This window comes from Planococcus sp. TJ-201 (genome assembly GCF_058268495.1).
The window spans coordinates 57672-115342 of the sequence record NZ_JBZDOG010000003.1; the positions used below are offsets into that span (position 1 = coordinate 57672).

Below are 57671 nucleotides of genomic sequence, written 5' to 3' on the forward strand. Positions count from 1 at the left end.
TGGACACCGCGAAAAAGAGTTGCCCCAATTCCGTCCTTATCACTGTTCAGTTCGTCTCTAGTTTAGTATAATTCTAATGTAAGAATGATTACATGCCGTCATCAATTAGTCGGTATCAATAAGTTAAGAACAATGTTCACTATTTTCATTATTTTTAGGAGGGTTTTAAAAATGGATAACAATGAACAAAAGCGTCACACAGCTGCATCCGATGCACAATGTCCGGTAACGGGCGGAGGCGGACAGCCAAGCAGCCAAACAGGCGGGCATAAAGACAGTGCCATTACAACTTCGAACAAACCAGGCAAAACCCAAAATAAAGACTGGTGGCCGAACATGCTGAATGTTAACATTCTGCATCAGCATGACAAAAAATCGAATCCTCTAGGGGAAGAGTTTGATTACAAAGCAGAATTCGAGAAATTGGATTATGATGCATTAAAGCAGGATCTTAACGATTTGATGACCAACAGCCAAGAATGGTGGCCGGCTGACTATGGCCATTACGGCGGTTTGTTTATCCGTATGTCATGGCATGCTGCAGGTACTTATCGTGCAACAGATGGCCGCGGAGGCGGTTCTACCGGAAACCAGCGTTTTGCACCACTTAACAGCTGGCCGGATAACGTAAACTTGGACAAGGCCCGTCGTTTGTTGTGGCCGATCAAAAAGAAATACGGAAACAAAATTTCATGGGCTGATTTGCTTGTTTTGACAGGTAACGTGGCACTTGAATCAATGGGCTTCAAAACATTCGGATTCGGCGGAGGCCGTGAAGACATTTGGTCACCGGAAGAAGACGTTTATTGGGGCAATGAAAAAGAGTGGCTGTCAGATAACCGTTATTCAGGAGATCGCGAATTAGAAAAACCGCTTGCTGCAGTTGAGATGGGCTTGATCTATGTAAATCCTGAAGGACCAAATGGCAAGCCGGATCCTCTTGGAAGTGCTTTCGACATCCGTGAGACGTTTGCACGCATGGGAATGAACGACGAAGAGACCGTTGCGTTGATCGCAGGTGGGCATACATTTGGTAAAGCTCACGGCGCTGGAGATGCTTCCAAAGTAGGCGACGATCCAGAAGCAGCCGTAATGGAAAATATGGGAATGGGCTGGAAGAGCACGCACGGTTCAGGAAAAGGCCGCGACACGATTTCAAGTGGTATCGAAGGCGCTTGGACTGCCAACCCGACACAATGGGACAATGGCTACTATGAGCAGTTGTTTGGCTATGAGTGGGAATTGACGAAATCTCCTGCAGGCGCTTATCAATGGACGGCAAAAGATTTGTCAGAAGAACAGATGGCACCTGATGCAGAAGACTCGTCCATCAAAGTGAAAACAATGATGACGACGGCAGATATGGCACTTCGCATGGATCCAGCATACGAAAAAATTTCACGTCGTTACTATGAAAATATGGAAGAGTTCCAAGATGCTTTCGCCCGCGCATGGTTCAAACTTCTTCACCGCGACATGGGACCAAAAGAGCGTTATTTGGGGCCAGAAGTTCCAGCAGAAGATTTGATCTGGCAAGATCCAGTACCAGCAGCACCAGGTACATTGAAAGACAAAGAACTGGATGAGCTGAAAGTGAAGATTCTTGAAAGCGGAATAAACCCGCAGCTATTGGTTAAAACCGCTTGGGCTTCTGCCAGCACATATCGTGATTCAGACAAGCGCGGCGGTTCAAACGGAGCACGCATCCGTTTTGCTCCTCAACGCGATTGGGAAGTAAACGAGCCAGAAGAATTGGCTAAAGTTCTTTACTTCTATGAGCACTTAAAAGCAAGCACTGACAACAAAATCAGCATCGCTGACTTGATTGTGCTTGGCGGGAACGCTGCAATCGAACAAGCTGTAAAAGCAGCTGGATTTGATGTTGCGGTACCATTTACGCAAGGCCGTGGAGATGCACTTGAAGAACAGACTGATGCAGAAAGCTTCGAGCCATTGGAGCCAATTTCAGACGGTTTCAGAAACTACCAGAAGAAAGAATACGCTACAAGCCCAGAAGAAATGCTGCTTGATAAAGCGAACTTGCTTGGCTTAACAGCTCCAGAAATGACTGTTTTAGTCGGCGGTATGCGTGCATTCGGTGCAAACTACCAAGGAGCAACAGAAGGAATCTTCACCGACAAAGTCGGCGTGTTAACAAATGATTTCTTCGTTAACTTATTGGATATGAACATCGAGTGGACGCCAGTAGAATTCAATAAATACGAAGGCAAAAACCGCACGACAGGCGAAGTTGTTCGCACAGCAACGCGTTTTGACCTCGTATTCGGTTCAAATGCGATTCTTCGCGCAGTTGCCGAAGTTTACGCACAAGACGACAACCAAGAAAAATTCGTTCGCGATTTCATCAAAGCTTGGAACAAAGTGATGAACGCTGATCGTTTCAACCTAGAAAACTAATAAGGAAAATCCCGGTCAGCACATTGCGCTGACCGGGATTTTTTTGTGTGGAATAAGGAGGTGGATTTTCGTCACTTCCACCTTTTTCAGAAACTTGTTATCGCGAGCCTTCCTGTGCTTCAGGCTGCAAACCAAATCTGTTGAGGGCGAAGATGGAAATATCCAGCTCACTTTCGCCTGTCATAGCCAGTTGGCTCAACACTTCTCCCATGACACTGCCAAATTTGAAACCGTGTCCGGAAAACCCGCAGGCAAAAATAATACGGCTGTCTTCCGGATGAACATCAACGATAAAATCATTATCGCTTGAAAGTGTGTATAGACACGTTTTGCCTTGCTCCAGTTTGCCATTTGCCTGAGGCAAGTAACGTTCCAGCCCTTCCCGCAAGTCGTTTTCATCTGTTTCGTATAATCCAAAGTTTTGCGTTTGACGATCTGGATCGATCGGCTGCCCACCATCGGATCTCCCAATTTTGACCCCGCCACCATTCAACTTAGGAAAACCATAAAATTTCTTATTCTGATCTTCTACAAAAAAAGCAGGGAAATTAACAGCATCGTACAAGTCGGAAGGTGCTTCAAACCAAGCAACAGCTTTGCGAGTGGGTTGAAGCGGCAGCGTTAAATCCGGCAACAGCTTTGCCGCCCAGGCTCCCGCCGTGACAATGACTTTCTTGGCATAAAATGTCGCACGTTCAGTGGAAATCTTGACACCTTGTTCATCATTCAGGTCTATGTGCTGAACCCTTGTATTTGGAACGAAGCTCGCACCATGTGCAAGAGCGGTTTCTTTATAGGCCAGAATGGCATTTTCACTGTACAGAATGCCCGACTGTGTTTCAAAGCAGCCAATAAAATGATCCGGTACAGAAAATCCAGGCCATCTCGCATTAACTTCCAAGCCCGTCATCAGCTCTAACAAAAGGTTATGCTTCTCCGCAGAAGCCATCATCTCCACTAAAAAAGGCGAATCTTCCGGACCCAGGCCGATTACGCCGGTATTTTCAAAAATTTTATATCCTGTTTGCTGTTCCAGTTCTTGCCACAATTGCTGGGCCCGTTTTACTAACGTTACGTACTGCCTGCCTTCCCCATACGCATGACGGATCAAGCGGGTATCGCCGTGATGGCTGCCATGGCTATGCGGCGGATCGAAGGCATCTATCAAGACAGTCTTTACTTTTTGCTGCGCCAAAAAAGCACCAGCCGCCATTCCCATCGTTCCTGCACCAATTATCGCCACTTCAAAAACAGCTTGTTTAGTCATTTTCTCGCTCCATTCTTTGTGGAAAAAAGTCAGTTTCAAAATAACAGCTTTATGAAAAATCGCATGTGAATTATTAATAGATCGTATGGAAGATTTGATGGATTGTCAATCGTTCATTGTGCGCCTTGCCCCTTCCATCCTTTAGACAAGTCCATATTTGAAGCAAAATGTGTTTGACAAGAGAGGCAATGTCCCATACTATCGTTAATATGCAAAAACTAAATAACTTATCAAGAGAGACCGAGGGACAGGCCCTATGACGTCCAGCAACCATCATTTGTATGAGAGGTGCTAATTCCTGCAGAGTGTTTTATTCTGAGAGATAAGAATTCGGCCAAAACCTCTTTCCTATTGGAAGAGGTTTTTTTATTTAACAAGAAAATTGCGTAGACACGCTACTCGGGACAGCAGCCGCGTGACTTGCGCCCAATTCCAAAGTGTACTTATTTGATAGACCGACAGCTTCTTTAGATCCAGAGTTGTTGCAATAAGCTTGAATGTGGAAAGGATGTTGTGGAATGAACCCGATCGAACAAATTTTAAATCACTTCCCTATTGTTATTGTTGATGGTGCAATGGCGACAGAGCTTGAGGAGTATGGCTGCAATTTACATGATCGTCTATGGTCGGCAAAAGTGCTCATGGAAAATCCCGAGCTAATCAAAAAAGTTCACTTGGACTATTTCCACGCCGGTGCAGACTGCGCCATCACCGCCAGCTACCAGGCAACGACTGAAGGATACAAAGAAAAAGGATTGAGCGAGGACGAAGCAAACAGCCTGATCGGAAAATCGGTGAAACTTGCAGCAGAGGCCCGGGATGAATTTTGGAGCAGGGTGGAAAACCGGTCGAACAGGCCAAAGCCAATTGTGGCTGCCTCTGTCGGCCCATATGGTGCTTTTCTTTCAGATGGCTCTGAATACCGCGGCGATTATGCGGTAAGCGAACAGGAACTAATAAATTTCCATAAGGAACGGATCCGTATATTGATCGATGCAGGTGCAGATATTTTAGCGTGTGAAACCATTCCTTGCTTGGCAGAAGCCAAAGCAATTGTGGCAGTATTAAAGGAATTTCCAGAGGTCTATGCGTGGTTCAGTTTTAGCGCAAAAGATGAACGTCATATAAGTGATGGAGACAAAATCTCAAAGTGTGCAGAGTGGCTGGACAAACAACCGCAAGCAGCCGCAATTGGCATCAATTGTTCAGCACCCCACCTAATCGAATCGCTGATTAAAGAAGTGAAAAGCCAAACGGCGAAACCCATCATTGTGTATCCGAATTCAGGCGAAGAATATGACCCGTCGAGCAAGACCTGGGGTGAAGGAACTTCAGTAAATCAATTTGCCTTGAATACACGCCAATGGTATGAAGCAGGTGCCCACATGATTGGAGGGTGCTGCAGAACAACACCAGGAGACATTGCAGGCATTGCGGCCTGGGCGCGTGAATAAAGATTATGATCAGACGAGCTTGATCTTAAGATTTCAATTTCTTTTGATAACCGATAAACTTAATAGATACAAGCTCACAAAGGGGAATACATATGAATGAAATTATCCAGCAGAAGTTAATCGGCATAGAGGAAAAATTTAATGTGAAGGTGTTATACGCTGTTGAATCTGGAAGTCGGGCATGGGGATTTCCTTCAAAAGACAGTGATTACGATGTTCGGTTTATTTATATTCATTTGCCGGCATGGTACCTCTCGATTGATCCACAAGGAAGTGCTGTAAAGAGAGACGTGATTGAAGAACCGATTAGTGAGTTATTGGACATAAGTGGCTGGGAGTTGACTAAAGCACTTCGCCTGTTTCGAAAAAGCAATCCACCGCTTTTGGAATGGCTGCGAAGCGACATCATCTATTATCAAAAAGACTCGTTTATTGATCACATGCGCTCTTTGGAGTCAGATGTATTTTATCCGAATTCTATGCTATACCATTATTTAAACATGGCAAAAAACAATTACCAGGAATATCTTCAGGGGCCAGAAGTCAAAATCAAAAAATATTTTTATGTGCTGCGCCCAATTTTGGCATGCAACTGGATTGAAAAGTACAATACGACACCACCAATTGGCTTCAATGAATTAATGGAAGATATTGTTCCTACAGGTGAATTGAAAAAACAAATTGAACAATTGTTGAAACGTAAACTGGCAGGCGACGAAATGGATTTAGAGGATCGCATTGAGGTGATTAACGATTTTTTGGAAAGCGAAATGGAACGGCTCGAGGAGTATACAAGAAACCTTGTGGTTGAGGTAGAGGATCCGACGGAAATGCTGGACGAATTGTTTAGAGATACTTTGCAGGAGACCTGGAAATAATCAATTTATCGGATGAATATCTATCCCTAATAAATCAAAAAGAGATTTTTTGGGGAAACTGAGCCTCATTGAAATGGAAAGTTTATCAAGACAAACCCCGCAGCTGGAATAGGTATCCAAAAGATGACTTCGGTAGTTCACCGAAGTCATCTTTTTTTATAGTGTACATCACTTGAAGGGTCAGTTCAGCTGGTGACTTTCTTTCTTTTTAAAAGTTTATGGATATGGCGGAAGAGAGGGGCTTCAATGTTGTTAATGAAATAAAGAGATATTGTGACAAAAGCCGAAAAGTGATTGTAAAAGATTCGAAAAGAGAATAGTTGAACAATATTTATATGATATATTATTAAAGTAAATAAAAATGTACAATTAATAGTTTTGTTGTAATATTATTCCAATAAATATAGGTGGAGGAAATCTTTTGTTTGATCTTATTGATAACTTGTTCATAAATTTATGTGTTCTCATTGCCTTGATTTTTATTTATTTGCAACTTAGAAAGAAACTTGGATTAGATGAATCTTACAGAAAAGCCGTACTGGCTGACGGAATAGCAGGGGGAGCATTAGGATTTTTGCTGATGTATTTCTCTATACAAGTAACAACTGAAACTATCGTCGATTTGCGATTTATACCGGTTATGCTGCTTGTCCTTTTTTTAGGGATACCCCAAGCTACTATCAGTGCAGTAGTTATTATATTTGGAAGGTTCATTTTTGGCCTGACGATGTCAGCTTTTGCAGCCGCCATCTTAATGATCGCTTTAATCATCGGCTTCATCATTATTCATAAGCTATTTAAAAAATTTAGTGCTAATGCAAGTTCTTACAAAAAGGGCTTTGTGATGATCCTATTTTCAAACATTGTCTTCAGCGTAGTCATTAGTATTCTTATTAGTGATTTTCTTGTTTTGAAAAGTTTGATCCCTGTTTATTGGGTCATTTCTATCATCGGTGGGCTCATTTCGATTTTCTTTGTTGAATACATTCGAAAAACGCAGTATCTTCTGATGAAATACGAGCAGGAGTCCGTGACAGATTTTCTTACAGGCTTAAATAACGTCCGGCAATTTGATGCGGTATGGAATACATTAGTTGGAAGTGCAGCAGAAAAGAATGAAAGGCTCTCGTTGTTAATCATTGACATTGATCATTTTAAAAACGTCAATGACACATATGGCCACCCAGTTGGTGACAAAATCCTAAAAGAGCTTGGAAAAGTTTTAAAGAATACAAGCCGATCTTTTGATATTGTTTCGAGAAACGGTGGAGAGGAATTTTCTGTAATCTTGCCCGATTGCCAAAACGACCTGGCGGTAGAAATTGCTGAACGAATAAGAAAAGCGGTAGAAATTTATCATTTTAGAGTTTCCTCACAGCATTCTATCAACATTACGGTTTCGATCGGTGCAGCAACTTATCCAGAAACAGTAGCGGATACAAATCGCATAGTTGACACTGCTGATGAATGCTTATATAAAGCCAAACGTACTGGAAGAAATAGGGTTTGTGCCAGCTATTAATAAATAGAAAGAGATTGGGAATATTTCCAATCTCTTTTTTTCTTTCATCTGTTGAATTTTTAAATAAGCAAGCAGAGGTTGCAGCAGGGTGCGCCTAGAACTATCTTTACTTTATAAGTTTATTTCTTAATACTGAAAGTAGAAGGAAAGGCGATGAGTACGATGATTTTCAGTGAACGTTTGAAAAGCGAAAGAGAAAAAAAGGGGTGGTCGCAGGCGGAGCTTGCAGACAAAATTCATGTAAGCCGACAGTCCGTTTCAAAATGGGAAACCGGAAAAAATTACCCAAGCATTGAAGTGATTATCAATTTGAGTGACTTATTTGGCGTTACGATAGACGAACTGCTAAGGAGTGATGAAGAGTTGAAGGACAAAGTGATTCAAGACAGCAAGCAGCTGGCTCACCCAAAGTGGAAAGTTTTTTGCGATAGTGTGTTTATGTTAGGTGCCTTTTTGTTGGTGTCAAAAATCATCATTTTCGCGTCAAATTACTTTTTCGGAACATCCATTGTGATACCGGAAGGAGTGCCAAGATTCCTTTCCAACTTCCTGTCCTTATTTTTGATGGTGGCTGGCGGTATTGGATCGGATTATTTTAAGGACAAGTATATTTGAATAGAACCACCTAAAACCTTGCTGTTCGAGTGTTTTGGGTGGTTTTTTAATTGGTGAATTTTCTAGGCGCTCTCAAATCTTTAGTCCCAGTGAAGGCATTTTCATATATTGTGTGGAATAAACTAAACAGAATCTATTTTGCATACCACAATGTCAACTTACCAAAAGGAGGCGATAAAATGAAACAACTCTACATCAAACAAAAAGCACTCAGCTTAAGTGGCAAATTCACGGTGAAAGATCAGCAGGAGAACGATGTTTATTATGTGGAAGGCAGCTTTATGCAAATTCCGAAGACCTTTTCCATTATGAATGCGGCAAGAGAAGAAGTGGCGCTCATTACGAAAAAGACGTTTAGTTTTCGGCCAAAGTTTTTTGTTGAAGTGAATGGCAAGGAACAATTGACGATTAAGAAAGAGTTTTCTGTGTTCAAAGCTCGCTATACCATAGAGGGCACAGGAATTGAGATTCGAGGAAACTGGTGGGACATGGATTTTCAAGTGGTGCAGCATGGAGAAGTAATTGGTCAGGTCAACAAGGAATGGTTCAAGTGGGGGGATAGTTACAAAGTCGAAATTCTGGATGAACAGATGCAGGAAGTTGTCATCGCAATAGTTGTCGCTATTGACTGCGTGAAAGCTGATGAAGCGGCATCAGCTTCGGCGGGTTCCATCTAGCCTCTAAGGCAGCCATTGGGATGGCTGTCTTTTATTATTGGAAAAATATCCACTTTTATTAGTAAATATGCTAAATTAAAGAAAAAAACTAGAGGAGAAAAATGTGGGATCCCAATTAACCGTTTATATCACATTGATTTGTACTTCAGGTGTACTCAGCTTGTATTTATGTGCTTCCGTATTTGCCGGAAGGCATAAATACACAAAAATCGCTTCCTTTTTTGTTTTTTACACTGCTTCTATCGCTATTTATTGTTTTGCGGCAGCCTTCGGCTTAGTGGCTACGAGCTTGGAAGAAATGAAATTCTGGACAGTCATCCAATACTTGGGCATGCCAATTTCTGCACCTCTTGGCTTGCTGTTTGTCCTGTATTATTTAGGCATTAAACTAAGTTGGCAAAGATGCGCTGCCTTGCTTACGATCCCTGTTGTCAGCTTTTTGATGGTGGCGACCAATGATTTTCATCATTTGCATTACCGCATCTTTGAAGTAGATCCGATTCTGGGGATTCCTTACATTCATCAGGAAATCGGCGTATGGTATCTGGTTCACGGTGGGTTTACTTTTGCTTGCATGCTAATTCCTACTTTATTTATCCTCTTCCGATGGCGGGAAACGACGTCGACATATCGTCCGCAGCTGGTCGCTTTGTTTTTCGGTCAATTTGTTCCGATGGCGACGGCGTTTATTTATTTAATTGGCTGGACGCCTCCTGGCATTGATCCCGTACCCATGGTGTTGTGGATGACTTCGCTCTTGTATTTATGGTCCATCAATTCATCGCGGCTGTTCAAAGTCATGCCGATTGCAAAAGATACGGTTTTCAACAGTATCAATGATGGCGTACTAGTATTAGACGAGGATCATCGGCTGATTGAGTTTAATCGGGCTGCGAAAAAAATGTTTCCGGAACTGGACAGGTCATTGCATGGCGCCGAGTTTGAAAAACTCTGGCTGGAGTTAACACTGGAAGTTCCTCCATTTAAAGTAGAAACAACAGAATCAATGCAAGAACTTCAGCTAACGAGGCAAAAATCGAAATACACCTACCAAGTCCGAATTTCTTCAATGGCTTATGTGGGCAACACCACTGGCTTTTTGTTGATTTTCACCGACATCACAGAGTTGAAAAAGCTGCAGGTACAGCTAGAGCGGCAGGCTTATTATGACGAGCTGACAGGTATCTTTAATCGTCGTGCCTTTTACACGCAATGTTCTCAGCAAGTTGAAGATGCACAAGCAAATAAACAGCCATTTGCTGTCGCTTTGATTGATATTGATCATTTTAAATTGGTAAATGATACGTATGGCCATCATGTTGGTGATCAAATGCTCCAGCATGTTGTTGGGGTCTGCAAATTGCAATTGGGCGGAGAGGTTTTGTTTGCCAGATATGGTGGAGAAGAATTTGTATTGGCAATAGGAAACCATACAGTAACAGAAGGCTTCGAGTTGGTTGAAAGGGTCCGTCAAAGTGTAGAGCAAACGCCTTTGACCGTAGGCGATCTAAGAATTACTGTGACTATCAGTATAGGTGTCGCGTCACTTGAAAGCGGCGAGACAGCATCTCTGCAAGTTCTTCTGAACAACGCAGACATTGCACTGTATTCAGCTAAAGAAAAAGGGCGTAACCGAGTCCAAATGCATGTAATGGCGGAAGAAACAGTTGGAAACTAAGCCATTTTCTAACTCATTTTAAGCTGTCGAGCCATCGACAGCTTTTTTACGTTGTGGCTGAAAATACACTTTTGTCACGACAAGCCCGACAAAGTTGACTTTCCTTACAGTTGAATACGCTTCCATATAAGGTCTATGATGGAGGAACATTACAACTATAGTTTGGAGGAGAAGAACACATGAACGATTCAAAAATGAAGATTCGCGTGCAAAAGTTCGGTAATTTCCTGAGCTCGATGGTGTTGCCGAACATTGGTGCGTTTATTGCATGGGGATTGATTACAGCACTTTTTATCCCTACCGGATTTATTCCTAATGAAAACTTGGCTTCACTAGTAGGGCCAATGGTTACTTACATGTTGCCGCTTCTGATCGGTTATACAGGAGGGCGTTTGATTTATGATCAGCGTGGTGGAGTAGTCGGAACCATTGCGACCATGGGTGTTATTGTCGGAGCTCCCGATACACCAATGTTCTTGGGTGCCATGATCATGGGACCGCTTGGTGCTTATGTCATCATGAAATTTGACCAATTGATTGAAGGAAAAATTCGTACTGGTTTTGAAATGCTGGTTAACAACTTTTCTGCAGGTATTTTGGGTGGCGCACTTGCCATTCTTGCATTCCTTGGCGTCGGACCGGCTGTAAGTTCGTTTACAAGCGTTCTGGTTTCAGGTGTGGACTGGTTACTTGCTGCAGGCTTATTGCCGCTGACAAGTATTTTGATTGAACCGGCGAAAATTCTATTCTTGAATAACGCCATCAACCACGGTGTGTTAACACCAATCGGCTTGGAGCAAGTTCAGCAGACAGGGAAATCAATCCTGTTCCTACTGGAAGCCAACCCTGGACCTGGACTCGGAGTACTTCTTGGGTTTATGCTGTTTGGCAAAGGCATCGCGAAGCAATCAGCTCCTGGTGCAGCGATTATCCATTTCTTTGGAGGCATTCACGAAATTTATTTCCCTTACGTATTGATGAAGCCAATGTTGTTACTGGCTGTTATTTTCGGAGGCATGAGCGGAGTCTTTACACTTGTATTAATGGGTGGCGGATTGGTTGCTCCTGCATCACCAGGAAGCATCCTGGCTATTGCGGCAGTTACGCCGCCTGAAGGCATGGCTTACTTGGCCAACTTCACTGCAGTCTTTGTAGCAACGGCCGTTTCGTTTGCTATCTCGGCAGTCGTTTTAAAAACTAGCAAGCAAACAGATGAAGATATGGACGAAGCAACAAAGAAAATGGAACAAATGAAAGGCAAAAAAAGTTCTATTTCCCGGGAAATAACGTCACCTGTAGGTGCTGGGACTGGCGTATTCCCATCAAATGTACAAAAAATTGTGTTTGCTTGTGATGCGGGAATGGGATCGAGTGCAATGGGTGCTTCTCTTCTGCGCAAAAAAGTAAAAGAAGCAGGGCTGGGCGTATCGGTTTCGAATACAGCCATCAGCACGATTCCAACCGATTCTCAAATTGTGATCACACAGGAAAAACTGACGCCGCGTGCCGAAAACAAGGTGCCGGGTGCGTACCATATTTCAGTTGATAACTTCTTATCAAGTCCGGAATACGATAAACTGATCGACCGTCTGCAAAATGATGGCACAAGTGATCAGCATGGATTGGTAGAAGAACAAGCAGCACCGCATAATGTAGAAGATGATCAGCTCCTATTGGAGGAAAACGTCTTTATTGGACAAAAATTCCGTACCAAAGAAGACGCAATCCGATTTGCTGGCCAGGCTTTGGTCGATGCTGGATACGTTGAACCGTCTTATGTGGACGAAATGCTGAAGCGTGAGGAAATCACGACAACTTACATGGGCAACAATGTTGCAATTCCCCATGGAACAGAAGAAGCAAAAAAATCTGTCATAAAATCAGGCTTTACTGTCGTTCAGGTTCCAAATGGAGTAGACTTTAATGGAGAAAGTGCAAAAATGATTTTTGGCATCGCTGGCAAGGACGGTACACATCTGGAAATCCTTTCAGGAATCGCTGTCATTTGTGCAGAGCAGGACAATGTAGATCAGCTGGTAAATGCAAAAACGGCAAAAGAATTAGTAGCCATCATTAACAGCAATTAAATAGCAGCAACAGAAAGGCGGGGATTCCTGCCTTTTTGTTCTATCTGCCTTTTCCGGTCTTGAAGAAAGCATCCAAAAGCGAGAGGAGTGAGCCGCATGTTTATCACGTTTAGGGAAAAGTCCATTATCGAACTGATTGTCAGAACCTCTGGAAAACATACGGTGCATTCGCTGTCTTCGTATTTGGATGTCAGTGCCCGGACCATTCAGCGTGACTTAAAGTCGGTGGGGAAAATGCTGCAGCAATTTGAACTAACAGTGGAACGAACCGGGGATGAAGGCCTTTTCGTGGCAGGGAAAAATGAGCAGGTTTACCGTCTGATTCAAAATTTGGCAACAGCCAGTCCTGCAGACGAAACTCCTGAAGAAAGAAAGTTGAAATTGCTAGTGATTTTATTGCACGAAGGCCCATTTTTTAAACGGCAGATGCTGGCTGGCCGATTGGGCATCAGCACCGCTACCTTAGCGGCTTATTTAGATGACGTAACGGATTGGCTGCGAAAGTTTTCAGTAGGGGTGTCACGGACAAGAGGCGTTGGTGTGGAAGTGGATGGTGAAGAAGCCAACAAGCGGCATGCACTTGGCAGCTATGTTCTGGCTTATTTCTATGAAGAGATGATTGAGAGTTTGTATTTTTTGCAGCAAGGGAAAAACCAGGGAGAGAAAGTTCTTGGGTATTTTTCTCCGGAATACTTGGCAGCCGTGGATCAATTGGTGGATCAAAAAATCAATAAAGAACAAACCCGGCTGGCAGACAGCGATTATATGGGCTTAGTCGTATACAGCTGCCTGTCTCTTCAACGGACAGAAGCCGGCTTTGTACTGGATCCGGCAGACCAAACAGCGAGTGATTCAGGCAACGAATACCGGCTAATGGAGAATATGGGAAAAGAGTTGCAAGAGCGGCTTTCAGTTGCCTTGACTGGAGCCGATGTGCATTTTTTAACGATGATTTTAAAAGGCTCGAAAGTGCAGGCAGCGGATTTGACGTATTATGACAGTGTAGTGCTCGGCAGAATGATCAAAAACCTGATACGCGATGTTTCAGAACAGCTGCATGTTGACTTGATTGATGACTTTTCGCTGTATCAGGGATTGCTTGCGCATATGGGTCCTTCCATTTTCCGTTTAAACCAAAAGCTCGAATCTTACAATCCACTGACGGATGAGATCAAACGGAAATACCCGGTGCTGTTTATGGCCGTTAAGCAGGGTCTGGAAAACGAGTTTAAGAATCTGGAGTTTTCACCTGATGAGACGGCCTTTATCGTGCTTCATTTTGGATCAGCTTTGCTAATGAAGGAAGAGAAGGTTCGAATTGATGCGGTGGTTATTTGCCCAACTGGCATTGGGACGTCGAAGATGCTGGCAAGCCGCATCCAAAAAGAACTGCCGGAAATCAATTCAGTGGAAATCCTGTCCATCAATGATTTTCAAACAGCCCATTTTCAGGACTACGATTTGGTGATTTCGACCATCCGGCTGCCGGTGACAGAAGTGGATTACATTATGGTGAGCCCACTGCTGAGCGATCGGGATATTGGCTACATCGAAAGCTATTTGCAAAATAATGTGGAAAAAATCACGCGCAAAAAGCAATACTTGAATCCAGGAAATCCAAGCGGCCACTTAATACCGAAAGGACGGCCCAATATACAAAATGTCTTGCGGGAGATAAAAGAAGTGCAGGGCAGCATAGATGCAATTTTGGCCAGTTTTAAAGTGATGCACAAACATCTTGCAACGGATTATTGGGAAGTCTTGCAAGAAGTGGTTGAACTGGCGGAAGCGGATGGATTGGTTACAAATGCCGCCTCTACGATGAACGAATTGAAAGAGCGTGAAAAAAAAGGCGGATTGGGGATTCCAAATACCAATATGGCTCTTTTTCACGGCCGCGATGATTCCATTCAACAACCTGTTTTTCAAATCGTCCATTTGGACAATTCGCTTATAGTCAAAGGAATGGACGGCGAAAGCATGCAGATGAAAAACTTGCTGCTGATGCTTGCGCCTGAAATGTTGACGGGCAGAGAGCAGGAGATCTTAAGCTTAATCAGTACCAGCTTGATCGAAAGTGATGTATCGATGATGATTTTTTCGTCTTCCAACGAGAAAGTGATCCGCCAAAAACTAGAAGATATTTTCTTGGAGTATCTACAAAATAATTTGATAAAGGGATGATGATTAATGAAACAAGCCATTCATTTTGGAGCAGGAAACATTGGCAGAGGATTTATCGGCGCTTTATTTTCCGAATCAGGCTACCACGTGACATTTGTGGATGTGGCCGAGCAAGTAATCAATAAGTTGAATGAAGAAGGAAGCTACAAGGTAAATATGGCTCAGTTGCAGGAAGAATCGATCACCATTGAAAACGTATCGGGCATTAACAACATGACGCACGAACATGATGTTATTGACGCGATTCAACAAGCGACGTACTTAACGACAGCGATCGGGCCCAACATTTTGCCAAGAATCGCACCGCTGATTGCCCGTGGCCTGGCCAAACGCGTAGCAGCAACAGATGAAAAAATTTATGTCATTGCCTGTGAAAACCAAATCGGCGCAACGGACATCCTTAAGCAGCACATCATGGACAATCTTGACGAAGAAGCAAAGAGACAGCTGGATGGGAAAGTGTACTTCTTTAATTCAGCGGTTGACCGCATTGTGCCAATTCAGGACCAAAGTTCACTAGACGTTTTGGTGGAACCTTATTTTGAGTGGGTTGTGGAAACGACTGAAGACATTCCTCATGTAGCTGGCATGAAAATGGTCGAAGACCTTGCTCCGTTCATCGAGCGCAAATTGTTTACCGTAAACACAGGCCATGCCGTAATCGCGTATCTCGGTTACCTTGCTGGAAAATCCACCATCGATGAAACTTTAGCTGATGAAAAAATTGTGGACCAAGTTAGAGAAACCCTCAAAGAAACAGGGGCTTATCTGGTGAAGGAATACGGCATTGATGAAGAAGAGCATTTGGCTTATATCAACAAGAATATTGAGCGTTTTAAAAACGCCTATTTGAATGACGGCGTGACACGTGTTGGCCGTGCGCCCATCCGTAAATTGGGTCCTGAAGACCGGTTGATTCGTCCGGCTACACAAGCGCAAAAAGCAGGATTGCCATATAGCTACTTGGCCAATGCCATTGCAGCAGCACTATTGTTTGATTACCCGGAAGACGAAGAAGCGATGCAAATTCAGGAAGAAATCCGGAAGTCTGGACCAGCTGCTGCGCTAAAAACGTTCAGCGGCTTGTCGGAAGACAACGAGATCACTAAAGAAGTGGTTCGCCAGTACGAATTATTGCAAGCCCAAAAGCATTAAAATAACTGAAATCAAAATGACAGACATGCATCCGCATGTCTGTCATTTTGTGTTTTAGAAAGCTCTGGAGCTTAGCAGTGCATCTTACTTTTGTACTGGCACCGATTGGGTTATACTTGACAGGCAAAACCAGAAGAGTACAATCAAAAAATGTGATATAATTATACAATTGAAGCAGAAAAGGTGCGTTTCGATTGAGCCTGGCTTTTTGTATTATTTGATCAGGAGCAATAGCACCTATATGCAAATATACGGGATAAGGAAGGTTATAATGGACAACCAACAGAAAAAAAGAAATATCATATTAATCGGCGCGGGAGTCATGAGCGCGACTTTAGGGTCAATGCTTAAAGAACTTGCACCGGATTGGAATATTAAAGTATTTGAGAAATTAGAAAAAGCAGGATCAGAAAGCTCGAACGAATGGAACAACGCGGGAACAGGACACGCTGCACTGTGCGAACTTAACTATACACCCGAGCAGGCTGACGGTTCTGTCGATATCAAAAAAGCTATCAATATTAACGAGCAGTTCCAGTTATCAAGACAGTTTTGGTCATTTCTTGTAAACAACAAACGCATTGCCAATCCACAGGACTTTATCATGTCGATTCCGCACATGAGCATGGTGCAGGGAGAAGACAACGTCCGTTTCCTGAACACGCGTTTTAATGCATTGTCTAAGAGCCCCCTATTCAAAGGGATGGAATATACAGCTGATCCGGCAAAATTGAAAGAATGGATTCCGCTTATTATGGAAGGCCGTTCTACCAATGATGCAATCGCAGCAACCAAAATCGATTCTGGAACTGACGTCAACTTCGGCGCGTTAACAGAAATGCTGTTTGATCACTTGAAAGAAGAGCAGGTCGAGATTAATTACAACCACGCAGTCAAAGACATTAAACGCAGCGGCGACGGCATGTGGGAAGTAAAAGTGGAAGATCTTGCAAACGATAAAATCGAATACCACAGTGCCGACTTTGTCTTTATTGGCGGCGGCGGTGGAAGCTTGCCATTGCTCCAAAAAACAGGCATTCCAGAATCCAAGCATATCGGCGGATTCCCGGTAAGCGGGATGTTCCTGGTCTGCAACGATCCGGAAATCGTCGAACAGCATCACGCAAAAGTATACGGAAAAGCGAAAGTCGGAGCTCCTCCGATGTCCGTGCCGCATTTGGACACACGCTTTATCGACAACAAGAAATCATTGTTGTTCGGACCGTTCGCAGGGTTTTCACCGAAATTCCTGAAAACAGGTTCGAACATGGACTTGATCGGATCTGTTAAACCGAACAACGTCTTTACAATGCTGGCTGCAGGCGCAAAAGAGATGTCTTTAACAAAATATCTGATCCAGCAAGTCTTGTTGTCGAATGAAAAGCGCGTAGAAGAATTGCGCGAATTTATTCCGACTGCCAAACTTGAAGATTGGGATGTTGTGGTAGCCGGACAACGTGTACAAGTTATCAAGGATACGGACAAAGGCAAAGGAACCTTGCAGTTTGGTACAGAAATTGTCACAGCTGCCGATGGTTCAGTTGCAGCGTTGCTTGGAGCTTCTCCAGGTGCCTCTACGGCTGTTCACGCGATGCTTGAAATCTTCAAAAAATGCTTCCCGGACGAAGTAGGCGGCTGGGAACCGAAAATTAAAGAAATGATTCCATCATATGGCGTATCCTTGTCTGAAAACCCTGAGCTTCTTCAGGAAATTCATTCATTAACAGCGAAAGCACTTCAGCTGGACGAAAAAAGCCCAGTAGGAATATAAAATAATTGGTGCATGCCCCATTCATCCGAATCGATGAATGGGGCATTTTTTCTTGAAAAATGATAATGGAAAAAGTAGAGCCTGTCTCAAAAGTAAAAAAAAGCGTACCTAAGTTTTAGGCACGCTTTTTTCCTTATAAATGTATCGTTTGTTCAAAGGTTGCTTATTTAAAGAAAGGTGTTTTCTTCAAGGCGATGGCCACTGGAATCGCAATAATCAGGCCAACTGTATTTTGGACAAGGTTGCCGGGAATGGAAGCTGCCGGGATGATCCAGCTGCTGAAAATGATGGCTTCACCGACATAGTAAATTGCGACCATTAATGGAATCGACACGATGGCAGCTAAAATATTAAAGCGTGTACTGCCACCGTTTCTACCGCCTGACCAGGCAATTTTTCCGACCACATAGCCTTGTAGGCCACGTGCCACTATGGTAATCGGTGCCCACAAAGTCCAGCCAGAAACGAGGTCAAACAAACCCATTCCGACCGCGCCAGCAATTAGTCCTTTTTTAGGACCGAAGAGGATCGCAATGATGAAAAGCATGGCAGTACCGAGGTGCACAAGTCCGCCGTTTGCCGCAATCGGCAGGCGGATGTTCAATAATAATGTAGCAACAAAGACAAGTGCAATGGCCATGGAAGTTAAAACTAAATCAAGAGTGCGGGAATTATTTGCAGGTGAGTAGCTAGTTGTTTTTTGCATCGTTGGTAACCTTCCTATCTTTTCTTTTTCAGATAAGATTAGCAGAGATGTGATCTAGTTAAAAGTATCAATTCTGAATAAAACTTAGGGGTCAGTTTTATTTTCCATTTATAAACCTGCTGAAGAAGAGCCATTTGCAGCAGGTTTCAGGACCCCGATAATTTGGGCATAACTACTTTCGCTTCTACACCAAAGTGATCCGAAATAACGGATTTGTTGCGGTTATTGAAAATGACTTGTGAAGATAGCACTTCGATGGGGCTGTTCGCTAAAATCAGATCGATGCGCAAATCCTCTTTGTTGTCATTCCACCCTGTGATTTTCCCTTGGACTGTTGTTCCCTTGTCTTTATGAGCTGCCAACTCATACGTATCGTAAAGTTTTTCATTGGTTAAGTAGTCATAGCCTTCGCGAGGCAGGGAAGCACTATTATTAAAGTCTCCCATCAGAAAGGATAGACCATCCTGTTTAATTTGCTCCAAAAGCCGGTCTGCCTGCTGTTTGAAAGGTTCTTCTTCGTCCACCCACCAGCCCATATGGCAGGAGTAAAAAGAGATCGGCGTATCTTGGTAATCGATTTGCACACCAATAATTTTTCGGGTTTTCCAGTAAGTGATATCCGTGCTTTGGCTGACGAAAAAAGAATTCTCAGCTGAAATCGGATGCTTGGTTAAAATGGCGACGCCTTCTTCATAAGTTCCGTAAACCAAATGGGAAAAGCTCCAGACAAGCGAGTAGTCTGCAACGCCGATCCTTTCAAGTTCCTTGAGCAGGACAATTCCGAAATTGTCTTCTTTGATGTCGTCATATAACAGCTCAGCGTTAATTGATTGGTTGACTTCCTGAAGGGCGATCACGTCATAATGCTTTTCTTTGATGGTTTCTGCCAAATGTCGGATTTTTTTGTATTGATTTTCTTCATGCCACGAATGGCAGTTCAAGGTTAACAAATTCATGTATTCAGCCTCCTGATTTATTGTTCTTATAGGAAAACCCAGCAAGCAGACGGAGAAATTCCGAATGCTGCTGGGTTTTAGGGCGTGCTCTACATCAAACGACAGGTTCGCCATGAATAATTTCCATGATGTCCTGATCCTTTGCTGCGATAGCGCCGGATTTTGTAAGTTTGATTGATTGGCCTTCTTCAAGATTCGTGAAGACAACTGGTGTAATGATTGATGCTGCATTTTTAGCGATGTAATCCAAGTCCATCTCCATTAGAAGCTGTCCTTGTTCAACAAGGTCGCCTTGTTCAATATGTGAAGTAAACCCTTCACCTTTCAAGTGAACCGTATCAATACCAATGTGGATCAGAATTTCCGTTCCGTTGTCTGCCGCGATGCCGATAGCATGCTTGGTAGGGAAGACGGTAACGACTTTACCGTTTACCGGAGAAAAAACTTTTCCTTCAGTTGGCTTGATGGCAAATCCGTCTCCGACCATTTTGCCTGAGAATACTTGATCCGGAACTTCTGAAATTGGTAGAAGTTCACCGGTAATCGGGCTGTTGAATTCCAACGGCGTTCCTGATGCTGATGCATTTTCATTTGGTGCCGCAACTTTGGCAGCTGGTCGAGGTGATTTGCCATTGATGATGTCTTGCATTTGTCCGCGCAGGCTGTCTGAAACCGGTCCAAAGATGGCCTGGATGTTGTTGCCAACTTCCATAACGCCTGAAGCGCCAAGTTTTTTGAGTTTCTTTTTATCTACATTGCCTTTATCTTCTACACTGACGCGCAAGCGTGTGATACAAGCATCAAGGTGTGTAATGTTTTCCTGTCCGCCCATAGCCGCAAGAATTTCATATGGAAGGTCGCCGATTTCTCCTGCTTCTTCTTCGCCTTCTTCATCGTCTTCACGTCCAGGCGTCATCAAGTTGAACTTTTTGATCGCAAAACGGAAACCGAAGTAGTAGATGACCGAGAAGACTAGACCCACAACAATAACCCAGAACCATTCTGTTCTGCCAGGAAGTACCCCGAACAGCAGGAAGTCAATCAGTCCGCCGGAGAATGTCATCCCGATCTTAACGTCGAGCAAGTGCATGGTCATGAACGACAGTCCTGCAAAAACGGCATGGATACCGAACAGGACAGGTGCTACGAACAAGAATGAAAACTCAAGAGGTTCCGTAATCCCTGTAAGGAACGAAGTCAAAGCACCTGAAAGCATGATTCCGCCGACAAGTTTCTTTTTCTCAGGGCGTGCACAATGGTAGATAGCAAGTGCAGCAGCCGGAAGACCGAACATCATGAATGGGAATTTACCAGTCATGAATGTACCTGCAGTAAAGTCAACGCCATCCTGCAGTTGAGCAAAGAAGATGCGCTGGTCGCCACGGATGATTTCTCCGGCAGTGTTTGTGTATTGGCCAAATTCAAACCAAAACGGTGAATAGAAAATATGGTGCAAACCAAATGGAATCAATGAGCGTTCAATGGTACCGAAAACGAATGCCGCAAGCGTCCGGTTTGTTTCCAGCATAAAGTGGGAAAGTGTGTTCAAACCTGTTTGGGCAAATGGCCAAACCAGGTACATCACGATTCCAAGGAAGACAGCTGAGAAAGCAGTGATGATTGGGACAAAGCGCTTTCCTGCAAAAAATCCTAAAAACTGTGGCAATTGAATATTAAAGAATTTATTGTACATGAAGGCAGCCAGCACACCGACGATAATCCCGCCGAAAACACCGGTTTGAAGTGTAGGAATTCCCAATACATTGGCGTATGCCGGGTCAGTGGTCATTTCCATGGTAATTCCGCCAAATGCTTTCATCGTAACGTTCATGATCAAGTAACCGATGATCGCAGCAAGTCCTGCTACGCCATCACCACCGGCTAGGCCGATCGCAACTCCGACAGCAAACAGCAAGGGCAAGTTATCAAAAATGACCCCGCCGGCTTCTGCCATAATGAATAGGAGCGATTGAATCCAATCGGCTCCCATAAACGGAACCGCTTCCAAAAATGAGTCTTGTGCAAAGCTGGTACCAAAAGCCAATAGGATCCCGGCAGCTGGCAACAATGCGACAGGCAGCATGAGGGCTTTACCTACTTTTTGCAATGTGCCGAACAAATTGAATGACATGTGATTTCCTCCTCGTTGGTTCGAATATGAGACATGAAACAGGCCAATTGAATACAAAAAAAGACATGAGCAGAAAAGGCAAAGTTGATAAGAGGGCAGAATCGTCCTAAGCGTCAACTTTAGCATCTTTTCATACTCATGCCTGATCGAATCAGTAACACGTATGGTCAGAATTTATGTGTCAAGCGTTGCAGATGAATTGTCAAATACATGACTTCAGCTTCATCTACAGGCTTATTCAATTGGTTTTGCATAACTTTAATGAGCTTCCATGCAAGATTATAGCACACAGGATATTCACTTTTCAACATCGCTGCCAATTTATTTTCTTCACCCAGTGGATCTCCTTTGTCTGCGCGGTCGATGGCGCGGTGAAGGTGCTGAATGAGACGATGGTAATCAATATTGTCTTTTTTCAACTGGATTTCCAAGCTGTTTTCGATGATGCCGACCATTTTTGCAATCAAGGTATGGTAGCGGTTGATGTCGCGCAAGGACTTGTCGGTAACAGCACTGTGGACATGAAGCGCGATAAAACCAATTTCCCCTTCCGGAAAGGAAACCCCCGTCTGCGCTTCCACTTTTTGCACTACTTCTTTGGCCACCATGTATTCTTTCGGATACAGTGATTCGATCTCGAACAAAAATGGATTGGAGAATTGAATGTCTTTTTTTGCCCGACTGATGGCAAACGCGATGTGGTCTGTCAGTGCGACGTGAATATGTTCGTTCAGTTCTTTGCCCATTTTTTCCTCGATAAACAAGAGCAGCTCATGAATAAAAGCAATGAGTTTTTCTTCAATGTAAGGAAGCAAGTTGACGTATTGCTCCATTTCTTTTTCGTCCTGCAGCAAAAAGGTTTTATCTGCTTCCTCAAAAGGAACAGAATCCCCCTTTTTCCGGTTAAAGCCAAGGCCATTGCCGATCAATACAGCTTCTTTGTATGTATCATTGCTGGCAATAACCACGTTATTATTTAAAACTTTTTGTATGATTAAAATTTGTTTCATTTTAGCCTCCACCTGCCTCCGGTGTTTATTTCCGGTCTAACTGGCATCACGAACGATTTTTCTGCAATCTATATAGGCCGATCCCAATCAGCATTTTAAACGGGGTCAGAGGGCACATCTGGAAAACACTCTTCAACTGGACGGCATTGTGCCCCTGCTAAATAAAAATCTGAAAATTACTCTATCCCATATTCTAGCATTTCTTTTCTTTTTGCAATAGCCATTGAACTGGCTTCCTAAATAACAGTTGTTGCACATTCATTGAGTTTAAAAAAAGCAAGGCGTATACTGAGGCTAAATCGATTGTATTACTAGCAGGAGGTAATGGAGTGACAATTAACCCTAAAGCCGTCTTTTTGGATATGGACGGAACAATTTTAAACCATACAAACGAAGTGAGCATGGATACGAAAGAAATCATAGATGAACTTCGAAGTGCTGGCGTATTCGTTTTTATCGCAACAGGAAGATCGGCTGATGAATTGGTAGAAATGTTGCCAGAAGGATTTGCGGTAGATGGTTTTATAACAGCAAATGGCATGGCCGGCTACATTGGCGAAGAAGTTGTATTCGAACATGCACTGCCGATGGATTTGGTGGAAACGGTTCTGGAGAAGGCGCGTGAACGTGAAATGTATTACGAGCTTTTCCCGCACAGAGAGGCACGGTTGGTGCTGAACCAAGACAAAGAGTTTGTGGAAGCGGCAGTTCGGGACCCAAAACCCGATTCCGTACAGACCAACGAATGGATTTCCCGCCAAAAAGCGATCCAAGAAGAAATTGAGTGGACCGATGAAATTACAGGCTCTCATTTTTCCAAGTTTTACTTTTTCTCAAGAACCCGCGATGACATCAACGACTGGAAAATCGAATTGGAAATGCTGCAGGAACATATGGAATTTACAATGACTCCTTCTTCTCCGCATAACGCGGAAGTAATGGTCGCAGGCGTCAACAAAGCATCCGGCATTGCCCAAATGTTGGAGCGCTTCGGGTTAACGGGTTGTGAAACACTGGCCATCGGAGACAGCGATAACGATGTGAAGATGTTTGAATACGTCAGCCACGCTGTAGCGATGAAAAATGCAGCAGGCCACATACAGGAATTAGTGGATGAAGTAACGGAGTTCAGCTGCGACGAAAACGGCGTCTACCATTACTTGAAAACCAAGGTATTGGCTCCTTTGGAAGCAAAAGCACCAAAAGCATAAAGTGAATAGCTCCAAAAAATCCCCCAAAACGGCCACCCTAAAGGTGAGCGTTCTGGGGGATTTGATTTGGATCGGTGTTTCATTGTCAGCAAACGGAATCGTTGGATTTTGGTACTGACAATCCGAACAGTGGACGCAAGTACAAGGCAACAAACGTACCGGCCAATGCCAAGATGCCCCAAATATAGCCGTGCAAGCTGAACGAAGCAATGCCGCCAAAGTAAGCACCGATATTGCAGCCAAACGCCAGGCGGGCACCATAGCCCATCAACAGGCCGCCAATAACCGAAGCGAAGAAATTGCCAACTCGTACTTTCGTGAATTTGAACAAACCGCCTGCAGCTGAAGCAACAAACGCCCCGATGATAACCCCAAAGTTCAAAATTGTGGTGGAATCGGCAAAGATTGAAGACTCAAGCATAGCCGCATTGGCACCTTGCCAATATCCCCAGCTTGCTACGTCAGCGCCAAAAAATTCAGCGATTTTCGATCCCCAAAGAGCAAAGGCCGACGTGATGCCCCAAGGTGTTCCGCGGACCATCAATGTTAATGCATTTAAACCAGCCAACACAATTGCAGCTGCGAACAACGGCCACGAACCGCGGAAAATCCGTCTCCATCCAGATGCCGAAGGAACAGGCGCCATTTTTGGTGCGCGTCTTTTTTTCTCAATCACAATGCTGATCAACGCGATCAAACCAAAAATGATAATCGACACAAGCCAGGCACCGCCATAGCCAAGTCCAGTAGACGTTGCCAATGAAATGGGTTCGAATGCTGGAAGGTCTTCTGTCCAAAATGGCAAATGGTAAGCGCCGATTGTTGTTCCGATAATGAAGAATATCAACGTAACAAACATTACGGTACGTCCGCCGCCAATTGCGTACAATGTACCGGAAGCACAGCCGCCGCCTAACTGCATGCCGATACCGAAAATAAAGGCACCGACAATCAGGCTGACGCCGACCGGCGAAACATAGCCGGCAACTTCAGTTCCGAAGAACGAGTAACCGTATGCCAAAATTGGCGCAAACAAGGTTACAGCAACTGCCAGCATCAGCATATGCGACCGCATTGCCTGACCATTTCCGACAGATGCCAAGCGCCGAAATGCTGAAGTAAAGCCGAAGCGTGCGTGAAATAATGTGTAACCGAGTGATAGCCCGATAATGAGCAGAATTGGCTGGGAAATGTGCTGAGTAGCCAACAAATAAACCATCAATAGGGCTGCAACGACCAATCCGCCGACAATTAATGGAACTTGCGGACTGTTTAAAGCTGTATCTTTTCGTGCAACGGGCTCTTGTGCATCGTTGACCGGTTGAACTTTGGTAATAGAAGTCATGAAATCATCCTTTTCTTAGTGAGTTAGTCGGGAATACTCCGTTATCATAATGCTTGAGCTGCCCGGTGTCAAAAGAAATTGCTTCGGAATCCTGGTTTGCAGGTGTTTTGGAGGAAAGCTAAATACTATATTAAGTTGGATTAAAGAAAACAGCTTTTATCCCTTTCTTTGGCCGCTTTGTGCAGGGCTTCTAGCTTTGTCTAGCCACTGTACGCAACTGCGCGAAGAGAAGGAGTGGACTGAAAGCGAGCCTAGTTTTTTACTATGCTCCTAAAAGGGATGGAGCAAATCAGCAGTACAAGATATATAAAGTAACTTTGGCTAATAAAATGGAAAAGTGAGAGTAAGCTCTTCTTATAGATAAGCACTTAAAAACGAAAAGCTCTTGGGATGGGTGTATACTTAAAAAATAGTTAAAACAAGTGCGTGTTTGGAGGAAATTGGATGTTCAATGATATCACAGTAAAAGAATTGATTCCTTTAAGTGAAGAAAAGAAAATGGTGCTGATCGATGTCAGATCGCCCTCTGAATTTCAAAATTTTTCAATTCCGAATAGCGTCAACATCCCGTTTTTCGATGATGCAGAACGTGCAGAGATCGGCACGCTCTACAAACAAGTAAGTGTCGAGGCGGCTAAAGCACGCGGCCTTGAAATCATTTCCGCCAAACTGCCGGCATTTGTTCAGCAGTTTAAAGAAATTGAAGGCAATAAAACGGTGTTTTGCTGGCGGGGCGGAATGCGCAGCCGCACTACTGCTACGTTGCTGTCCTTAATGGATGTTCATGTCAGCCGGCTGGAAGGCGGGATCCGTGAATACCGAAGATGGGTGATTAATCAACTGGAGCAGCCGGAAGCGCCGTTTAAAGCGTATGTATTGAACGGTTTAACTGGAACAGGAAAAACAAGAATTTTAAAAGCACTGGAAAAACAAGGCTACCCTGTTATCGATTTGGAAGGTTTGGCCAATCACAAAGGCTCTATTTTTGGTCACATTGGCGTCGAGCCGAACAACCAAAAAAAATTCGATTCGCTGTTTGTCCAGCAATTTCGGGAACTTGAAAAGTCGCCGTTCGTGCTGTTCGAGGCGGAAAGTTCGCGAATCGGCAAAGTGGTAATCCCAAATTGGGTGACCGAACTGAAAGCCAATAGCGTTCAGTTCATTATCGAAATGCCGATGGAAGAACGAATCAAAGAAATCATCGCGGACTATCGCCCTGTGGAATACCAGGCGGAATGCGTCGCTGCTTTTCAACGAATTAAAACACGGATGCCGCAAGATATTTCAAAACAAATCGAATCGGATCTGGAATCCGGCGAATTCGATTCTGCTGTCCGCTTGCTGTTGGAGTATTATTATGATTCCCGCTACAAGCACACCAACCTTCAATACCCGGATACACAGAAAAAGGTGCTGCGAGTCCAAAACCTGGAAGAAGCCATTGAAGCGATCAAGAGCCATATTCCGGACATTGAGAAGTCTCCTGCGGGCAATACGGGTTGAACCAGAAGTATCTATTTTTCAACTCTTCAAAAGGTGTATGTAGGCGCTTTTCGCTCTTTTCTTGCTATATGTATCATTACAGCTTGATAAGGAAGCGAAGTATTTGTTTTCAAAGCATACTCCTTACTTATTTTGTAGTCAGAATCAGCAAGCGTGCAATAAAGGTAGTTAATTTGTTGCACAATCAACTTTTACTCCAAAAGAAAATCTCCTCGACCTCGTGTTGAAGGGATTTTCTTTTGTCTCGAGCAAAGTTGATTCGCGCTACGCAGTCAGAGATAATGAAAGAACGGAAAGAATTGTCGGACTGTCTTCAGAAATCAGGCATCTCAGGAGGGAACTGGCCTTATGAATTTCTCACTTAATGAAGCAAAAATAAAAAAACTATGCGGACAGGCTGCTTATAAAAAAGGTCGTGCTTTTATTCAGGCAGGCAAAATTCAACTGATTCCAGATTCCCATGATGATCGCTTTATGAAAGGCATTGTCACAGGCCGCAATGAATTTCATGTCAGTGTCAAGCAGGAATCCGATGGAGAAACTTTGGCTTCTTGCAGCTGTCCGCCGGTCGGTTTCGTGAAAACTTATTGCCATCATATTGCCGGTGTTTTGCTGGCGATTGATGACATGCAGCAGCGTGAAAATCCCACGGCAAAAATGCTGGATTTGTTTGCCCGGCAAACTGCAGGAACAAAAGGCAGACGGCAATATTTTGACAAGCGGCAAGTGCTTCAAGTGGAATTTAGTCTTTTGCCGGTCTTGCTGGTGGAAGCGGGTTATGTGTTCGGCTTAAGGCTAGCTGCGGGGATACAGAAACTTGAACCCATAGAGAATGTTGGGGATTTTCTGGCGGCGGTAAAGACGGAGGAAGCGTATACTGAATCTCCAGGATTCCACTATTCGCCGCAAGATCATCGCCTGCAAGAAGAAAGTGAACAGGTCCTTTCTTACTTGGCGAAAACTCGAACTGCCGGAACTGGTGAGAGGCAACAAGCCAGCCTGTTGGTCTTGGCGGCTTCGGACTGGGAGCGGCTGCTGCCTTTATTGCAGGTTGCGCCTATGGTCAAACTTGTCGGCGCAGGACGGATTACAGAAGGTATCCGCATTGAAAAAGAACTGCCGCTGTCTTTTCATTTTGATCAAAGCCGTTCCGGTGGGTTTCGGCTGGATGTGGAAGGATTAGAAGAAGTTCTAATTTTAAAAGCATATGACATGGCTATTGCAGGTTGCGCCTTGGTCTATTTGGCTGAAGAAGATGCCCGGCGTTTGGCAGAACTGAAAGAATTACTGCCCGGTTCGATTGACCAGCTGCTCATTCCGGCAGAAGACATGGATCATTTCATGGCCACGGTTGTGCCTGGATTGGAACGGGTAGGAAAAGTGCACATTGCCGATGCAGTAGCAGAACGGCTGGTGGAGACGCCTCTTCGCGCTAAGCTGTATCTTGACCGTATTAAACATCGGCTGCTGGCCGGGGTGGAGTTCCATTATGGGCATTTGGTCATCAACCCTTGTGAAGAACCAGAAGATGAATTCCGCCATTATCCCGGAATTCGCCGCCAGCGCCAGCAGGAACAGGAAATTCTCCAGCTCATGAAAGACAGCGTGTTTACACAAACCGATGGTGGATTTTATATGCAAGATGAAGAAGCGGAATACCATTTTCTGTACCATGTGATTCCGGTGCTGGAAGAGCTAATGCAGATTTACGCGACGACAGCCGTTAAGCTGCGTGTTCAAAAAAACTATGGCGGTCCTAAAGTAAAAGTTGAAATTAGCGAGCGCACCGATTGGCTGGAGTTCCGCTTTGATCTTGGAGACGTGCCGGAAGCAGAAATCAAAAAGATTTTGAAAGCCTTGGAAGAAAAGCGTCCCTATTATCGAATCCCTAACGGTACGTTAATGTCTTTGGAAACTGCTGAATTCATGGAGCTAAACGATTTTTTGCGTGAATTGGATGTCACCGCAGCTAATTTTGGGCGAGAGGAAATTCGCGTACCGCTGATCCATGGGTTGCATTTAGCCGCTTCATTGGATGACGGGCAGCTGCTCGATCCAGGTGCCAGTTTTGCTCACTTGCTGCAAAACTTGAGTCAACCAAACGAACGGGCTGCGGATATACCGGAAAGTTTGAATGGGGTATTGCGCGATTACCAGGAAGCCGGATTCCGATGGCTCAAACTGCTGGCCCGGTACAAATTCGGTGGCATTTTGGCTGACGACATGGGGCTCGGCAAAACCTTGCAAAGCATTGCCTTTATCGTTTCAGTGCTGCCGGAAATTCGCAAACAGCAGCAGCCAGTGCTGGTGGTCGCCCCTTCATCGCTCGTCTACAACTGGCTGAATGAATTGACGAAATTTGCGCCAAGCATCAAAGCCGGAGTTATTGATGGCAGTAAAACGCAGCGAGCCTCATCCATCCAAAAAACAAAAGGTTTGGATGTGGTTATCACTTCCTATCCGTCGCTTCGCATGGATCAGGTACTGTACCGAAACCAAAGCTTCCACAGTTTGTTTCTGGACGAGGCGCAGGCTTTTAAAAACCCGGTGACGCAAACAGCTAAAGCAGTCAGGGATATTCAGGCAGATCACCGATTCGCACTAACTGGCACGCCAATTGAAAACTCGCTGGATGAATTATGGTCCATTTTCAATGTGGTGTTTCCAGAGCTGTTGCCGAATCGCCGGCTGTTCAGTGAAATGAGACGCGACAGCATCAAGAAGCGCGTACGACCGTTTATCCTGCGCCGTATCAAGGCAGACGTGTTGACCGAGCTGCCGAATAAAGTTGAGACGATGCATTTTTCAGAGCTGCAGAAAGAGCAAAAAAAATTATATGCGGCGTATTTGGCCGAACTAAAACAGGATGCGCTGAAGCATTTGAATAAAGACAGCTTCCAGAAAAACCGTATCCGGATTTTGGCGGGTTTGACCAGGCTGCGCCAATTGTGCTGCCATCCCGCATTGTTTGTCGAAGGCTACGATGGCGGATCTGCCAAGTTTGATCAGTTAATGGAGCTTGTGGAGGAATGCCGTCTGTCCGGCCGTCGCGTGCTGGTGTTTTCACAATTTACACAAATGCTTGGAATTATTGGCCATCAATTGGCAAGAGAAGGTGTGCCTTATTTTTACCTGGATGGCCAAACACCGCCGATAGAGCGGGTAGACATGTGCCGCCGTTTCAATGAAGGGCAAGGAAATTTGTTTTTGATTTCCTTGAAAGCTGGCGGTACCGGCCTGAATTTAACGGGAGCTGATACTGTGATTTTGTATGATCTTTGGTGGAATCCAGCGGTCGAACAGCAGGCTGCTGACCGTGCCCATCGCATGGGGCAGAAAAAAGAAGTCCAAGTGATTCGTCTCGTTGCCAAAGGCACCATTGAAGAAAAAATCAATGAACTCCAGATGAAAAAGAAAAATTTGATTGACGATGTGATCCAGTCGGGTGAAGAGCCGCTGAAAGCAATGACCGCTGATGATATACGGGAAATTTTGACGATGTAGCAGGTGGGCTCAGCCGCACGACGATAGCTGCCTCTTTCGAAAAGGAATTATTGCGCTGGGTTTGGTAAAATGAGTGAAAGAGATGAGGTGTTGAGATGGATCCGAAAAGCATGCTGGAAAAAGTAAAAAACCGAATTCCTGATGTATTGGGAAACAAAGATTTTTCAAAATATGCAATCCTATTGCCTCTTATTGAAAAAGACGGAGAAGTTCATGTCCTTTTTGAAATTCGCTCTTACGACTTAAGAAACCAGCCCGGTGAAATCTGTTTTCCTGGTGGAAGGATTGACTACGAGGACCAGACAGAAGAAGACACCGCAGTCCGGGAAACAATTGAAGAATTGGGGATAAGCAAAGCCGAAATTTCGGATATTTTTCCATTGGACTATATTGTTTCGCCTTTTGGCATGATCGTCTATACCTTTGCGGGCGTTATTGACCGGGAGGCTGAGTTTGTTCCAAATCCACCAGAAGTCGACAGCATCTTTACCGTGCCATTATCTTTTTTCTTAGAAAATGAGCCAAAAGTCTACCGCATCAATTTTGATATCCAGCCGGAGGAAAGCTTTCCTTATGATTTGATTGCTGGAGGAGAAAATTACAATTGGCGAACGCGTCAAGTGGATGAACATTTTTATATATACGAGGATAAAGTTATTTGGGGTCTGACTGCCAAAATCCTCGCACATTTTATTGAGATCATTCGCTGAATGGTCTTTTTGTTTTGGTAAAGAACGGGTCTTTTATCGCAATTTCGGAATTAGAGCGAGAGAAGCTTTAAAAGGACTGCAAGAACGTGTATAATTATTCATATTACTGATAATTAAAATTATTTTTACAAAAAGGAGTCCTGACAATGACGACGTATCAGCTTGAAGTTATTGAAAACAACAGCAAAAAAGAAAAGCCGGCGAAAGACCAAGTGCCATTCGGGACGACATTTACAGATCATATGTACATCCTGGAATACCATACCGAAAAAGGCTGGTACGATCCGAAAATTGTTCCATACGGCCCCATTACCTTAGATCCTGCAGCGATGATTTTTCACTACGGCCAAACGGTTTTTGAGGGAATGAAAGCCTATCATACAGAGGATGGACGCATCTTATTATTCCGTCCGGAAAAGAACTTTGAGCGTTTGAACCTGTCAAGCGAGCGCCTTAGCATTCCACCAATCGATAAAGAGCAGGCTTTAGAGCATTTGACGCAACTAATCAAGCTGGAGAAAGAATGGGTGCCGAAAACACCGGGAACTTCCCTATATATCCGTCCTTATATCATTTCAACAGATGCCAACCTTGCAGTTGGACCGTCTCAAACCTATAAATACATGGTCATCTTGTCACCGGTAGGCTCTTATTTCCCGGGCGGCCTTCAGCCGGTAGTCATTCATGTAGAAGATAAATTTACCCGTGCTGTAAAAGGCGGAACCGGTATGGCAAAAACCGCAGGCAACTACTCATCAGGCTACCAGGCGCAAGCCAATGCCAAGAAAGAAGGCAATGCGGATGTGTTGTGGCTGGATGGCGTTGAGAAGAAATACATTGAAGAAGTCGGCAGCATGAACATTTTCTTCAAAATCAATGGAGAAGTGGTAACGCCTGAGCTAAACGGCAGCATCTTAAAAGGCATTACCCGTATGTCCATTATCGAGTTGCTTGGCACGTGGGGAGTCACCGTAACCGAAAAGCGTGTTTCTATTGATGAACTGTACGAAGCATACGAAGCGGGCCAAGTAGAGGAAGTGTTTGGCACCGGTACAGCCGCTGTCATTTCACCAGTCGGAGAGCTCAACTGGCAAGGCAAAAAAATGATCATCAACAACCACGAAATTGGTGAATTGTCGCAAAAGCTATACGATACAATCACGGGCATCCAAACAGGAAAACTCGAGGATACACTCGGCTGGACCGTAGAGGTAAAATAAATCCACAGCGACCAATTAATTTTTTAGCCCATGGCTATCGGCTTATCTTTCCAGATAAGCTGATAGCCATGGGTTTTTAGCTATGCTATTAAATTTGAAGTTTAAAAATGAGGGTAAGGGAGAACATACGGAAAGAAAGAGAGGTGTTATTAAATTATGGGAGGAAACAGAAATTTTACGGAGAGAAAAAATTACTTCTGGAATGAGCTATATGGGTTGCATTAATTATGGTTAATGGGTATTGTTATCCGGTGGATATTTCGCTAACCGAATTAGATTGACTGTCTACATAGATTTTTTTAACTTATATAGTTTTTATAAAAGAAAGAGGGTGTAAAGCATTGAAAAGCTCGACCGGTTTAAAACGCGTCCAATTTATTTTGCTTATGGGTGCACTGACTTCTTTAATCCCATTTACGATCGATATGTATTTGCCTGCTTTTCCAATTCTAGTGGATGTCTATGAAACAAATGCAACATCTGTCCAATTGAGTTTAACTGCTTGTTTGCTTGGACTCGCATTTGGCCAGCTGATCACTGGCGCACTTAGCGATGTGCAAGGAAGAAGAAAGCCGCTCTTAATTTCCCTCGTGGCTTACATCTTGGCATCAGTCGCCTGTATCTTTGCCCCGAATATTTACATATTTGTTCTTCTGCGTTTTGTTCAAGGGTTTGCGGCATCCGGCGGCCTGGTTATTTCCCGGGCAATCGTACGGGATGTCAGCAACGGAGCCGAATTAACCAGGTTGTTCGCTTTGTTGATGGTTGTCCATAACCTCGTGCCGTTGCTGGCGCCTTCTGTTGGCAGCGGGGTGTTGTTGTTTGCAGATTGGAGAGGGATTTTCCTTGTGCTGACGGTTCTTGGAATTATCCTGCTGCTGGTTTCAGCTTTGCGTCTAAAAGAAACGTTGCCGCTTGAAAAACGCGTACCAAGCAATTTGAAAGCAACATTCACCAATTTTGCAGGAATCTTAAAAAATCGACAGTTTACAGGTTATGCATTAGCGCAAGGGTTTCTGATCGGTGGGGTATTCGCTTATGTATCGGGTACACCTTTCATTTATCAAAATGTATACGGCGTATCGCCGCAGACTTTCAGCCTTTTGTTCGGCATGAACGGCATTGGACTGATTATCGGCAGTTACGCTGTTGGCCGTTTTTCCCACGTCTGGTCTGAAAAACGATTTTTGGAAACGGCTCTTTATACTGCCACAACAGCCGGAGCCGTATTATTGGCGGTGGTCTTGCTGGATGGGCCCCTATTGGCAGTCGTCATTCCGATTTTCTTTTTCATCACTTCAATTGGCGTGGTTGGAACAGCTGCCTTTACTCTTGCAATGGAAAGCCAGGGCCATGTAGCCGGAAGCGCCTCTGCCTTGCTTGGCTTGCTGCCGTTTGTTCTTGGGGCAGCGACAGCGCCATTAGTCGGGATTGCAGGAGAAAATACGGCAGTTCCAATGGGCTTGGTCATTTTCATCATGTGTTCCATTGCTTTGCTGGCGTATATATTCCTTGTGAAAAATACAACTGCATCAACTGCGGAATAACCAAAAAGTCCAGAATTTATTCTGGGCTTTTTGTATTGCGTAAAAATACCTGTTTTTACCAGTTTACAAAAGCTAAACAAACCCCGTGTCATTGCTTAACAATCAGATTCTATACTGAGCTTGTTCATCAATTGACTGGAGGGAAAAAAATGATACGCAAAAAAATGAGATTAAAGGTACTTCCGATTGCTGTAGCTTCTGCATTGGCACTGACGGGCATCACTTCTATTGCTCTTTCCGCTGATGCACAAGCGACCGGCAAGAACCAGGGGAAAGCGCCTGAACACAGCCAAGGCAAAGGCAAAAACAAAGGCGGCAAAAAAGACGAAGTGCAAAACATTATTTTCTTAATTGGTGATGGAGTGGGGACGTCTTATACATCCGCACATCGTTACTTGAAAGACGATGCTTCCACGAAAATGGTTGAAGACATGTCTTTTGATTCGTATTTGGTCGGACAGCAGTCGACGTATCCAGAAGATCCAGCACAAAACATCACAGATTCAGCTTCAGCAGCCACAGCAATGTCTGCTGGCATTAAAACGTATAACAATGCAATTGCTGTAGATAACGACGAAAGTGAAGTAAAAACAGTTCTTGAAGCTGCGAAAGAAAAAGGCAAAGCAACCGGACTGGTCGCAACTTCTGAAATCACGCATGCCACACCGGCATCATTCGGTGCGCATGACATTGCGCGGAAAAACATGAATGCCATTGCAGACGATTATTACGACGAATTGGTTAATGGTGAGCACAAAGTTGATGTTCTTTTGGGCGGTGGAGTCGATTTGTTCGACCGGAAGGACCGTAACCTTACGGAGGAGTTCCAAGAAGACGGGTACAGCTACATTACAGACCGGGATGAGTTGTTAAGCAATAACGACGAGCAAGTACTCGGATTGTTTGCACCAGCCGGTCTTCCAAAAATGATTGACCGTGATGACAGCACACCGTCATTAGCCGAAATGACAGAATCGGCCATCGATCGGTTGTCTGAAGACGAAGAAGGCTTCTTCCTGATGGTAGAAGGCAGCCAAGTCGACTGGGCAGGGCATGACAACGACATCGTAGCTGCAATGAGCGAAATGGAAGACTACGACAAAGCATTCCAGGCAGCGATTAAGTTTGCTGAAGAAGACGGAAACACGCTTGTTGTGGCAACGGCTGATCACTCGACAGGTGGCTTCTCCATTGGAGTAGACGGCATCTACAACTGGTTCGGCGAGCCGATTAAAGCGGCTAAACGCACACCAGATTTCATGGCTCAACAAATCGTTGAAGGCGCTGGCGTGGAAGAAATCTTGAGCGAGTATATTGACCTTGACCTGACCACGGAAGAAGTGGATGCTGTGAAAACAGCGGCAGCGGACGGTGAATATATTGAAATCGATAATGCCATCGAAAAGATTTTCGATAAGCGTTCGCATACCGGCTGGACAACTGGCGGCCATACGGGAGAAGATGTACCTGTTTATGCTTATGGTCCAGCAAGCAATCAGTTCGCAGGGCAACTTGATAATACAGATCACGCAAAAATCATCTTTGATTTACTGAAAGCAAAAGTAGAAATAGACGACAAGTAAAACAGCAGCGAAATGAGGAACTGACATGAAAAAAGCTCTTTGTTTATTGGCATTCTCCACACTCTTGCTTGGAGGTTGTTCAGAACAGGACAATTCGACTGTGACAGCTTCAGCTGCTGGTATGCAAAATGAGATTCCAGCGTATTACGAAGACTATGTTACGAGTCCGCAAGTGACAGATGATCGCGTACTGCAGGAAACAGGGCAGCACAAGCGGGATGCTAAAGGAGAAGCGACAGCAAAAGCGGTGAACATGGACAAAGAAACCTATGAAATAGGTGGAGTGGAGCTGACTATAGCAGAATCGAAAGTTCTTCAGTTCAAGCCAGACTATAGCTTGATTGATTTTTTCCACTCCTATACACATGACCAGGAATTTGAAATCGTGAAAATGTTCGTGGAAATCACCAATACATCCGATCAACCGCTGCATTTTGCGCCAGTAGCCTTATTGGAGACAGATGCAGAGGAACTGAAGATTTGGGAAGATGATATTTACTTGGAGGAATTGAATGGCGAACTGGCCGCGGGTGAAACAAAGCGAGGCAATATCGGTTTTATTCTTGAAGACGGCAGCTTCGATTCGATGACAATCACCACCAGCGATGTCTATGACAGCCAGGACGAAAAATTAACAGAGGCATTGGAATTCAATAGAAGCTTCGAATAATCACAAGCTGAAATCCAGCAGGCTCATTTTATGAGCCTGTTTTTGCATGGTAAAAAGTCGCTATAAAAGACAGAAAAATCAGAAAAAAATTAGCTTATTCTATTCTTAAAATGAAAATTCCGTTGTATGATAAACGCAACAAGAGAGAAGAAGTTTGAAAAAAAATATAGTCATATTCAGGTGCGGAACAGCTTTATACAGAAGTGGAAGGGGATGTTTATCTTGAAGCTGATTGAACTGTACATCAAGGAAGTAATGAGGAGACTTCCTGAAAAAAAGCGTAACCAAGTTGAAGCAGAGTTGCGGTCAACGATTGGAGAGATGCTTCCGGAGGGGTATTCAGAACAAGATGCTAAAAAAATTCTTTCAGACTTGGGCCATCCTGCTGTTACGGCGAGTCGGTATGCGGAGAGACCAATGCATTTAATAGGACCGCGGTATTATGATCTTTATCTCGAACTGCTGAAGCTCGTCCTCCCCATTGCTATCACAGTGACCACTATTGTCGTCCTAGTGGTCACAATTGCATCTGGAGCTGGAGAAGAGCCGATATTCTCCATCATCGGAAATTTGGTTGGAAGAGTCATTTCAGGGATCATCACCACCGTGATTCAAGCGGTATTTTGGCTGACACTCGTACTGGCGGTCGTTGAGCGGGCTGAACATTCAAAATCAACACGGCCGCTGGCACTGAATTTTGAGGAATGGACACCAGATGACTTAAGGGAATTGCCGGAGCGGCCGCATATCTCGAAAGAGAAAAAAATTCCAAAAAGCCAAATATTCGGCAGCCTGATTTGGACCGCAATTTGGACAACCGTTTATTTTAATGCGGATAAGCTTCTCGGAATTTACCAGGAAGGGCAAAGAGGAGGATTGGAATTTACAACACCCGTCTTTAATCAGGCGGTACTGGTTTCCTATTGGCCCTTGATTATTCTGGTCGTAGTGCTCGAAATCACGTTAGCAGCCTATCAGTGGCGGGCTGTGCAATGGACCAACAAACTGGCGCTGTTCAACACCTTTGTTCAACTCACATCCGTGCTGGTGTTTGTGCTCATCTTTACTAATTCCAATTTAATCAATCAAGCATTTCGCCAAAGCATTGAAGGTTTCTTTGGCAGTCTCTCTGCTTTTAATTGGCTGATTGGGAGCATCGTAGCAATTGTCATTATTTCTGCGATAGTGGACACCATACAAGGCATTTGGAAAGCGAGAATTTAAAAAAGGCTGAACGCGCATGGGAGAAATATTGCCTGTGCGCGTTTTGAGGTTTAAAAATTAATATGTATATAATGTTTTTGTTTGATTTTTTTAAAAAATATTATTGAAACATATGAAAAAATTCCTATATAGGTAGAAAAAATCAGTAAAAATGAAATGAGAGTTATGAATATAGTTATTTTACAGTATATTTGGTTTTTTCTAAATATTATGTTTGTATATTGAAAAAACATGTTATCATAATTTATGCTCACAACACGACATCAGGAGGAACCGCCATATGATCACTTTTTTCGCCGCCTTGGCATTGCTAGTTTTAGGTTATGTATTTTATTCGAAATTCATTGAACGGGTATTCGGCGTAGATGACAGCAACCCGACCCCGGCTTATTCTAAAACAGACACATTGGACTTTGTGCCAATGAGCTGGTGGAAAGGCAACCTGATCCAATTATTGAACATCGCCGGCCTTGGCCCGATATACGGTGCGGTGGCTGGAGCTTTATACGGTCCGGTTGCATTTGTCTGGATCGTTGTAGGCTGTATTTTTGCGGGCGGGGTGCACGATTACTTTTCCGGGGTCATGTCCATGCGCCACGGTGGTGCCCAATTCCCAACCTTGGTCGGAAAATACCTGGGCAAGAATGCGAAAGTATTTATCAACGGATTATCACTGGTTTTGATGCTGCTTGTAACCGCAGCTTTTACCGCAGGTCCTGCACAATTGATTGCGCAAATTACGCCGCTTAACTTTATGACAGCTTTAGTTATTATTTTCTTCTATTTTATTCTGGCGACGATTTTGCCGATCAACAAAGTGATTGGCCGCATTTATCCCCTGTTGGGCGCGATTTTATTGTTTATGGCGGTGGCAGTGGCTGTAGCGTTGGTGTTCTCCGGAAAACCAATGCCGAACTTGACGTTTGCGAATCTGCATCCCGGTGACTTGCCGATCTGGCCATTGTTGATGGTAACCATTTCGTGCGGCGCGATTTCAGGGTTTCACTGTACGCAAAGTCCGATCATTGCACGGACGATGAAAAAAGAAACAGACGGCCGGAAGATTTTTTATGGAGCTATGATCATTGAAGGCATCATAGCGTTGATCTGGGCCGCAGCGGGTATGACGTTTTTTAATGGCACGGACGGACTGGGAGCGGCACTTGCTGCTGGAGGCCCATCAGGTGTTGTCAATGAAATCTCAATTTCCTTGCTGGGTACGATGGGCGGATTGCTGGCCATCTTCGGGGTCATTATCCTGCCAATTACAACCGGCGACACGGCACTTCGTTCTTCCCGAATGATCTTGACGGATATCCTTGCAAAATTTGTTAATATGGATGGCAAAGTGAAAATCCTGCTGGTGACCATTCCGCTGGCGGTTCCAACATTTTACATGGCGACGATCGACTATACGTTCCTGTGGAGATATGTTGGCTGGACCAATCAGCTGGTGGCAACATTTATGCTGTGGACGGCCGCGGTTTATCTATTGAAAAACTTTAGATTCCATTGGGTGGCTGGAGTTCCTGCCATTTTCATGACCGCCGTCGTATCTATGTATATCTTCTATGCACCAGAAGGCTTGAACATGGATTATCAGCTTTCTGCGATTATCGGAGCTTGCATCACCTTGGTTGTATTGCTGTGGTATATAGCCCAAATTTTGAAATACAGAAGCTTGAAGCAGCTGGAAGAAGATTATCGCCCACTTTAATAAAACTCACAATCCCGCTTGGTCAAACCAAGTGGGATTGTTTTTGAAAAAAGCAATAGAATGAGTGGAAATAGGATAATTTTACAGTATAGTTAAAATAAATAATTTTTTAAGGAGGAAAACAGATGGTTGTATTGGTTAAAGGACAAAAAGTGGATTTAACAAAAACACATCCAGGATTGCAGCAATTGAAGATTGGCTTAGGGTGGGATACCAGCCAGACAGATTCATCAATTGACTTAGATGCAGTGGCGTTGCTGGTAGATGCAGAAGGAAACGTTTCCGGGAAAGAAAACCTTGTCTTTTACAACAATTTGACTGGCGGCGGAACAGCGGTAAGGCTGACAAAAGACAATCGTACAGGTGCGGGTGCAGGAGATGACGAACAGCTGACGATCGATTTGGAGAAAATTCCGACCGGCATTAAAAAAGTTGCCGTTGCGATTACAATATATGATGGCGCTGCTAAAAAGCAGAGCTTCGGACAAGTTTCAAACGCTTACGTAAGAATTGAAGACGGCCAAACCAAAAAAGAACTTTGCCGATTTGATTTAGGCAAAGAATTTAATGCTGATTTAACGCTGTTGGCAGGAGAAGTTTACCTGCACAATGGAGAATGGAAGTTTTCAGCCATTGGCCAAAGTGTTTCGGGAGACCTCAAAGAGTTGTGCAAACAATTTAATCTCGAGCTGCCGGCGGATGTCTTCACCAAAACGCCTCCACCTGAAAAGAAAGCAGCAGCCAGTCCAAAGCCGGCGGCGGTCAATTTGAAGAAAGTGGAACTGAAAAAAGCAGGGGATAAAATCAACCTCAGCAAAACCGATTCGCCATTAGGGGAGATCGTTGTCAATTTGAACTGGACACAAAAAACCGGCGGCGGCTTTTTGTCATCCATTTTAAATGCCAGCAATTCGGTAGACTTGGATTTGGGCTGCCTATTTGAGCTGGAGGATGGTTCCAAAGGCGTTGTCCAGGCGCTTGGCAATGCCTTCGGAAGTTTAAAGCAACTACCGTATGTAGCGCTGGACCACGATGACCGGACGGGTACATCTAAAGGCGGGGAAAATCTTCGAATCAACGGAGACCAGCTCATGAAGTTCAAGCGGATTCTGGTTTACGCCTTTATTTATGAAGGCGCCGCAAATTGGGCAGAAGTGGACGGAGTTGTGACGCTGCAGCAAAAAAATGGACCGGATGTTGAGGTTCGGCTGGATGATCACCGCAAAGGCAAGCGGATGTGTGCCATTGCCTTAATTGAAAATGAAAAAAATCAAACCTTGAGTGTTAAAAAAGTAGTCGAGTATTTTTCCGGGCACCGGGAAATGGACAAAGCGTTTAACTGGGGAATGACCTGGAGCGCGGGTTCTAAATAAGCACAGAATGAAAGCATGGATTTTCGAATCCATGCTTTTTTATTGGGCTGAATCTGTAGAGATTTTTTACCTAAAGTTCTTGTTGCTTAACGCCAAACTCAAACTTTCTTCTAGTATCAAATCATTTCAATCGTTATTCTCCAGGCTTCCCTCGAAAACGCTCAGTAAACAGAAAGAGACATTTAAAAGTTTCACTACTCCGTATAATTATTCACTTATATCGTATATAGAATAGAATAAAATACTTTTATAGAGGAAAAAACACTTTATTAAATTGACTTAAAATACAAAACAGTGCATAATAACTCTATTAAACGGATTCGGTTAAAACTAGGGAAATAATTTCATGGAGGCAAGGTTCTTCCGTTTTTGGATAAAATGGAAGAAGTTTTTTATTTATCAAAATCGGGTGGTGACTGCATGTGGAGAAGAAAAGAATTGTTGTGAAAATAGGCAGCAGCTCGTTGACGGATGAGCAAGGCAAGTTGTCGATTGAAAAACTGCGTGAGCATGTGGATGCACTGGCTCGCTTAAAAGAACATGGCCACGAAGTGATCTTGATTTCATCTGGAGCAGTTGCGGCAGGGTGTACAGGAATGGGTTATTTATCGCGTCCGGATACAGTGGTTGATAAGCAGTCAGCCGCCGCCGTAGGCCAGAGTTTATTGCTGCAAGCATACGCAGACGAATGCAAAAAACACAGCATCATTGCTGCACAATTGCTGCTGACAAAAGATCTTTACAAAAATGCCAATGCGACCATCTCCAAGCTATTGGAACGAAACGTCCTCCCAATTATCAATGAAAACGATTCGGTGTCAGTAGAAGAGCTGACGTTTGGCGATAATGATATGCTGTCGGCACTGGTCAGTGGCCTTGTCCTCGCCGATTTTCTAATCATCCTCACAGACATCAATGGCATCTATCAAGATAACCCAAGAACCAATCCACAGGCGCAGAAATACCTTCATCTTCAAGAGATCCCCGATGAACTAGTGGATGCTACATCTTCAGACGGCTCGACTGTAGGAACAGGCGGCATGAAGTCAAAAGTTGAAGCAGCACGGACAGCTTTGTCCCTGGGAGTCCAAGTATTTATCGGTTCTGGTACAGGCAGCGAAAAACTGGTGGATATTTTTCAAGGCAAAGGCGATGGAACCTATATCGGCGTGAAAGCGAAAATGGGTGTTTGAACAATGGAAATCGAAAGGGGTATCAGGAATGACGGAACTTCTTCAAGAACAGCAAACCGAAAAAAGTGAACTTCTTCAAAAGGCGATCCAAGCGAAACAGGCTTCGGCGGTATTGGCTAAGTCGACAACCAAGCAAAAAAATAATGCTTTGCGTGCTATTTCTACACATTTACTGGAAGAACAAGCTTATATTTTAGAAGAAAACAGCAAGGATGTTGAAGCGGGACGCCAAAACGGCATGAGTGAATCTTTAGTGGACCGCCTTCAACTGGACCAATCCCGTTTAAAAGATATGGCGGACGCCTTGATTCAATTGACAAAGCTGGCCGATCCGGTCGGTGAAGTGTTGGAGAAATGGGAGCGTCCAAATGGGCTGACAATGTCCAAAATCCGTGTTCCTTTAGGAGTTGTCGGCATGATTTATGAAGCACGCCCTAATGTCACGGTTGATGCATCCAGCCTATGCTTAAAAACCGGCAATGCCGTAGTTCTGCGCGGCAGCTCAACGGCAATCCATTCCAATAAAGCTATTGTGGCTGTTATTCGCGATGCGCTTGCAAAAACCGAATTACCGGTTGAATCGGTGCAATTACTGGAAGATACCAGCAGAGAAGCAGCCTCGCATATGTTCAAGCTGAATCAATACTTGGATGTGCTGATTCCTCGCGGCGGAGCGAAACTTATTCAGACAGTTGTCCAAAACTCTACCGTGCCGGTATTGGAAACGGGAGCAGGAAACTGCCATATTTACATCGACGAAACAGCAGATATGAAAATGGCAATTGCCATTTCGCTGAATGCCAAAACGCAGCGTCCTTCCGTCTGTAATTCCTGTGAGAGTATTTTGGTCCACAAAGCTTGGGCTGAAAAGCATCTACCCCAGTTGCTGGCAGCTTTACAGGAGCAGCAAGTGAAAATTCATGGCGACAAAGAAGTTCAGAAACTCTCCCCTAATGTAATACCTGCAGTGGAAGAAGATTGGGGAACTGAATATTTGGGGTTGGAAGTGGCGTTGAAAACCGTGGAAGGTGTGGATGAAGCCATTCACCATATCAACACATACGGAACCAAGCATTCGGAAGCCATCATTTCATCCACTTCTGAAAACGTCGATCAGTTCTTTATGGAAATCGATGCAGCAGCAGTTTATCATAACGCCTCTACTCGGTTTACAGACGGATTCGAATTCGGCTTTGGCGCCGAAATCGGCATCAGCACACAAAAGCTCCACGCCCGCGGACCCATGGGCTTGCCTGCCTTGACGTCAACCAAGTATATTGTACGCGGCAACGGCCAAATAAAATAACGATTTTTCCATAAAAAAAGACCGGAAGCAGTCGCTTCCGGTCTTTTTTCATGCCTGTGCTTTTGTTCGGTTGTGTTTCCACATCATGTAGCGATAGCGGATGGTGCAGCCAATGCAATAACCCATAAGCGCAACTCCTGCTGCGATAATGACCATGATACTGAAAGCATAAGCAAGAACCGGCATGCCGAGTGCAAAGAACACGAGTGACAAGCCTAAACAAATGGTCGCAATCCATTGGTTGAACAATTGTTGCTCCCTATCTTCCTGCTGATATTCTGCCATGGGTTTTTTCAAAAAGCGGCGGCTGAATAGGATTACAGGGTTTTTCTTTGTCATCAATGTATAGGCTCCAACAGCAAACGGCAATAACAAGATCGCTGGGTGGAGCAAGAGCGCCGCTAATACGGTAACGACGATAAACGCTTGATTGGTTTGGACAAGGGGTTTTGGGATTGTCATGAACTCGCCTCCTAGGATTTCCACCTATTATACCGAGTAACTTACTGGGAATAAAGATAATTGCTTAAAACATGAATTACATCAACTGAGAAATAAACAGAGTGGCCATGCCAAAGTATATTAACAGCGATAAAATATCATTGATGGTGGTAATTAACGGACCGGATGCGACAGCCGGATCAATATTTAACCGGTAAAGAATGAGTGGGATAATGGTGCCTGCTAAAGTTCCGATAATCAACGTCATCAACAACGAACCACCAACTACAATGCCCAGCACAAAATTTCCTTGCCATATGTATGCAATCAGTAAGATGAGAACAGAACAGATGGCGCCGATAATGATGCCGACCCATAACTCCCTAATGATGAGGTTGATGGTTTGTTTGGCGTCCAATTTCTGTGAAGCCAGTCCCCGGACCACGACAGACAATGATTGGGTGCCTGTGTTTCCGGTCATGCCGGCAATCATTGGCATAAAGAAGGTCAAAGCGACCACTGTCTGCAAGGTGTTTTCAAAACGGCTGATGATCCCGCCCGAAAACAGCCCGATGAACAGCAAAAGAATCAGCCAAGGCAAGCGGCGATAAGCTGCTGTTAAAGCAGGCGTGTTAAAATCGATTGATTTACCCGAAGCGGACAGTTTTTCAATGTCTTCGTTTGCTTCCTGCATCACTACGTCAATTACGTCATCGACCGTTATGACACCGACCAGGGTATTGTCTTTTTCGACAATCGGCAGCGTAACAAAGTCATAGCGGCTGATCAATTGGGCTGCATCTTCTTGATCGGTCAACACGTCGGCTTTTACAACGCGATTGTACATAACTTCCTCGATTTTGTCATCGAGATTTCCAAGAATCAAATCCTTATAGGAAACAACGCCCACCAATTTTTTATCCTCATCCACCACGTAAAGGTAGTTGAGGTATTCGGCCAATTCGGCAAAATGCTTAATCTTATCGACGGCTTCCCGGATGGTGTAATGGCGCGGAATCCACACATACCGGTTATTCATCAAGCGGCCGGCTGTTTCAGGAGGATACGTCATGGTGTTCTGGACAAAACGGGAATCGTCCTGGTTGATCTGCGACAGCAGCTCTTCGATTCGCTCGGGCTCCAAATCTGCCAACAACAAAGCCAGGTCGTCATTGTCCATGCGATCAAGGACCTGTGAAGATTTTTCCAGCCCTAATTTTTGAAGAATATCGATCTGCTCATTTTTGGGAAGTTCCTGCATCAGGTCGGTCAATTGGCGGATCGTCAGAAACAGCAGGAATTTATTGCGGTGCTTGTCCGGCAGGTGCCGGTACTGTATGGCCATGTCATATGGCTGGAGTTCATCCAGGATGTCCTGAAATTCATTTACTTTGCCTTCTTTTAAGGACTTGATCAACGCCAGTGTAATTTCGTCTTCACGTAATGCTATGGACATTTGGTTCACTCCTTCTGTACAGGAAATACAGGAATCCTATTGTTGATTATTGCGTTAAATCTACTATTTGAAAAGGATTAAAAAAAAGATGGTAAAATTGAATTATTTAACATATAATATAAAAAATCTGAAAAAGGCAAACTTCACCGAAAGGGAAGGACGCAAAGCCATGAGCCTAACCGCCTGAAAAGCGCAAGGTTGTCAGGTTGCCTGGGTCTCGTTCTGTGAGCCACGGCTAACAGAACGGGAGGATAAGGAAAATGAGAAAAATAATGATAGCAGGTGTGTGGTTGTTGTTTATGCTGACACAAAATGGTTTTGATGCCCAGGCTGCTGGTGTAAACACCAAAGCAACTTGGCTATGGAACCCTTGGATGATCTATAGTGACGAAGCGGGAACGCTCGATTTTTTGGAAAGCAAAGGGGTCAACAAGGTTTACGTGCAAATTGATGCTGATATTCCATCGGGTGTTTATGAAAGTTTTATCGTAAAAGCAAGAGCCGGCGGCATGAGCGTTTATGCGCTGGATGGAGCGGCTGACTGGGTAGCGCCAAAAGGATTCACTAAACAGGATCGGTTGATGTCCTGGCTATCAACATATCAGAAAGAGGCTGCGCCGGCTCAAAGATTTGCCGGAGTCCACTTGGATGTTGAACCTTATCTATACAGTGGTTGGAATACCAACCGGGCAGCAACCGTTAAATCTTATCAGGCCTTGCTGACAAAAGCTAAGTCCAGTACGGCGGCATTAAACCTGCCGCTGGAAGCCGACCTGCCTTTCTGGTTTGATGAGATTTCCTACAAAAATACCTATGGCAAAGGAGTACTCGCTGAATGGGTAATTGCCAATACGCACAGTGTCACCTTGATGGCTTACCGGGATTCAGCAACAATGATTACAGAGCTGGTAAAAAACGAAATTGCATACGGTGAAAAGCATGGAAAACCGGTGGTGGTAGGAGTTGAAACCGGCCAGACTGATGAAGGAGACGCCATTTCTTTCTATGAAGAAGGAGAGGCCTTCATGAATGGCGAGTTAGCTGCTGTATCCAATTATTATACAGGAGCAAAAGGATTTGGCGGCATTGCGATTCATCATGTTGACAGTTGGAAGACGATGGCTCCTTAAGGAAGTTCTATAGAAAATATGTGAAACAGCAAGGTAGGCCAACTTGGTCAAACCTTGCTGTTTTTCTGTCAATAAACAGAGAGTGGATATGTTATAATATCCATAAATTATCAGATCTTATAATTTTTTTGAAATATTTGTATGTGTACAAAACGATGAGGAAGCTCTGAAAAAGGAGAGTTGTTTGATGATCGAAATGTTTATCTGGATTATCTTTAGTTTATTGGCGATTCAACTGCTGATATTGGCTTTGTTAATTGGTTGGAAAATGAACAATCTAGCCGAAGAAAAGGAAATAAGAGGAATGATGGAAACCTTGAAGCCACAGTTTCAGCAGTATATTGAAGGAACAGAGCTCATCGAGCCCATTTTGCCTGCAACAAAGAAGAATCAGTTTAAGTTGATGGAAATCATGCTTGACGAATTTTTAGCTGAAGATTTAAGAGAAGAGCAACAAGCAAGAGTTCAACTGCTGGCCGATAAATACTTGGTAGCACATTACCGCCGTACATTAAAAAAAGGGCAATGGGCGGAGCGTGTCAATGCGCTGTATTTTATTGAGGACTTCAAGCTCTTTTCTTTAAAAGAAGATGTCTATCAGCATTTCTCAAAAATTACAAAGCGGGATGAAGAGTTTCGCCAATGTTTACGTGCCTGCGCGACACTGCAGGAAGTGCGTTTGATGGATGCGGCCATTGAGAGCAGAAATTTGTCGTTCGGAATGATTAAAGAACTGTTGTACCGTTTGGATGAAAACCTATTGAAAATGACGCTGGAGCGAATGCAATTAAAAGAGGACATTTCGGAGAATATGCTTTATGCCTTTATCAGCTTCAGCGGAGAACACGGGCTTGACGTGAGTTTTCCTTTTGTCGAAAAGAAAATACGGGATGAACGCAAGGAAGTCCGCTTGAGGGCCATGAGCAGTTTATGCAATTATAAAAAAATGACCGACCCGTCTATTCTCTCCGAATTCTTTGATTCAGAACATTGGCAAGAGCGAATGTATGCCGCCAAGCTGACAGGCGCATGCCATTTTGAGCAGTATAAACCCAATTTAATCTATTTGCTGTCAGACAATATTTGGTGGGTCCGTTTTGCAGGGGCTGAAAATCTTAAGGTCTTCAAAGGCGGAAATACAGTCCTCGAGCAGGTAACGACTGATCATGCAGATGCGTATGCCAGGGATATCGCCAAGCACATGCTGACAAGGGAAGGCGGGAACCTCGTATGAGCGGAACTGGAATTACATTATTCATCGAAATTATTTCCTGGGCAATAATTGGCTACATGCTAGCAGCCGGTGCGATTTACTTGGTCCTGTTTCTAGTCGCCAGCCCCAAAATAAGCAAAGAGAAAAAGTTGAACCGCCAAGAACAAATTGAGGAAATGTCCATTAATAAAGACACGTATCCAATTTCTATCCTGGTTCCTGCCTACAACGAAGAGGCGGGAGTGGTCAGTACGGTGCGTTCCTTATTGAACTTAAATTATCCTCAATACGAAATCATTGTAGTCAATGATGGATCTACGGATAAGACCAGTGAAAAAGTATTGGCTCAATTTAACATGGAACCAATTGACTTGGCGATCCGAACTCATTTCAAAACCGGAGAAATTAAGCGGGCTTATCGCTCAAGTCTCCACCCTAATCTGTTCTTGATTGAAAAAGAAAATGGCGGTAAAGCAGATGCCTTGAATGCTGGTGTCAATTTCTCACGGTATCCATATTTTGCGGCGATTGATGGCGATTCAATTCTCGAACAGGATGCTTTGCTTAAAACTATGAAACCCATTGTAGATTCCAGCGGAATGGTGACAGCAACGGGTGGGACAGTAAGAATCGCAAATGGCTGCAAAATCAATCGTGGCGTTATCGAGCAGGTAGCCTTGCCGAAAAAACCGCTGGAAGTTATGCAGATTATTGAATACTTTCGAGCATTTCTAATCGGCCGTCTCGGCTTCAGCCGGGTCAATATCTTGCTAATCATTTCCGGGGCGTTTGGTGTGTTCGAGAAAAGCCGCGTCATCAAAGTTGGCGGCTATAAAACCGATACCGTTGGGGAAGACATGGAACTGATTGTCCGCTTGCACCGATCCATCAAAGACGAAAAATCAAAACAGCGCATTGAATACATTCAGGATCCGGTTTGCTGGACCGAAGCTCCGAGCACGGTTGCTTCCTTGCGTGCGCAGCGCATACGCTGGCAAAGAGGATTAGCGGAAACATTGTGGACGCACCGAGGAATGCTGTTCAACCCAAAATATAGAGGAATTGGATTGTTTTCGATGCCTTATTACGTCTTTATTGAACTGTTGAGCGCCATTTTTGAAGTGGCGGGCTATTTCATCATTATTGGCGGTTTCGCCTTTTCCTTTATTGAAACGGATATCGCCATAATTATGCTGCTGGTGATGGTGTTGTACGGCTCGCTGTTGTCCGCACTTGCCGTATTGCTGGAAGAATGGACATACCACAAATACCCGACCGTCAGAAGCATCCTTGTGCTCTACGCCTATGCGTTGACCGAAACATTTTGGTACCGAATCCTGATGAATTTCTGGCGCGTTAAGGGACTTTTCTATGCATTTAAGAAAAAATCAGTATGGGGAGACATGGAACGAAAAGGTGTTTTCTCCGATGACGAACAAAAAGAAGGAAGCCTGTAAGTATCTAACGAAGTAGAAGAATGACATTAAATGAGGAAATAGGGTCGTACCATTAAAATAAGGAGGGATTGTGTGGAGGTTTTCGGAATTATGGGATTCATTTTTGGAATGTCAGGATTCACTTTTGGTATTATTGCTTTTACAACAGCGTTGAGTAGTAATAATAATGTAAAAGAACTTGAAAAAAGATTTAATGATTTAGAGGGAAAGTTGTGAACGATGTCTCAAGTTAACGAGACTGATTCGTTTAACGAGCATCAGAAAAAATACGATTCATTTTGACTCAGTTCTAATAGAACTGGGTCTTTTTTCGCAAAAAAAGCACCGCAAAATGCGGCGCGATTTCGTATGGATTGTTAGGTTAGTGTTGGATACGTAAGCCATTGTTATTATTGGCTTCCTTCTTTTTATTGTTTAATCACCGTTACTGTGTCTCGCCAAAGGTCTTTTGAAGAATGTCGTACGATTGCTTTAGCCGTTCTTCTGATTGTGGCATGCCCCATGTGTCCCATGAGTACTGGGCCTCTTGAGTAGTACCGAAAGTTTCAACCGCTTGGCCGTCCTGGCCGGTTAAAGCAGCCGTGACATCCAAGCCGTCAATTATTTGGGCAGCTTCGATGCCGTCTTCTTGAAGGTCGCCGACAAATTCACGTTTTGCGGGATCTCTGGCATTCAGCAGCATCCACGGAATCCGGATTTCCATAATCCCAGTTTCTTTGTCGTAATAATAATCATTCAGGGAATCATAGTCTTCATGCTCCGGATTAGCGATGCCAAATCGGAAGATTCCGGTTTCGTATGAATCGAAGGGATACAATTCGCCAGTATCGGGGCGAACGAATGCTTTGTTCAAAGCCAGACGAATTGGATGGAAGGTTGATTCGATGTTTTGTTCTGCTGGGATCATCTCCAAACGCTCGTGATAATCGTAGTAGAAAGTATCGTAATCACCAGCGACCAGTAATTGTGCCTGCTCCAATTCTTCGATTTTCAACTGGAAGTCTGCCAAAAATTCGCTATTGTCCAGAGCATCAACGGCAATGCCCTGGTTTTCGCGAACACTGAAGTACAAATTGAAATCCTGTTCGTTCCACCAGGTTTTATTGGACGAATCAAACTGAGCTTTAATATAGACATAGCGCTCATCCGAATCCATTGTTAGCGATTTGAGTGCTCCGCTATCTTTTTCGTAAAGGGTTTGGCCATCTGTCCAATCATCACTTTCGCCATCCACTTTCACTTTATGGCGGTCAAAGCTCAATAGGCCGAATTGCTGCTCGTTGGTTTGGGCATTTGACCAGAAAGGCCGTTCGTTTGGATTGTCATAATCCATCGTATTCCATGTCCGCTTGAACCACTCGTCCTGCCAGGTGAAAACCATTCCGCCCAGCATGCCTTCTTCGAGAATATCTTCGTAGAGATGGCTGACGATTTCACCTTGCTGCCGTTCGGAAATAAATCCTTGGTTCCAGCCAAACGGATTTTCGTGGGTCATGCCGCGTGAAGCCGGAACGCCAAACTCAGCGATGACGATCGGCATCTCATGAGAGTCATTTAAATCTTTCAAGTAACCGGCGTAGTTATTAAATTCCCCGCGGTGGTCGACAAATTCCGTATAGCGTTCATCCAAATTCAGAAAATCAGGATAGTATGGGTAGACATGGTAAGACGCAAACATACCGACCGTTTCTGTCACACCTTTTGTTTTGATGTGATTCGGGTCGACAGTTGCCATGTCCTCCTGTTCACTCGGTTCTGCGGGCTGATCGATATTGTCTGTGGTGACCCAGTTAGTGAAGCTGAGTGGCCGCATGCTTTGGTATTCGTCCATCTCGTATTCCGCGAGACGGTCCAATTGCTCTGCAAGCCAATACTCCATAGGATTGGCATCTTCTGTGTAGATATGGGTGCCCTCGTAGTCGCCTAAATCAGGATAATCAAGTTCCATTTGATGGACGGTCAAGGGGAACCATTCGATGCCGATCATCCAACCAATGACATAGGAAGAGATATCGGTCTTATAAGTCCCGTAGGCGTGGCCAGGTTCTTGCTCTACGACGGCATCCCCATGGATGACGTCTACAATTTTTTCGACTTCAGCTTCAAAGCGCTCAGTGATCTCAGGAGTGAAGGCATCCAAAGTTTCCACTAAAGGTTCTTCATCAATCCAAACGCCGTGGTACAAGTAGAGTGGCTCTTTGGCGCTGGCATTGTAAGCGGCAAATGCTTCATAGAACGCTGGAGGGTGGAGCGTATAAACGCGGACCGCATTGGCATTCATTTCACCAATTGCCTGGAACCAACGGTCATATTCTTCCCGCGTAATCGCTGCTTCTCCAGGAAATGTTCCGGGTTTCGCCATTCCCATATTGACGCCTTTAATGGTGAACGGCTCCCACTCCCCATCTTGATAAACCTCAAATGCCTGTCCGTTTACACGGGAAGGGTAAGCAATGCCATCCTTCTCTGCTGCAGTTGTTTTGACCGTCTCAACCTCTGTTTCCTTATCTTCTGTATTTGCCAAAATGGTCTCCATCATCGGTACGTAAGTCTGCCAATAAAAACTTTTTTCAGCATCCAGTGACTCCATGGAAATGAACGAGCGCAATTTCGAGAATCCTGAGTAGCGGTAGAATCCCGGAGTGTCGTCAATATCCACAAAATCGCCAGCAAAATAATAAAGGTCTGCGCCGTGTTTGGACTGGTGGAATACAGCCGGAAAGTTCTCGGGAATGCCGGCTGCTTTCAACTTCTCGCTGCCCGCGCTTTCAAGATCCCATTGGTAGTCTGCCAAAACTTCGGTACCTGCAGCCGCTTGGTTAATATCAAACCAATAACCAAAAGAGGGACTGCTTTCTAATTCAAATTGATCATTGCCTTGATCGGTAAAAGCAAGGTGAATGCCATTAATGCCGATTTCTCCTGCTTCTTCTGACAGGACCACAATCTCGCCTTCGGCATCATTCACCAAGACAAATCCTGGACCTTCAAAATTCCATTTCACATCATTTTGCTCATAGTTGTCTACTATCCACTGAGGAACTTCGCCTTCAGGTGCCTGAAGGTCCACAAAATGGCGTCCGCTCCAGCCGCTCCACTCGAGTCCCAGAAATTCGTTCATGTCTTGCGCGACTTCTTTTGGAGTGGGGGAAGCAAAAGTATTAAACTCAACGACCAAGTCCGTTCCTTGAGACTCTACCTGCTTTTTGATGGTCTGCCATTCATCCATTTGAAGTCCACCGGAAATCATAGACGAAGTGCCCGGGTCTTTTTCTGCCGATTGCCACGGAAGATCTTCTTCATAAACCCCATAAGAATCTGCCAAGTAAATGAGGTCCGTCCCAGACAAGTCTTCAGGCAATTCACGAATCGTGTAGCTTTCTGCTTCTTCATCCGGAACAAACCCGTAATAATCCGTATCTGCATTATACGTGCCTTGGGAGTCGGATATGTAGCGGTGGTGATTCAGCAGCCATGTCAGCCCTTTATGCTCCCGATAGCTTTCTGTCGGAACCGTCTTGTCAATAATCGCTACATTCATTATTTTTTCTTCCTGAAAAAACCAAATCATAATAGGGAGTCCAAATAAAATAACAACTGCCAAAAGGGAGAGAAACACTTTTTTCATTCATATCACTCTTTTCTATTTGCAAAATATATCTTGGAAATTATTATAGCTTAAAATTGGTTAAAATATAAAAAAATTACCTATTTTTTCAAATAAAAAAAGATCCGACTATGTCGGATCTTTGAACCACCTTATTAGTTTTGAATGCTGTTTTCTTCCTGATAAACTGGTACCCAGCCTTCGGTTGTGACAAAGATGCGAACCGCTACAACTTTCCGGTCATCTGCAAGTGTGAAGTAGTGTGTGATATTTTCAGGTACCGAAATCAAGTCGCCTGGAGTCAGGTGGACTTCAAAAAAGCGTTCGTCTTTTCCTTGGATGATGAATACGCCATGTCCGCTAACAATATAGCGCACCTCATCATCTGTATGGATGTGTTTGCGCTGGAAGTTCTTCAATAACTCGTCCAGTTTTGGGTTGGAGTCTGACAGCGAAATAATGTCCGCTGCCTGATAGCCGCGACGTTCTGAAATGTCATCGATTTCGGTTTTGAATGCTTGAAGAATCTCATCTTTGTTTTCATCGCTCAAATCAAATTTTTCGCGAAGGTGTTCGGGTAATTTAGTGTTGTCCCAGTGTTCATAAACAACTTCCTGCTGCTCCAAAAAAGCTGCAACCTCTGTTTGTGCTTCGATTGTTTCATTTGTTCCTTGAATTTTAATAATCGCCATTTTAATCTTCCTCTCTTATTTTAGGTGTAGTTGCAATGCCAATTGATATTGAAATAAAAACTCACAGGCTTCAAGCAGTTTTTTCGCTTCAAAGCCATCTTTTCCCCAGACGGTAATGCCATGGTTGCGAATCAGCACCGCTCCTTTATCAGCAGTAACGAATGCGTCAAATTCTTTGGCGAGCATTGGAATATCTGCATGGTTGGGGATGACGGGAATGCTCAGTACCGCGTCCTCTTCCCACAATCCAAAAGCTTTGATCAATTCCTGGCCCTGAAAATCAATTTTTCCGGCGTCGCCGTACAATTCAGAAATGACATTATTGGCGACCGTATGGACATGGAGGCTGCACCCGGCGCTGGTCTTTCCATAAATTATACAATGCAATAAGGTTTCAGCAGATGGTTTCAACGTTGATTCAACAGCGGGCTGACCATTGGCATCGACAAGCAGAAAATCTTCATCTGTACGTTTTTTCTTGTCTTTGCCGCTCGCGGTTACCAGAAATTCGAGCGGTTCGTCCGCCACTTTGATGGCAAGATTGCCGCTGGTCCCCATAAACCAATCGCGCACGGCCAGTTCGTCTTTGACATCCGCCAATTCCCGCCACTTTTCATGCAAAAGGGTCATGACTTCACCCCTATATATTCATCAACAATCGCAATAACTTCGTGGAACGTTTCGAACGGTTCGTAATTGATGCCCGCTTCTTGGCATTTTTCAGCCAGCAAATCCCGAGCAATGACGAAATCCGCTTCTTTTGCAGCTTCCCAGTCACTGATGGAGTCTCCAATGACGATGCTTTTCGTGTCTTTGTCCAAAAGATCCCGGATGACAGATGGTTTGCAGCATCCGCAGCCCTGGCTTGTGCAGGCATCGTCGCAGCCATGCGGAAATTCCAGTTTGATAAGATCACCTGAAAAGTCAGCGCTGTTGCAGTAGATGTCATCAAAAGGTCCGAAAGGTTCAAGTAGCGGATGGACAAAGAAATCAATGCCACCGCTAACAATATACAAAGGCAAATTCTGCTTTTTCGAATAGGCGACAAAGTCGCTGAATCCTTCGCGTATTTCCGCCTGCTCCAAAACATAGGAAATAATTTCGTCTTTTTCCGAAACCGGAAGCAAGGAAAACATTTTTGCGACACCCTCACGTATTGAGATGGATTGGTCGAGAATTTGGTCTTTGACCGGTATCCATCCCGGTGGATCAAATTTTTCCATGATGGCAATAATATTGTCATTAGCTGTAATCGTACCGTCAAAATCACAAAAAATAATCGGTTTGTTCACTGTTTTCACCCCCATAGTTCAAGTGCTGTCTGCAATTCTTTATGCTGTTTGCCGGCATTCTGCAAGGTTTCTCCCTGCAGCACGGCGTCAATGGCTTGTCTGAATGCCTGTCCGCCGCCAGCTGCTCCAGCGGGATGTCCGTGAACGCCGCCTCCGGCATTGATGACGCTGTCGATTCCGTAATCCGCCATCAGCAAAGGCACAAGCCTCGGATGAATTCCGGCGGATGGCACTGGAAAGCTGCGTTTTAGCGGGCTGTCCCGTGTCAGTTCTTTGCCGAGTGCCAGGGCTGCCGTTTTTTCCAGTGCAACACTGCCGTAAGGTGAAGGAAACAGCGAAAAATCAGCGCCGACATATCGGATCAGTTTTCCAAGGGCCAGCGGTGTCGCAAGGCCATAGAAGGCAGAAGAAGTGAAGGCACCGCTAAAAGCGGGATGCGCCATAAGCGGCAAGGCGATATCATCATCTTCAGCAAGCTCCTGCAAGACATCCAACCCATACGCATGAACGTTGAACAACAAGGCATCTGCTCCAAGTTCGCGTGCTCTCCGTGCTTTTCCTCGCAGTTCTGAAGTTCTCCCTGACAGGTTCACCGCATAAAGCGTTCGGTGTCCCGTTTCTTCATAGACATCATCAAGCACTCGTTTACCCGTGGTAATGCGGCTTTCAAAAGGAGTTAGTGGGTTATCAAATAGTATTTCATCATCTTTGACCAGATCCACGCGGCCTAATGCCTGCTGACGCAATTGAGCGGACAGGAAATCCAGGTCACGGCCGATGACGCCTTTAAAAATACTCATGAGAAGCGGCCGTCCTCCAACGCCAAGAGTGTCGCGAATTTCTTCGATGCCAAAGCGCGGTCCAGGAAAGTGGCTAAGCAGGTCGTGGCTAAACTCCAGATCCAATAGCTTTACTTCGCCATCCAACGACAATTTGCCGAAAACAGTAGTCAAAATGGCAGGCAGGTCAGCCGAAAAATTCACGCTTGGGTAGGCAATTTCAAGCTCTGCTTTTATTAAATCCGGTTTTAGCGGGTGGCGTTCTTGTTCAAATTCTTCGATGGAGACGACATTTCCTTTATGGTGTTTCAGTTGTTCCTGTTCAAGCAGCGGCAAGTCAGTCCAAGAACCGATGGTCAGTCCCAAAGCGATGCCGTCCGCTTTTTTTTCGAACGAACCCGGTTTTCCGTAGACTTGATATGTAGCAGTCAAAACGCTCATGTATTCCACACTCCCATGCAAATTTTAAAAAATAAAAACCTCTTCAAATAAGAAGAGGTTAAGGGCGTTAACAACTTCTTATTTCTCAGCCACCGGTTCTGGCTGCAAGAATTAGCACCGTGTCCATCAATGGACCGGTTGCCGGGTATCATAGGGCTTGTCCCTCCACCTGCTCTAAATAAGAAAGATATGAAATTGGGTAAATATGATTTATTAAGTCAGACTATCGGTTTTTATCAATTGATATTCCACAAATCCGCTTCGTCCGCGGAAAGCGTCCGCCTGAAGCGATTTCTTCCACTACAAGATTAGTAAAGTAATTCTGATTATTTCATGTGCGCAGAAATCTGTCAACTCCGTTATCATAAAATTGTTTTTATTGGAAAAATGGATTGACAGTTAATTCTGAATCGTGATAGGATTCTTTTCATAACTTAAATTAAATAACACGTAGTACTCTTATCAAGAGCTGGCAGAGGGATATTGGCCCGATGACGCCCAGCAACCGACCGTAATACCTTCGTGAGAAGGGGCGCTTTATGCGCCAGGATGAAAATCCTGCAAGGCACGGTGCTAATTCCATCAGAAATTTATTTCTGAAAGATAAGAGGCATGGAATCTCTTATTCTGGCCTCTTTCTTTTATGAAAGAGGCTTTTTATATTGCATATGAAAGGAAGATTTACAATGACACTTACGGTTCCCGCTACTTATAAAGCCTTAACGGAAGAAACAGCGATTGCGCTGGCAAAAACGGTTCATACATTTGACCCTGCTGCCCAATTGACTTGCCGGGAAATCGGCGACGGCAACTTGAATTATGTTTTCCAAATCGAAGATCCAAATACAGGAAAGCGGCTGATCATCAAACAGGCATTGCCATACGCTAAGATTATCGGCGAAAGCTGGCCGTTGACGTTAAAGCGCGCGACGATTGAAGCGAATGTCCTCAGAAAGCACGGAGAATTTGTCCCGTCACTCGTGCCAACAGTCTTTGCAACAGATGAAGAGTTGGCCATTACGGTGATGGAAGATTTGTCTCATCTGGAGATTGCGCGGGAAGGGTTGATCCACGGACGGAATTTCCCGAGATTGTCGCAGGACATCGGTGAATACTTGGCACTGACTTTATTCCACACATCGGATTACGGCTTGCATCCTTTTGAAAAAAAGCGTTTGGCTGCGGAGTTTTCCAATCCCGAATTATGCAAGATTACGGAAGATCTCATTTTTACAGATCCATTTTTTGATCTCGATACCAACGATTACGAACCGCAGCTTCAATCAGCGGCAGAAGCGATCTGGAGCAACCGGAAGCTTCAGCTCGAAGTAGCAAAATTAAAGAAAAGCTTTTTGACTGAATCGGAAGCTCTGCTGCATGGCGACCTACACACCGGCAGTATTTTTGCCAGCCAGACGGAAACGAAGGTGATCGACCCCGAATTCGGTTTTTACGGTCCGATTGGATTTGATGTTGGTTTGTTCCTGGCGAACTTAGTTTTCCAGTCGATCACACGCGAAGATGAGAATCGCCAAGTGATGGTAGAAGATATCAGAAAGACCTGGGATGTCTTCGCTTCTTCATTCACCGAGCTATGGAAAAAATATAGTGTGGAATCGTTCAAGGAGACAGAGGGCTACCTGGAGCATGTGCTTGAGAAAGTGCTGACAGATGCAGCCGGTTTTGCAGGATGCGAATTAATTCGCCGAACCATCGGCTTGGCACATGTGAAAGATCTGGACAGCATCGAAGACGCAGGTAAGCGAATCGCCTTCAAGAAGCAAGCATTGCAGACTGGCCAGGTTTTGATTTTACAGCGCAAGGAAATCACATCGATCAACGATGTACTGCAAATTCTTGAGGAGGCCCGTACATGAGCATCCCCTTATCCATCAAATGGGACGGCCAGCAGCTGACCATTTTAGATCAGCAAAAACTGCCGCATGCCATTGAATATGTGACGCTTGAAACCGTCGAAGACGTTTACGATGCGATTCTTGCATTAAAGGTTCGCGGAGCACCCGCCATCGGCATCACTGCAGCTTATGGACTGGCTAACGGCGCCAAGCGGCACGATACGGATTCGTTGGAAGCTTTTCAGCAATACGTTGAAAAAGATGCCGCATACTTGAATTCTTCCAGACCGACCGCAGTCAATCTTGGCTGGGCGCTTAGCCGACTGAAAGATAAGCTTCGAGAAGCAGAGAACGTACCACAAGCCAAACTGCTGCTTCAGGCGGAAGCAGTCCAGATCCACAAGGAAGATGAAGAGTCGTGCCGCAGCATTGGCGAGCATGCACTGGTGTTGCTGCAAGAGCAAACGCGGGTAATGACTATTTGCAACGCCGGTTCGATTGCTACGGCAAAATACGGCACTGCATTAGCGCCGTTTCACCTGGGCAGCGAGCGGGGACGTGAATTTGAAGTGTTCGCCTGTGAAACCCGGCCGATTTATCAAGGCGCACGCCTGACGGTATGGGAGCTGCAGCAGTCTGGAGTGGACGTTACGTTGATCACTGACAGCATGGCTGCACACACGATCAAAGCA

The 57671-nt window shown here is 44.5% G+C and carries 43 protein-coding genes and 4 riboswitches (1 of these 47 only partly in view); of the genes, 30 read left to right on the forward strand and 13 right to left on the reverse strand.

Annotated elements, in window-relative coordinates; genetic code table 11:
• Positions 1-171 precede the first annotated feature (171 nt).
• Positions 172-2418, forward strand: coding sequence for a catalase/peroxidase HPI (katG, locus tag AC4EG4_RS08685; RefSeq protein WP_490987542.1), 2247 nt, complete (start codon positions 172-174; stop codon positions 2416-2418).
• A 97-nt stretch (positions 2419-2515) separates the two neighbouring features.
• On the opposite strand, the gene solA is transcribed toward katG, so the two are convergent.
• Positions 2516-3685 (reverse strand): N-methyl-L-tryptophan oxidase, encoded by a 1170-nt coding sequence (gene solA, locus AC4EG4_RS08690; protein WP_490976811.1) that lies wholly within the window; start codon positions 3683-3685, stop codon positions 2516-2518.
• A 224-nt stretch (positions 3686-3909) separates the two neighbouring features.
• A riboswitch (SAM riboswitch) is annotated at positions 3910-4014 on the forward strand.
• A gap of 189 nt (positions 4015-4203) precedes the next feature.
• Between solA and mmuM the strand changes: the two genes are divergently transcribed.
• From mmuM to AC4EG4_RS08740, 10 genes are all read left to right on the forward strand, one after another.
• The gene (mmuM, locus tag AC4EG4_RS08695) at positions 4204-5139 is read left to right on the forward strand and encodes a homocysteine S-methyltransferase (RefSeq protein ID WP_490987543.1); all 936 of its coding nucleotides are present in this window, start codon (positions 4204-4206) and stop codon (positions 5137-5139) included.
• Between the two features lie 92 nt (positions 5140-5231).
• Positions 5232-6017 carry a nucleotidyltransferase domain-containing protein gene (locus AC4EG4_RS08700; protein ID WP_490987544.1) on the forward strand — a complete coding sequence of 262 codons (786 nt, stop codon included), beginning with the start codon at positions 5232-5234 and terminating at the stop codon, positions 6015-6017.
• A gap of 421 nt (positions 6018-6438) precedes the next feature.
• Positions 6439-7539: a diguanylate cyclase gene (locus AC4EG4_RS08705; RefSeq protein WP_490987545.1), complete on the forward strand. Its 1101-nt coding sequence runs from the start codon at positions 6439-6441 to the stop codon at positions 7537-7539.
• Positions 7540-7701: 162 nt separating this feature from the next.
• Complete coding sequence (locus AC4EG4_RS08710; protein WP_490987796.1) at positions 7702-8154, forward strand: helix-turn-helix domain-containing protein; 453 nt, start codon at positions 7702-7704, stop codon at positions 8152-8154.
• 179 nt (positions 8155-8333) lie between these two features.
• The gene (locus AC4EG4_RS08715) at positions 8334-8831 is read left to right on the forward strand and encodes an LURP-one-related/scramblase family protein (RefSeq protein WP_490987546.1); all 498 of its coding nucleotides are present in this window, start codon (positions 8334-8336) and stop codon (positions 8829-8831) included.
• 103 nt (positions 8832-8934) lie between these two features.
• The gene (locus AC4EG4_RS08720; protein ID WP_490987547.1) at positions 8935-10509 is read left to right on the forward strand and encodes a histidine kinase N-terminal 7TM domain-containing diguanylate cyclase; all 1575 of its coding nucleotides are present in this window, start codon (positions 8935-8937) and stop codon (positions 10507-10509) included.
• Positions 10510-10688: 179 nt separating this feature from the next.
• A complete protein-coding gene (locus AC4EG4_RS08725; protein ID WP_490987548.1) occupies positions 10689-12596 on the forward strand; it encodes a PTS mannitol transporter subunit IICBA in 1908 nt (635 codons plus the stop codon).
• A gap of 96 nt (positions 12597-12692) precedes the next feature.
• Positions 12693-14780 carry a BglG family transcription antiterminator gene (locus tag AC4EG4_RS08730; protein ID WP_490987549.1) on the forward strand — a complete coding sequence of 696 codons (2088 nt, stop codon included), beginning with the start codon at positions 12693-12695 and terminating at the stop codon, positions 14778-14780.
• A gap of 6 nt (positions 14781-14786) precedes the next feature.
• Complete coding sequence (locus AC4EG4_RS08735) at positions 14787-15935, forward strand: mannitol-1-phosphate 5-dehydrogenase (RefSeq protein WP_490987550.1); 1149 nt, start codon at positions 14787-14789, stop codon at positions 15933-15935.
• A 271-nt stretch (positions 15936-16206) separates the two neighbouring features.
• The gene (locus AC4EG4_RS08740) at positions 16207-17706 is read left to right on the forward strand and encodes a malate:quinone oxidoreductase (RefSeq protein WP_490987551.1); all 1500 of its coding nucleotides are present in this window, start codon (positions 16207-16209) and stop codon (positions 17704-17706) included.
• A gap of 163 nt (positions 17707-17869) precedes the next feature.
• Here AC4EG4_RS08740 and AC4EG4_RS08745 read toward each other — a convergent pair whose 3' ends face one another.
• The 4 genes from AC4EG4_RS08745 to glcT all read right to left on the reverse strand — a co-directional run bounded on the left by AC4EG4_RS08745 (position 17870) and on the right by glcT (position 22509).
• Positions 17870-18412 carry an ECF transporter S component gene (locus AC4EG4_RS08745; RefSeq protein ID WP_490987552.1) on the reverse strand — a complete coding sequence of 181 codons (543 nt, stop codon included), beginning with the start codon at positions 18410-18412 and terminating at the stop codon, positions 17870-17872.
• 146 nt (positions 18413-18558) lie between these two features.
• On the reverse strand, positions 18559-19368 hold the full coding sequence (locus tag AC4EG4_RS08750; RefSeq protein WP_490976822.1) for an endonuclease/exonuclease/phosphatase family protein: 810 nt from the start codon (positions 19366-19368) through the stop codon (positions 18559-18561).
• A 94-nt stretch (positions 19369-19462) separates the two neighbouring features.
• Positions 19463-21499 carry a glucose-specific PTS transporter subunit IIBC gene (gene ptsG, locus AC4EG4_RS08755; RefSeq protein WP_490976823.1) on the reverse strand — a complete coding sequence of 679 codons (2037 nt, stop codon included), beginning with the start codon at positions 21497-21499 and terminating at the stop codon, positions 19463-19465.
• Positions 21500-21666: 167 nt separating this feature from the next.
• A complete protein-coding gene (gene glcT, locus AC4EG4_RS08760; RefSeq protein WP_490976824.1) occupies positions 21667-22509 on the reverse strand; it encodes a glucose PTS transporter transcription antiterminator GlcT in 843 nt (280 codons plus the stop codon).
• Between the two features lie 329 nt (positions 22510-22838).
• On the opposite strand from glcT, the gene AC4EG4_RS08765 reads away from it, so the two are divergent.
• Positions 22839-23720: a Cof-type HAD-IIB family hydrolase gene (locus tag AC4EG4_RS08765; RefSeq protein ID WP_490987553.1), complete on the forward strand. Its 882-nt coding sequence runs from the start codon at positions 22839-22841 to the stop codon at positions 23718-23720.
• Positions 23721-23805: 85 nt separating this feature from the next.
• Here AC4EG4_RS08765 and AC4EG4_RS08770 read toward each other — a convergent pair whose 3' ends face one another.
• Positions 23806-25065, reverse strand: coding sequence for a YeeE/YedE family protein (locus AC4EG4_RS08770; RefSeq protein WP_490976826.1), 1260 nt, complete (start codon positions 25063-25065; stop codon positions 23806-23808).
• A gap of 444 nt (positions 25066-25509) precedes the next feature.
• Between AC4EG4_RS08770 and mnmH the strand changes: the two genes are divergently transcribed.
• The 12 genes from mnmH to AC4EG4_RS08830 all read left to right on the forward strand — a co-directional run bounded on the left by mnmH (position 25510) and on the right by AC4EG4_RS08830 (position 42615).
• Positions 25510-26568, forward strand: coding sequence for a tRNA 2-selenouridine(34) synthase MnmH (gene mnmH / locus AC4EG4_RS08775; RefSeq protein WP_490987554.1), 1059 nt, complete (start codon positions 25510-25512; stop codon positions 26566-26568).
• 348 nt (positions 26569-26916) lie between these two features.
• Complete coding sequence (locus tag AC4EG4_RS08780) at positions 26917-30072, forward strand: DEAD/DEAH box helicase (protein WP_490987555.1); 3156 nt, start codon at positions 26917-26919, stop codon at positions 30070-30072.
• A gap of 95 nt (positions 30073-30167) precedes the next feature.
• Positions 30168-30782 (forward strand): NUDIX hydrolase, encoded by a 615-nt coding sequence (locus AC4EG4_RS08785; protein WP_490976829.1) that lies wholly within the window; start codon positions 30168-30170, stop codon positions 30780-30782.
• Between the two features lie 146 nt (positions 30783-30928).
• Positions 30929-32002, forward strand: coding sequence for a branched-chain amino acid aminotransferase (locus AC4EG4_RS08790; RefSeq protein WP_490976830.1), 1074 nt, complete (start codon positions 30929-30931; stop codon positions 32000-32002).
• A 341-nt stretch (positions 32003-32343) separates the two neighbouring features.
• Complete coding sequence (locus AC4EG4_RS08795) at positions 32344-33549, forward strand: multidrug effflux MFS transporter (protein WP_490987556.1); 1206 nt, start codon at positions 32344-32346, stop codon at positions 33547-33549.
• A 149-nt stretch (positions 33550-33698) separates the two neighbouring features.
• On the forward strand, positions 33699-35132 hold the full coding sequence (locus tag AC4EG4_RS08800; RefSeq protein ID WP_490987557.1) for an alkaline phosphatase: 1434 nt from the start codon (positions 33699-33701) through the stop codon (positions 35130-35132).
• A 25-nt stretch (positions 35133-35157) separates the two neighbouring features.
• Positions 35158-35802, forward strand: a complete 645-nt coding sequence (locus tag AC4EG4_RS08805; protein WP_490987558.1) for a DUF4352 domain-containing protein — start codon at positions 35158-35160, stop codon at positions 35800-35802.
• Positions 35803-36024: 222 nt separating this feature from the next.
• The gene (locus AC4EG4_RS08810; protein WP_490987559.1) at positions 36025-37026 is read left to right on the forward strand and encodes a hypothetical protein; all 1002 of its coding nucleotides are present in this window, start codon (positions 36025-36027) and stop codon (positions 37024-37026) included.
• A 280-nt stretch (positions 37027-37306) separates the two neighbouring features.
• On the forward strand, positions 37307-38743 hold the full coding sequence (locus tag AC4EG4_RS08815) for a carbon starvation CstA family protein (protein WP_490987560.1): 1437 nt from the start codon (positions 37307-37309) through the stop codon (positions 38741-38743).
• A gap of 125 nt (positions 38744-38868) precedes the next feature.
• Positions 38869-40116, forward strand: a complete 1248-nt coding sequence (locus tag AC4EG4_RS08820) for a TerD family protein (protein ID WP_490987561.1) — start codon at positions 38869-38871, stop codon at positions 40114-40116.
• 422 nt (positions 40117-40538) lie between these two features.
• Positions 40539-41309, forward strand: a complete 771-nt coding sequence (gene proB, locus AC4EG4_RS08825) for a glutamate 5-kinase (protein WP_490976837.1) — start codon at positions 40539-40541, stop codon at positions 41307-41309.
• Positions 41310-41337: 28 nt separating this feature from the next.
• Positions 41338-42615, forward strand: a complete 1278-nt coding sequence (locus AC4EG4_RS08830) for a glutamate-5-semialdehyde dehydrogenase (protein WP_490987562.1) — start codon at positions 41338-41340, stop codon at positions 42613-42615.
• Positions 42616-42663: 48 nt separating this feature from the next.
• On the opposite strand, the gene AC4EG4_RS08835 is transcribed toward AC4EG4_RS08830, so the two are convergent.
• Together AC4EG4_RS08835 and mgtE are read right to left on the reverse strand one after the other, a co-directional pair.
• Positions 42664-43077: a DUF4395 domain-containing protein gene (locus AC4EG4_RS08835; RefSeq protein ID WP_490976839.1), complete on the reverse strand. Its 414-nt coding sequence runs from the start codon at positions 43075-43077 to the stop codon at positions 42664-42666.
• Between the two features lie 76 nt (positions 43078-43153).
• Positions 43154-44512, reverse strand: coding sequence for a magnesium transporter (gene mgtE, locus AC4EG4_RS08840; protein WP_490987563.1), 1359 nt, complete (start codon positions 44510-44512; stop codon positions 43154-43156).
• Positions 44513-44637: 125 nt separating this feature from the next.
• Positions 44638-44726, forward strand: a riboswitch (cyclic di-GMP riboswitch).
• A gap of 46 nt (positions 44727-44772) precedes the next feature.
• Between mgtE and AC4EG4_RS08845 the strand changes: the two genes are divergently transcribed.
• The 4 genes from AC4EG4_RS08845 (at position 44773) to AC4EG4_RS08860 (ending at position 48528) form a co-directional block, all read left to right on the forward strand.
• Positions 44773-45642: an amidase gene (locus AC4EG4_RS08845; RefSeq protein ID WP_490976841.1), complete on the forward strand. Its 870-nt coding sequence runs from the start codon at positions 44773-44775 to the stop codon at positions 45640-45642.
• Positions 45643-45829: 187 nt separating this feature from the next.
• Complete coding sequence (locus AC4EG4_RS08850; RefSeq protein WP_490987564.1) at positions 45830-46876, forward strand: HEAT repeat domain-containing protein; 1047 nt, start codon at positions 45830-45832, stop codon at positions 46874-46876.
• Complete coding sequence (locus AC4EG4_RS08855; RefSeq protein ID WP_490976843.1) at positions 46873-48312, forward strand: glycosyltransferase family 2 protein; 1440 nt, start codon at positions 46873-46875, stop codon at positions 48310-48312. Before AC4EG4_RS08850 ends, AC4EG4_RS08855 begins: the two co-directional genes overlap by 4 nt.
• A 72-nt stretch (positions 48313-48384) precedes the next feature.
• Positions 48385-48528, forward strand: coding sequence for a hypothetical protein (locus AC4EG4_RS08860; protein WP_490976844.1), 144 nt, complete (start codon positions 48385-48387; stop codon positions 48526-48528).
• A 208-nt stretch (positions 48529-48736) separates the two neighbouring features.
• Here AC4EG4_RS08860 and AC4EG4_RS08865 read toward each other — a convergent pair whose 3' ends face one another.
• The 5 genes from AC4EG4_RS08865 to mtnW all read right to left on the reverse strand — a co-directional run bounded on the left by AC4EG4_RS08865 (position 48737) and on the right by mtnW (position 55123).
• Positions 48737-51940, reverse strand: a complete 3204-nt coding sequence (locus tag AC4EG4_RS08865) for a hypothetical protein (RefSeq protein ID WP_490987565.1) — start codon at positions 51938-51940, stop codon at positions 48737-48739.
• A 134-nt stretch (positions 51941-52074) separates the two neighbouring features.
• Positions 52075-52611, reverse strand: a complete 537-nt coding sequence (locus AC4EG4_RS08870) for a 1,2-dihydroxy-3-keto-5-methylthiopentene dioxygenase (protein WP_490976846.1) — start codon at positions 52609-52611, stop codon at positions 52075-52077.
• A 15-nt stretch (positions 52612-52626) separates the two neighbouring features.
• On the reverse strand, positions 52627-53241 hold the full coding sequence (locus tag AC4EG4_RS08875; RefSeq protein WP_490987566.1) for a methylthioribulose 1-phosphate dehydratase: 615 nt from the start codon (positions 53239-53241) through the stop codon (positions 52627-52629).
• Positions 53238-53903, reverse strand: coding sequence for a 2-hydroxy-3-keto-5-methylthiopentenyl-1-phosphate phosphatase (locus AC4EG4_RS08880; protein WP_490987567.1), 666 nt, complete (start codon positions 53901-53903; stop codon positions 53238-53240). The genes AC4EG4_RS08875 and AC4EG4_RS08880 overlap by 4 nt, the downstream gene beginning before the upstream one ends.
• 5 nt (positions 53904-53908) lie before the next feature.
• Positions 53909-55123, reverse strand: a complete 1215-nt coding sequence (mtnW, locus tag AC4EG4_RS08885) for a 2,3-diketo-5-methylthiopentyl-1-phosphate enolase (protein WP_490987568.1) — start codon at positions 55121-55123, stop codon at positions 53909-53911.
• Between the two features lie 75 nt (positions 55124-55198).
• A riboswitch (SAM riboswitch) is annotated at positions 55199-55308 on the reverse strand.
• A 271-nt stretch (positions 55309-55579) separates the two neighbouring features.
• Positions 55580-55733, forward strand: a riboswitch (SAM riboswitch).
• A 76-nt stretch (positions 55734-55809) separates the two neighbouring features.
• Between mtnW and mtnK the strand changes: the two genes are divergently transcribed.
• Both mtnK and mtnA read left to right on the forward strand, forming a co-directional pair.
• On the forward strand, positions 55810-57000 hold the full coding sequence (gene mtnK, locus AC4EG4_RS08890; RefSeq protein WP_490987569.1) for an S-methyl-5-thioribose kinase: 1191 nt from the start codon (positions 55810-55812) through the stop codon (positions 56998-57000).
• Positions 56997-57671, forward strand: the 5' portion of a protein-coding gene (mtnA, locus tag AC4EG4_RS08895; protein WP_490987570.1) for an S-methyl-5-thioribose-1-phosphate isomerase. It continues 387 nt past the right edge of the window; the window shows 675 of its 1062 coding nt (coding positions 1-675); it begins with the start codon at positions 56997-56999; the stop codon falls past the right edge of the window. Before mtnK ends, mtnA begins: the two co-directional genes overlap by 4 nt.

What these genes read in the sequence shown, in the direction of transcription:
- katG (WP_490987542.1), top strand. Translation starts at nt 172, where the DNA reads ATGGATAACAATGAACAAAAGCGTCACACAGCTGCATCCGATGCACAA.
- solA (WP_490976811.1), bottom strand. Translation starts at nt 3,685, where the DNA reads ATGACTAAACAAGCTGTTTTTGAAGTGGCGATAATTGGTGCAGGAACG.
- mmuM (WP_490987543.1), top strand. Translation starts at nt 4,204, where the DNA reads ATGAACCCGATCGAACAAATTTTAAATCACTTCCCTATTGTTATTGTT.
- AC4EG4_RS08700 (WP_490987544.1), top strand. Translation starts at nt 5,232, where the DNA reads ATGAATGAAATTATCCAGCAGAAGTTAATCGGCATAGAGGAAAAATTT.
- AC4EG4_RS08710 (WP_490987796.1), top strand. Translation starts at nt 7,702, where the DNA reads ATGATTTTCAGTGAACGTTTGAAAAGCGAAAGAGAAAAAAAGGGGTGG.
- AC4EG4_RS08715 (WP_490987546.1), top strand. Translation starts at nt 8,334, where the DNA reads ATGAAACAACTCTACATCAAACAAAAAGCACTCAGCTTAAGTGGCAAA.
- AC4EG4_RS08725 (WP_490987548.1), top strand. Translation starts at nt 10,689, where the DNA reads ATGAACGATTCAAAAATGAAGATTCGCGTGCAAAAGTTCGGTAATTTC.
- AC4EG4_RS08730 (WP_490987549.1), top strand. Translation starts at nt 12,693, where the DNA reads ATGTTTATCACGTTTAGGGAAAAGTCCATTATCGAACTGATTGTCAGA.
- AC4EG4_RS08735 (WP_490987550.1), top strand. Translation starts at nt 14,787, where the DNA reads ATGAAACAAGCCATTCATTTTGGAGCAGGAAACATTGGCAGAGGATTT.
- AC4EG4_RS08740 (WP_490987551.1), top strand. Translation starts at nt 16,207, where the DNA reads ATGGACAACCAACAGAAAAAAAGAAATATCATATTAATCGGCGCGGGA.
- AC4EG4_RS08745 (WP_490987552.1), bottom strand. Translation starts at nt 18,412, where the DNA reads ATGCAAAAAACAACTAGCTACTCACCTGCAAATAATTCCCGCACTCTT.
- AC4EG4_RS08750 (WP_490976822.1), bottom strand. Translation starts at nt 19,368, where the DNA reads ATGAATTTGTTAACCTTGAACTGCCATTCGTGGCATGAAGAAAATCAA.
- ptsG (WP_490976823.1), bottom strand. Translation starts at nt 21,499, where the DNA reads ATGTCATTCAATTTGTTCGGCACATTGCAAAAAGTAGGTAAAGCCCTC.
- glcT (WP_490976824.1), bottom strand. Translation starts at nt 22,509, where the DNA reads ATGAAACAAATTTTAATCATACAAAAAGTTTTAAATAATAACGTGGTT.
- AC4EG4_RS08770 (WP_490976826.1), bottom strand. Translation starts at nt 25,065, where the DNA reads ATGACTTCTATTACCAAAGTTCAACCGGTCAACGATGCACAAGAGCCC.
- mnmH (WP_490987554.1), top strand. Translation starts at nt 25,510, where the DNA reads ATGTTCAATGATATCACAGTAAAAGAATTGATTCCTTTAAGTGAAGAA.
- AC4EG4_RS08780 (WP_490987555.1), top strand. Translation starts at nt 26,917, where the DNA reads ATGAATTTCTCACTTAATGAAGCAAAAATAAAAAAACTATGCGGACAG.
- AC4EG4_RS08785 (WP_490976829.1), top strand. Translation starts at nt 30,168, where the DNA reads ATGGATCCGAAAAGCATGCTGGAAAAAGTAAAAAACCGAATTCCTGAT.
- AC4EG4_RS08790 (WP_490976830.1), top strand. Translation starts at nt 30,929, where the DNA reads ATGACGACGTATCAGCTTGAAGTTATTGAAAACAACAGCAAAAAAGAA.
- AC4EG4_RS08800 (WP_490987557.1), top strand. Translation starts at nt 33,699, where the DNA reads ATGATACGCAAAAAAATGAGATTAAAGGTACTTCCGATTGCTGTAGCT.
- AC4EG4_RS08805 (WP_490987558.1), top strand. Translation starts at nt 35,158, where the DNA reads ATGAAAAAAGCTCTTTGTTTATTGGCATTCTCCACACTCTTGCTTGGA.
- AC4EG4_RS08815 (WP_490987560.1), top strand. Translation starts at nt 37,307, where the DNA reads ATGATCACTTTTTTCGCCGCCTTGGCATTGCTAGTTTTAGGTTATGTA.
- AC4EG4_RS08820 (WP_490987561.1), top strand. Translation starts at nt 38,869, where the DNA reads ATGGTTGTATTGGTTAAAGGACAAAAAGTGGATTTAACAAAAACACAT.
- AC4EG4_RS08830 (WP_490987562.1), top strand. Translation starts at nt 41,338, where the DNA reads ATGACGGAACTTCTTCAAGAACAGCAAACCGAAAAAAGTGAACTTCTT.
- AC4EG4_RS08835 (WP_490976839.1), bottom strand. Translation starts at nt 43,077, where the DNA reads ATGACAATCCCAAAACCCCTTGTCCAAACCAATCAAGCGTTTATCGTC.
- mgtE (WP_490987563.1), bottom strand. Translation starts at nt 44,512, where the DNA reads ATGTCCATAGCATTACGTGAAGACGAAATTACACTGGCGTTGATCAAG.
- AC4EG4_RS08845 (WP_490976841.1), top strand. Translation starts at nt 44,773, where the DNA reads ATGAGAAAAATAATGATAGCAGGTGTGTGGTTGTTGTTTATGCTGACA.
- AC4EG4_RS08850 (WP_490987564.1), top strand. Translation starts at nt 45,830, where the DNA reads ATGATCGAAATGTTTATCTGGATTATCTTTAGTTTATTGGCGATTCAA.
- AC4EG4_RS08855 (WP_490976843.1), top strand. Translation starts at nt 46,873, where the DNA reads ATGAGCGGAACTGGAATTACATTATTCATCGAAATTATTTCCTGGGCA.
- AC4EG4_RS08865 (WP_490987565.1), bottom strand. Translation starts at nt 51,940, where the DNA reads ATGAAAAAAGTGTTTCTCTCCCTTTTGGCAGTTGTTATTTTATTTGGA.
- AC4EG4_RS08870 (WP_490976846.1), bottom strand. Translation starts at nt 52,611, where the DNA reads ATGGCGATTATTAAAATTCAAGGAACAAATGAAACAATCGAAGCACAA.
- AC4EG4_RS08875 (WP_490987566.1), bottom strand. Translation starts at nt 53,241, where the DNA reads ATGACCCTTTTGCATGAAAAGTGGCGGGAATTGGCGGATGTCAAAGAC.
- mtnW (WP_490987568.1), bottom strand. Translation starts at nt 55,123, where the DNA reads ATGAGCGTTTTGACTGCTACATATCAAGTCTACGGAAAACCGGGTTCG.
- mtnK (WP_490987569.1), top strand. Translation starts at nt 55,810, where the DNA reads ATGACACTTACGGTTCCCGCTACTTATAAAGCCTTAACGGAAGAAACA.